Origin of the sequence: Pseudomonas faucium, assembly GCF_021602585.1 — a bacterium.
In the GTDB taxonomy this organism is placed as follows: Bacteria; Pseudomonadota; Gammaproteobacteria; order Pseudomonadales; family Pseudomonadaceae; genus Aquipseudomonas; species Aquipseudomonas faucium.
In genome coordinates, this window is sequence record NZ_BQIP01000021.1 from 57,672 (window position 1) to 106,720 (window position 49,049).

The following is a 49,049-nucleotide window of genomic DNA, read 5'->3' on the forward strand; positions in this document are numbered from 1 at the left end:
ACGCCGGTCATGACCCCCGATATCCGCTTGCTGGTTCTGCCGTTGCCGGACTTTGCCCTGCTGCCCTTTGGCGCCTTTCTCGACAAGCTGCGTTTCAGTGCAGACGATGAGGACTACAGCCGACAGCGCTATTGCGCCTGGACACTCGGCGGCTTGGCCGGTGAACCGGTGGTGTCGAGCAGCGGGGCGGTGCTGCAGGTCGAGGCCATTGCCGAGCAGCGCCTGGCCGACTACGACTACCTGGTGCTGTTTGGCGGTCGCAATGCCGAGGCAACGGCGCGGTTGGCGGGGCAGTACAAAGGCCTGCTCAAGCGCGCAGCCCGGGCCGGCGTGAAGCTGGTCGGCATCGACAATGCGGCGTTCCTGCTGGCGGCCTGCGGCTTGCTGGACGGGCACAAGGTGGTGGTGCACTGGCGGCACGAGGCCGAGTTTCGCGCCAGCTTCCCCCACCTGGAGCTGCTGCCCGAGCAGTTGTACTGCATCGACGGGGCGCGCATCACCTGCGCGGGAGGCACTGCGGCCATCGACCTGGCGGTCGAGCTGTTGTCACGCAGCTGTGGGCGCGCGCGTGCGCTCAAGGGGTTGGCCGACATGCTGGTGGACGAATCCAGGGACAGCCGCCATGCCTTGCGCTCGCTGGAGGCCGGCCCAGGCCAGGGGCGCCAGGTGCAGCGCGCCCTGGCACTGATGCGTCATCACCTGGCAGCGCGCTTCTCCATCGAGCAGCTGGCGCTGGATCTGGGCATCAGCCGACGCCAGCTGGACCGCCAGTTCCAGGCCAGCCATGGCATGAGCGCCAAGGCCTGGTGGCAGGAGATGCGCCTGCAGCAGGCGCGCTGGCGGTTGCTCAACTCCAGCCACAGCCTGGGGCAGATTGCCGACGAGGTAGGGCTGGGCGATGCCAGCTACCTGGGGCGCTGCGTGCGCCGGCGTTTTGGTTGCACGGCGCTGGCGTTGCGCAGGGGCGCTTGAGGGCACAGAGGCTAGAGCTTGTGGGGTATTCGTGGGAGCGGGCTTGCCCCGCGAAGAGGCACGCCCATACACCTGCGTTGCTTGGCACGGGCTGCGCCCGTGTTCGCGGGGCAAGCCCGCTCCCACAATCAAGGCGCTTGCGCAGCATAAAGCACAGCTTGCTCACTGCGGGGTGCCGAACAGCCCCGTCCAATAGATGCCGGCGTCGCTTTTCGGGTCCACGGCATAGGCGGCGCCGAGCTCGCGGTAGTCCGGGTTCATCAGCGTCGCGCAATGCCCGGGGCTGGCCAGCCAGCCATCCACCACCTTCTGCGCGGTGTCACGCCCGGCGGCGATGTTCTCGCCAATCTGCTGGTACAGGTAGCCTGCCAGCTCCGCACGGTCGCCCGGGGTGCGCCCGTCACGGTCGATATGGTCGAAGAAGTTCTGGTTGGCCATCGCCCGCGTATGGGTCGCCGCCACGCCGGCCAAGGTGGTGTTCCAGCTCAGTGCCGGCGCTGCGGCGAACGGCTGGCCGCCGCATTGGCGCGGCGCCTTGCGCGCAACGTTGATCGCCTGCAGCAGCTTCTGCCCCTCGGCCTGCCAGTCGCCCAGGCGCCCGCTGAGCAGCGGGCGGGCGAGGACGATGCGCCAGTCGCGGCCCTCCTGGCTGACACCGATATCGACGAACTGCGGGTCGAGCACCACCTGGCAGAAGCTCTCTTCGATGGCATGCATGGCGGCGCGGGCATCGCGGGGGCCGGACAGGCTGATGGCCTGGACATTGACCATCGGGTAGGCGGCGCGGGTCATGGCCTGTTGCAGGTCGCGGGTACCTTCCGGCGACAGGTCCAGGCGGGTGTCGCTGTTGAGCGGCGGCAGTTCCAGCGATGCCTCGCCACCACAGGGCTGGGCCTGGCTGCGGTAGGCATTGATCGAATCGATCAGCTGCGCCTCTTCGCCGGTGGCAGCCAGGCTCCCGGTCGAGATGACCAGGCCCAGCGACAAGGCGGCAACGGATGACAGGACGCGCATGTGGATCTCCCTGTGACTGGCAGCGTCTTGGTATGCGCTGCTCATCCTACACAAGCCCAGGGTTTTTGGCCCGGAATCGTGCGAAGCAAAGTTGAGCGCCGGCAAAGGCTTGCGGGCGGCAAAAGAGGGAGTAGACCATGGGTCGCCAGAAAAGTGCGAACGGTTGGTAATCATTCGCACCATCAGCCACCGCTGATGCGCTCAGCGTGCCAGGGCCTGGTTGGGTTTGTAGAACAGGAAGTGCCGGGTCTCGGCCGTCTTGCGGTAGGCCTTGGCCCAGTCGGGATGTACGTTGCGGTCATGGAAGTAGAGTGCGCCGCCGGTTGTATCCTTGAGCTGCTGATTGAGTGCCTTGCGCGCGATTTCCTTGGCCACGTCGTAGCGCTGCGCTTCTTCGACCTGGTCGGGGCGCCCGTCGCACCACCAGGAAAACTGGCACGACTTGCTTTCCACCCCTTGCTTGACCACGCCGCAGATGGTGTTGGGGAAGCCCTCGTGGCCCAGGCGGTTGAGCACCACGCTGGCGACCGCGCTCATGTCCTGCGCATCGGCGCCCTTGGCTTCCCAGTAGATGGTGCGGGCCAGGCAGGTGATGCTGTCATCCATCGGCGCCTGGCCTGCGGGGTCGACTGCCTTGACTTCGCCGGGGGTCAGGGTCTCGGTCTTTTTCGGCGGAGGGGCGTCATTGGCCACCTTTTCTTCGAGCACCTGCGCCTTGTCTTCGGCCACTGCGGCCTTGGCAGTGTCGGCGGCATGCAAGGGGCCTGCGAGCAGGGCCGTGGTCAATCCGATCACCATCCACGAGCAGCGCATGGTTGAGCTTCCCAAATGTGCGTTGCCTCACAGTCTAGCCAAGCGCCATCACTTGAGCGTAAGCATTAGCACCAAAGGCAGGGTGACGGCGGCGAGCACGGTCTGCAGGGCGATGATGGTGGCCATCAACGGGGCATTGCCGCCCATCTGCCGGGCCATGACGTAGGACGATGATGCCGTTGGCAGCGCCTGGAACAACACCGCCACCACCGCCGCCTGGCCACCCAGGCCCAGCAGCCGGCACAGGCCCCAGGTGGTCAGCGGCATGACCAGGAACTTGAACATCGACGCCGCCATCAGCGGCCGCACCTGTTGGCCAACGCTCGCACCGCCCAGCGCCGCGCCTACGCACAGAAGGCCCAGGGGCAGGGCCGCCTGGCCCAGGGCCTTGACCGTCGGCTCCAGGCCCGCCGGCAGGCCCAGCCCGGTCACCCGCAGCAGCAGCCCGCCGGCGCAGCCGACGATCAACGGGTTGGCAAAAATGGCCCGCAGCACCGTGGCCGGCGAGCTGTGGCGGGCGCTGAAGCGCGCGAACACCAGCACGCACAGCAGGTTCACCAGCGGCACGATGGCAGCGTTGGCCACGGCCGCCAGGGCGATGCCGGCGCTGCCGTAGATGCCGGCGGCGAGGGTGGCGCCGATGTAGTTGTTGAAGCGCACGCCACCCTGGAACACCGAGGTGAAATCGGCGCCATCATGGTTCACCGCGCCTTGGTAGAGCACCAGCAGCACGGCGCCGAGCAGGGTCGAGAGCATCAGCACACCGACCATGCCCAGCACCGGCACGCCATCGAGGTTGGCAGTGGCCAGGCCATGGAGAAACAGCGACGGCAGCAGCACGTAGTAGCTCAGGCGTTCGGCACCTGGCCAGAAGCTCTCGGCGAGAAAGCCGCGGATGCGCAGCAGCGTGCCCAGGGCAATCAGCAGGATGATGGGCACTAAGGTGGTGAGCAGCAGGTGGAGCATGGCGGGCGTTCCGTGATCGGGTACGGGCACAGGTTAGTCGCACCGATCAATCATTAAAAACGCGTATTTCTGCAGCCACCGTTGAGGAAAACTGCACGGTCAGTCACGCCTCAAGTGCAGTCTTGAGCACCGCGCTCAAATGCCGCCGCTGGCTTTTCTCGTGTTCCAGAAGCACCACCCGGCGTTTGAGCTGTGGCTCGCCGAAGGGCAGGCAGGTTGCCGCTGGCAGCCTTTGCAAGTCGTCGTCAGCCATCGGGATGATCGCCACCCCCAGCCCCATGACCGCCATGCTCGCCAACGCTTCCTGGCTGTCCAGCTCCATCTGTTCACTGACCTGCAGGTGCTGGCGGCGCAGCTCCTGCTCGATCTGCCGGCCCGCCCAGGCGCGCTTGTCGAAGCGCAGGAAAGGCTGGCTGGCCAGCAACTGGGGCAGGCTCTGGCCGGCGAGTTCGGGGCTGGCGATGGCCCAGAAGCGGTCTTCGAACAGCGGGGTGAAGTCCAGGCTCTGCGGGTAGGGCATGACCGGCTCGGTGGTGATCGCCGCATCCAGCTCGCCGTCCTCCACGCGCCGCGCCAGCTCTGCCGACATGCCCGAGGCCACGCTGATGTGCAGGTCCGGGTGGTGCGCCTTGATCCACACCAGCGCCTTGGGCAGGCGGCGCGCCAGCACGGTGTGGATCGCGCCGAGCCGTAGGCGGCCACGCAGGCTCGGCCCGCTGGCCAGGGCATCGGCCAGTTCGTCGTAGGCCGCCAGGATGGTTTCAGCGCGCGCCACCGCCAGCTGCCCGGCCTCGGTCAGCACCACCTGGCGCCGGCTGCGGTCGAACAGCACCACCTGCAGTTCGTCTTCGAGGGTCTTGATGTGCAGGCTCACCGCCGACGGCGTCAGGCTGAGCAGGTCGGCGGCACGGGCGAAGGTGCCGTGGCGGGCGATGGTCACCAGGGTGCGCAGGGCTTTGAGAGACACGCGGGCAGGCTCCGGGGTTGAGCGGGCGAGGCGCTATTGTGTTTCAGTCTGTGGCTGGAGGGAATGCCCGCAGGCCTTGGCAGTCCGATCTCTTGCGCGGGCGCTATGCCCGTGTCACCTGCCATGGAGAAAACCGATGAAAGCAGCGCTATTGACCGCATTACTGGCCTCTACCGGCCTCGCCCAGGCCGCGCAGACCGTGGAGCTGAAGCTCGCCGGGCCAGACGGCCCCGGCAAGTCGATCGGCACCATCAGCATCGAGCAGAACCAATACGGCACCCTGCTGACCCCCGACCTCAAAGACCTGCCGCCGGGCGTGCATGGCTTCCACTTGCACCAGAACCCGTCCTGCGCCCCCAGCGAAGAAAACGGCAAGCCCGTGCCCGCCGGCGCGGCAGGTGGCCACTGGGACCCGGGCAAGAGCAATGCGCACAAGGGCCCGTATGACGACAGCGGCCACCGCGGCGACTTGCCGGCGCTTTATGTCGGTGCAGACGGCAAGGCCAGCTACCCGGTGCTGGCGCCGCGGCTCAAGGCTGACGACTTCAAGGGCCACGCGTTGATGGTGCATGCCGGCGCTGACAACCACAGCGACCATCCGGAAAAACTCGGCGGTGGTGGTGCCCGCTTCGCCTGCGGCGTCGTGCAGTAACGCGCCTCAGGGCTGGCGCTCGGCCACCGCCCGCAAGGTGCGCAGGGTCACGACCGGCGCATCCACCACGAAGCGGTTGGCCAGCCAGCCGGGCACATCGCCGGCCGGGTCGGCCTGCAACTGGTAGGTCACTTCGGTTTCGCGCTCGCCCAGCGGCTTCATCACCCACTCGCCATTGAGGTGCTGCACGCGGATCAGCCCGGGTTCCTCGGGCAGCTTGTTGGGCTCGGCGCTCAGGTGGCGCACCAGGGTGCCGTCGTCCAGGCGCTCGGTGGTGACCTTGAGGATGATGTCGCGCGGCAGCGTCGGCCACGGCAGGTTGGTGGTCAGGTACACCCAGGTGCTGTCGCCGTCGACCCCGACCAGGCGCATCTGGTCACAGGCATACAGCCATTTGCAGGCCACGCGCAGGTTTTCCTGCAGGTCGACCAGGGTGCGCACGCTGGCCTTGATGGTGCTGACACCACGAAATTGCTGGTAGGGGGAATCGGCCGCGCCGCTGAGGTAGACGCGAATGCCTTCGCGGTCGTAGGCCAGGTTCCAGCCATCGTCGGCCAGGGCGCTGGTGGCCAGCAGCAGGGCGCCAAGCAGCAGGCAGCGGTTCATGGCGAGTACCGCGCAAAAGGGGAAACTGCAGTATGCGCGGCAAAAACGAAGCCCGCCAGGTTGGCGGGCTTCGTTCAGCAACCTGGGATCAACGCTTGGGGTTGAGGGTCAGGTGCACGTGACGGTTGACGTCCTTGTACAGCAGGTAGCTGAACTTGCCTGGGCCGCCGGCGTAGCACGCCTGCGGGCAGAAGGCGCGCAGCCACATGAAGTCGCCGGCTTCCACTTCGACCCAGTCCTGGTTCAGGCGGTACACCGCCTTGCCTTCGAGCACGTACAGGCCGTGTTCCATGACGTGGGTTTCAGCGAACGGAATCACGCCGCCCGGCTGGAAGGTGACGATGTTGACGTGCATGTCGTGGCGCATGTCGGCCATGTCGACGAAGCGGGTGGTGACCCAGCGGCCTTCGGTGCCCGGCATTTCGATGACGGTGGCGTTGTCGCGGTGGGTGACGAACGACTCGGGGATGTCCAGGCCTTCGACCTTCTGGTAGTGCTTGCGCAGCCAGTGGAAGGTGACGTTGGACTTGCTGTTGTTGCGCAGGCTCCATTCGGCGCCTGGGGCGAGGAAGGCGTAGCCGCCCTGGCCCAGGGTGTGGAGCTTGCCTTCGACGGTGATGTCGATTTCGCCTTCGACGACGAACACTACGGCTTCGGCGTTCGGGTCTTGCTCAGGGCGCTCGCTGCCGCCTTCCGGCGCCACTTCGACGATGTACTGGGCGAAGGTTTCGGCGAAACCGGTCAGCGGGCGGGCGATGACCCACATGCGCATCTTGTCCCAGAACGGCAGGTGGCTGGTGACGATGTCACGCATCACGCCCTTGGGGATGACGGCATAGGCTTCGGTGAACATGGCACGGTCAGTCAGCAGCTCGGTTTGAGCCGGGTGCCCACCGTGGGGGGCGAAGTAGGAGTGATTCGACATGAACGGTCTCGACTTGTTGTTCTCTCCCCGTGCCTTGGACCACACCGGCCGGTGCGTGCAGGGGATGTGCGGACAGCATATGGGCCAGCCCGCGGCATCCACAAATTAAATGTTGAAATACCCGGTATTTGCTTACTGAATGTGCACCTGCTGGCCTGCATGGGCCTCTGGCAGGCGGTCGCCCTTGCCGAACAGCTTGTGGCGCAAGGTGCCCTCGGCATAGCTCAGGGGATAGCGACCGCGGCGTTGCAGCTCCGGTATCAGCAGCTCGACGACGTGGGTGAGGTCGTCCGGCTGCACGGCGTAGGTCAGGTTGAAACCGTCCACGCCGGTCTGGTCCAGCCAGTGCTCCAGCTGGTCGGCGATGGCCTGCGGATCACCCACCAGCACCGGGCCGCGGCCGCCAAGGCCGACGAACTCTGCCGCTTCGCGCACGGTCCAGCGCCGGTTCGGGTCGGCGGCGGTGAAGGCCGCCAGCGCGGCGCGGCCGGCGTCGTTCTCGACGTATTCGATATGGGTGTCCGGGTCGAGGCCGGCGAAGTCGATGCCGGTCCAGCCCGACAGCAGGGCGAGGGCGGCGTTCAGGTCGACGTAGCGGCGGTACTCGGCAAAGCGCGCCTGGGCCTCTTGCGTGGTAGGGGCGACGATCAGCAGCGCCTGGGCATAGATCAGCACCTCGTCGCGGCCACGCCCGGCCTCCTCACTGGCAAGGCGGATGCCGTCGGCATAGCGGCGCAGCACCGTGGGCGTCGGCCCGCTGATGAACACGCATTCGGCATGGCGGGCGGCGAACTGCTGGCCACGCGCCGAGGCGCCAGCCTGGAACAGCACCGGGGTGCGCTGCGGTGACGGCTGGCACAGGTGCATGCCAGGCACCTGGAAATGCTCGCCGGCATGGCCGATGGCGTGCACCTTGCTCGGGTCGATGTAGCGGCCGGTGTCGCGCTCAAGGCGCACGGCGTCGTCTTCCCAGCTTTTTTCCCAGAGCTTGTACAGCACCTGCAGGTATTCCTCGGCCAGGTCGTAGCGCTGGTCGTGGCCAAGCTGGCGAGCCAAGCCCAGGTTGCGGGCGGCGCTGTCCAGGTAGCCGGTGACGATGTTCCAGCCAACCCGGCCATTGCTCAGGTGATCGAGGGTGGACATGCGCCGGGCGAAGGGATACGGGTGCTCGTAGGTCAGCGAAAAGGTCACGCCAAAGCCCAGGTGCTCGGTTACCCCGGCCATCGCCGGCACCAGCAGCAGCGGGTCGTTGACCGGCACTTGCACGCCGCCGCGCAGGGCGGCTTGCGGGCCGCCCTGGTAGACGTCGTAGATGCCCAGCACGTCGGCGATGAACAGCGCATCGAACAGCCCGCGTTCGAGCAGGCGTGCCAAATCGGTCCAGTAGTCCAGGCGGTTGAAGGCCACGCTGGTGTTGCGTGGGTGGCGCCACAGGCCAGGCGACTGGTGGCTGGCGGCATTCATGCTGAAGGCGTTGAAGCGGATCGGGCGGGGCATGGCTGGGGCTCTTCGGTCAAGGCAGCACGGAGGTCGGGTAGACGGCATCGGCCACCTGCAGCTTGTGCGGGATCAGGCCCAGGCCCTGGAAGGTGTCGGCCAGCTTCTGCTGTTCGGCGACGATCTGCGGGGTGATGGCCACGGCGTTGTAGTTGCGCCGCTCGCTGGCTACCTGCAGCACGCTGGGGTTGATGCCCAGTTGCGGCGCCAGCAAGGCGGCAACCTCGGCAGGTTTGGCGTTGGCCCACTGGCTGACCTTGCCCAGCTCTGTGAAGAAGGTCTTGAGCAGCGCGCGGTGCTGGTCGGCGAAGGCCGCGGTAGACAGGTAGAAGGTGCGGTTGTTGGTCAGCCCGCTGCCATCGCGCAGGCTTTTGAGGCCCGGCTGGCTTTGCGCGGCGGCGAGGAACGGGTCCCACAGGGTGGCGGCCTGCACGCTGCCCGACTGCAGGGCGGCCACGGCATCGGCAGCATTGTTGACGTAGGCCGGGGTGATGTCCTGGTAGCTCAGGCCGGCCTGCTCCAAGGCCACGGCCAGCAGGTACTGGGCATTCCAGCCACGGCCGGTGGCCACGCGCTTGCCTTTGAGGTCCTGCACGCTGGCCAGCTGGTCCTGCTCGCGCACCACCAGGCCGATGCCGCGCGGGTAGGGCTGTTCGGCGGCGAGGTAGACCACCGGTTTGCCGGCGGCCTGGGCGAACACCGAGGGCGCATCGGCAGCGTGGCCCAGGTCGATGGCACCGGTGCTCAGCGCTTCGAGCAGTTGCGGGCCGGCGGCGAACTCGTGCCAGGTCACTTTCACGCCTTGCGGGGCCAGGGCTTTTTCCAGCGCGCCGCTGCCTTTGAGGATGTTGATGCTGTTGAATTTCTGGTAGCCGATACGCAGGGTCTTGGCGTCATCGGCGACGGCGCTGGACCAAGGCAGCAGGGCGCTGGCGACGGTGGCCAGGAGGCCGCCGACTAGCAGGCGGCGCAGGGGCGAGAAGGCACGGGCGGGCATGGGAGAAGCTCCTTGAACGGCTGGCTGGGGATGTTTCCAGCCTAAGGAGATGGCGATTGGCTTTCAATTTTTTAATTCCATTTGGTTAGATTGATTTGTTCTTTTTATATCCTTTTGTGTGTGGATGATTTCGCCTGACGCCACGCTCGCGAGAAGGTTCCGGCGCATTGACATTTTTTTCACATTCCACTGCTAGGATCCTTTGCACTTTCCAGGAGCCCCAAGCCCATGCCCATCCTGCGCCAGCGCGGCACCCGTATCGCCCTGACCACCACTGCTGCAGTGCTCACCGCCACCCTCGGTTTCTTCGCCTGGCAAAGTTTCTACCCGGTCCAGGCCAGCAATGGCTGGGGCGTCGATGTGCTGCACCGCGACGTGACCAAGGCCGCCTCGCTGCTGGTGCAGGCCGATGGCAGCCTGCTGGTCAGCCGCGAACTGGACGATGGCCGCGGCAGCATCCTCAAGATCACCGCCCAGGGCGAGCGCGTGGTCCTGATCGACAAATTGTCCAAATCCGACGGCATGGTCGCAGCCCAGGGCGGTTGGGTGTTCAGCCAGGAGGGCGGGCAGGCGCCGGTCAGCCTGTCGCGTGATGGCCAGGTCACCCACCTGTTCGACGGCGACAGCGTGCAGGGGCTGTGGAACGATGGCGACCACCTGTACGCGATCGAGGACCGCAAGGGCAATGGCCGGCTGATGCGCTACGAGTGGGCCAGCGGCAAGCTCGAGGTGCTGCGCGCCAACCTGACCGAAACCGAAGGCCTGACCCGCTGCGCCGACGGCCGCCTGCTCTACACCGAAAAAGCCACCGGCAAGGTGCGTGCGCTGGCCGACGATGGCCAGGACCCGGTGGTGGTCGAGGGCCTGCGCAACCCCACCTTCCTGCTGTGCGACCAGCGTGGCCTGTGGATCAGCGAAGACAGCACCCACCGTGCCCGCCTGCTGCGGGTCGATGCCGACGGCACCCAACACACGGTGCTGACCTTCCTCAAGGCGCCCCAGGCCATCACCCCGGACGGCAAGGGCGGTTACCTGCTGGCCGAAGGTGGCCGCAACCGGGTCTTGCACCTGACGCCGCCAGCCGAGCAAAGCACCGCCCAGCGCTAACTACCAGCGTCACGACGAACTTAGGTGGTGGCGCTCATCACGCAGCCGCCCAAGCAGGATCGCGGCGGCGTTACTCGGCCACCAGCAACAGCGACTGCGGCACGGCGCTCTGCGGGTGTTGCGGCTCCTGCAGGCTGGCCAGCCTGAACCCGGCCATGTCCAGTGCATTCAGCCAGCTGGCCAGGGTGCGGAAGTACCACGGCATGGGCTTCCAGTGCCCGGCGAAGCCGCTGAAGGACTCCTCGCGCCAGCCATCCTGGTAGTCGCCGTTGGCCACGCTCCAGGGGTGCAAGGTCTGGATCAGCATCGCGCCCCCGGGTACCAGCAGCGTCTTCAGGGTGGCGAGCAGGGGGATGATGTCCTGCTGCAGCAGGGCGAAGTTGGCGCAGATCAGGTCGTAACCGGCACCTACGCCTTTGGCGCTTTCGACCAACTGCTCATAGCTGGCCTGGTACACCCGCGGCGAACCGGCCGCCTGCGCCGCGGCGACCAGCGCAGCGTCGCCATCCACGCCGGTGGCGTCGATGCCGCGATCGGCCAGGGCGCGCAGCAGCCAACCTTCGCCGCAGCCCAGGTCCAGTACCCGCTCAGGCTGGCGCGCCAGGATGGCCAGCAGGATCGCCTGGTCGGTCACTTGCCGGCGGCTTTCGATGGCGCCGCTGCGCACGGCGTCGATCCAGGCCTGGGCATTGTGCTGCCAGCTTCGCAGCACGGCGGTTTCGCGGCTTGGCATTGCACCCTCCAGTGCAGTGGGGTTGCTCAAGCATAGGCGTCCGCCGCAGGGTTTTGCGCTGCCGCCCGCTCGATGCCTTGCAGGGCTGGCCGGCCATAGAACAGCAGCGCGGTCGCCCAGCTGGCGAACCAGACGACGATCCCGGCCCAGAAGGTGTGCGACATGTAGTGCCAGCCCTGCAGCACCCGCGTGGTGCCATACACGAAACCAATCAAGAGGATCGCCACCAGCAGCTTGCGTGCATGCTGCCAGCGGTGGCGCAGGGCCACGAAGTACAGGGCCAGCAGGGTGAAGCCACTGGAGGCGTGGCCACCAGGCCAGCAGCGGCCATCGCCGGCCTTGCTCAGCAGGGTGAAGTTCTCATACCACTCCTTTTGCAGCTCATGGCCACCGTACAGGGTGGTTTCCACCGGGCAATACACGCTGGTGTGGCTTTTCAGGTAGTGGATCACCGTGGTGCTCAGGGCGAAGGCGACCACCACATACAGCAAGTCGCGGCGATGCTGGGCGGTAAAGCGCAGTACCGGGCTGATCCGGGTCTTGTCGAACAGGCGGGTTATCCCCGCGTTCGGGTGGTTCTGCAGGCGTGGCCAGATGAACGACAGCAGCGAGCCGATCACCGCCGCCTCGCCGGTCCAGTCCGGCAGGATGCGTGGCCACTTGTGGGTAACCTTCTCGAACCACTGGTCATGCAGCAGCGGGAAGCTGCCGGTGGCCGGGTCGATCAGCAGGTTGCTGATCCAGCGGTCCAGCTCGGTGAGGTCGAACAGCAAAAAGACCGCCACAGCCAGCGCCAGCGGCAATGCCAGGTTGTTGATGTAGAACGTGGTGCGTGAAGGGGTTGATGTGGTTTTGGACATGGTTCTGGACATGGTTACTTCCCTGTGACGCTGACGAGTTCGCGCCATTGTTTGGCATTGAGTTGGCCCAGGATATGGGGTTTGCCGTCGCTGCCCTTGGTGACGAACAGCGCGCTGGCGTAGCCACTGTCACGCTGGCCGCCGGGTACGTCCAACTGACGTTCCAGTTGGTCGATGCAGCCGCTGTGGGTCACCAGGATCAGGTTGCGGGCATCACGCTTGTGGGCAAACGCGGCGTCGGCGAACGTGCTGTCGCATCGCATCAGCCAGTCCTGGGTTTCGATGGCCTTGCCGAAAATGAACGATGCGGTCTGGCGGGTGCGCACTTCCGGGCTTGCAAGCACATCGGCCGCGCCCAGGCCCAGCTGCCTGATGCCGTCGCCCACGGCCTGCGCCGCCTGGCTGCCATCGACGGTGATGCCGCTGGGGTCATCGAGGCAGGCATGGTTGGAGCGATCGCAGCGTTCGGCATGGCGCACCAGCACAATCACCTCGCCCTTGGCCCAGGCCGCGTAGACGCCGTGCTCGCTCATCTGTTGCACGCTGCCCAGGTCGCTGACCTGGGGGCGGGAAAAATGCCAAAGGCCAAGCAACGACACCGCCAGCAGCCCGCCAAACAGCCAGTGCAAGCGCCGACGCCTGAGGCGCGCGGGGCGCAGGGGTGTATCGATCACATTCTCCAGCATGCTGGCACTCCAGGGCTCGGGTCCGAAGGGTGGGCCGCCTGGCCTGTCACCCGAAACTGGCGGCACATTAGCCTTGTGTTTGTGGCGCTGGAGTGAAGCGGATGTGAAAAATATGCAGGACGTACAGCCTGGACGCTGGCCATACCCGACAAAATCCGTCAGCTAAGCTTGTGCAGGACTTTTCCGACAGCGAGTTCGCGGGAGTAGAAATGAACATCACGCTCAAATCGAAGCTGCTGGTGGCCGGCATGACGCTGGCCTGGGGCATGCTCAGCGCCCAGGCCGCCGAGAGCAAGAAGGTCGATGTGCTGCTGGTGGGCGGCGGCATCATGAGCTCGACCCTGGCGGTGTGGCTCAACGAACTGGAGCCTGGCTGGTCGATGCAGATGGTCGAGCGCCTGGACAAGGTGGCCGAGGAAAGCTCCAACGGCTGGAACAACGCCGGCACCGGCCACTCCGCCCTGGCCGAGCTCAACTACACCCCGGAAAAGGACGGCAAGATCGACATCAGCAAGGCGGTGGAGATCAACGAGTCGTTCCAGGTCACCCGCCAGTTCCTCGCCTGGCAGGTCAGGCAAGGCGTGCTGAAGAACCCGCACTCCTTCATCAACACCACCCCGCACATGAGTTTCGTCTGGGGTGACGACAATATCCGCTTCCTCAAGAAGCGCTACGAAGCGCTGCAGGCAAGCCCCCTGTTCAAGCCCATGCAGTACTCCGAAGACCCCGCGCAGATCCGCAAGTGGGTACCGCTGATGATGGAAGGCCGCGACCCGAACCAGAAGCTTGCGGTGACCTGGACGCCCATCGGTACCGACGTCAACTTCGGTGAGATCACCCGGCAGTACGTGGCCTACCTGCAGTCGCAGCCCAATTTCGACCTCAAGCTCTCCACCGAAGTCGAGGCCATCACCCGCAACGACGATGGCTCCTGGCATGTGGAGTACAAGAACCTCAAGGATGGCAACAAGGCCGCCAGCGATGCCAAGTTCCTGTTCATCGGTGCCGGTGGTGCGGCGTTGCCGCTGTTGCAGAAATCCGGCATCGATGAGGCCAAGGACTATGCCGGCTTCCCGGTGGGCGGCTCGTTCCTGGTGACCGACAACCCGACCATTGCCGAGCAGCACATGGCCAAGGCCTATGGCATTGCCGCCACCGGTGCGCCGCCGATGTCGGTGCCGCACCTGGACACCCGTGTGCTCGATGGCAAGCGCATGATCCTGTTCGGGCCGTTCGCCACGTTCTCGACCAAGTTCCTCAAGCAGGGCTCGCTGCTCGACCTGTTCGCCAGCGTGAGCGTGCACAACACCTGGCCGATGGTGCGTGTGGGCGTGCGCGAGTTCGACCTGGTGCAATACCTGGTAGGCCAGGTGCTGCAGTCCGACGATGACCGCTTCGACGCCCTGCGCACCTACTTCCCCAAAGCGAACAAGGCTGACTGGCGCCTGTGGCAGGGGGGCCAGCGCGTGCAGATCATCAAGAAAGACCCACAGCTGGGCGGCGTGCTCAAGCTCGGCACCGAAGTCGTGACCTCCAAGGACGGCAGCATCGCCGGCCTGCTCGGCGCCTCGCCAGGCGCTTCCACGGCGCCGCCAATCATGCTCGATTTGCTGAACAAGGTGTTCAAGGACAAGGTGGCCTCGGCGGCCTGGCAGGCGAAGATCAAGCAGATCATCCCTTCGTATGGCATGCACCTGAACGATCATCCTGACGAGGTGCTCAAGGAGTGGGCGTATACCAACGAGGTGCTGCAGCTGAACCCGCCGACGGCTGCGGCCGCACCAGCGACCGCACCCTAGGCGAGGGCTAGACTTACGACGAGACATCATCATCTTTCAAAAATGACCACCGCCCCCTCGGACCGGACTTCCCCCGTCGACGGTGGCCTTCTTGCAGAGGAGGGCTGGTCATGGACGAGGCAAGGCTTCACGATTTCATGGGCAAGCTGGTGGGCGACATGGGCGCGGCGGCGACCCTGGCCAATGTCATCCTCGGTGACGAGCTGGGGCTCTATCGGGCCATGGCCGACAGCCAGCCGACCACGCCCGAGGCGCTGGCCGCCCGGACCGGTTGCCACCCGCGGTTGGTGCGCGAATGGCTCAATGCCCAGGCGGCGTCGGGCTACATGACCCACGACAAAGGCCAGTTCGTACTGCCCGAGGAACAGGCCATGGCCCTGGCGCTGGAGGATTCCCCCGCCTACATGGCTGGCGGTGCGGCGGTGGTGGCGGCGCTGTTCCACGACAAGGACAAGCTGGTGGCCGCCATGCGCGGCGATGGCGGCCTGGCCTGGGGCGACCATCACCCCTGCATGTTCAGCGGCACCGAGCGGTTCTTCCGGCCGGGCTATCGCACCTTCCTTGTAGCCCAGTGGCTGCCGGCGCTCGACGGCGTCGTCGCCAAGCTGCAGGCCGGGGCGAAAGTGGCGGATGTGGGCTGCGGGCATGGCGCTTCCACGCTGGTGATGGCCCAGGCGTTCCCTGCATCGACGTTCGTTGGCTATGACTACCATGCGCCGTCCATCGCCACGGCCACCACGCGCGCGCGCGAGGCAGGGCTGGAGGGGCGCGTGAGCTTCCAGCAGGCCTCGGCCAAGGATTACCCGGGCCATGACCATGACCTGGTGTGCTTTTTCGACTGCCTGCATGACATGGGCGATCCGGTCGGTGCGGCGCGGCACGCCTACCGGGCGCTGAAGGCCGACGGTACGGTGATGCTGGTGGAACCGTATGCCGAGGATTCCCTGGACGGCAACCTGACGCCGGTGGGGCGCTTGTTCTATGCCGCGTCGACCTTCATCTGCACGCCGAACTCGCTGTCCCAGGAAGTGGGGCTGGGGTTGGGTGCGCAGGCGGGTGAGGCACGCTTGCGAGCGGTGTTGGAGGAGGCGGGGTTCAAGCAGTTTCGGCGAGCGACGCAGACGCCGTTCAACCTGATTCTGGAGGCCAGGAAGTAGCGACTGCCCCACAGATACCTGTGGGAGCCGGCTTGCCGGCGATAGGGCCGCAACAGGCAAAAAAGAAGGGGCGCCCTATGGGCGCCCCTTCTGTCTACTGCTTAGGCTTCAGCGTCCCAGGGACGATCGCCTTTTTCATCTTTCACGCGGGTCGGCAGGCCCATCACGTCCAGCGCCTTGAGGAACGGCTCGGCTGGCAGCTCCTCGACGTTGACCATGCGCTTGGCATCCCACTCGCCACGGGCGACCAGCAAGGCGGCGGCCACAGGCGGCACGCCAGCGGTGTAGGAAATGCCCTGGCTGTCGGTCTCGGCGTAGGCCTCTTCGTGGTCGGCCACGTTGTAGATGAACACTTCGCGCGGCTGGCCGTCCTTGGTGCCCTTGACCAGGTCACCGATGCAGGTCTTGCCGGTATAGCCGGGGGCCAGCGAGGCCGGGTCAGGCAGCACGGCCTTGACCACCTTGAGCGGTACCACTTCCAGGCCTTCGGCGGTCTTGACCGGCTGCTCGCAGAGCAGGCCCAGGTTCTTCAGCACGGTGAACACGTTGATGTAGTGCTCGCCGAAGCTCATCCAGAAACGCACGTTCGGCACGTTGAGGTTCTTGGAGATCGAGTGAACTTCGTCGTGGCCGGTGAGGTACAGGTTCTGCGAACCCACCACCGGCAGGTCGTCGGTACGCTTGACTTCGAACATGGTGTTGCTGGTCCACTGGCTGTTCTGCCAGCTCCAGACTTGCCCGGTGAACTCGCGGAAGTTGATTTCCGGGTCGAAGTTGGTGGCGAAGTACTTGCCATGGGAACCGGCATTGACGTCGAGAATGTCGATCGAATCAATGCTGTCGAAATACTGCTGCTGCGCAAGTTTTGCGTAGCTGTTCACCACACCCGGGTCGAAACCGACGCCGAGAATGGCGGTAATGTTCTTTTGTTGGCACTCTTCGAGGTGTTTCCACTCGTAGTTGCCGTACCACGGCGGGGTCTCGCAGATCTTGCCCGGCTCTTCGTGGATGGCGGTGTCCAGGTAGGCGACACCGGTATCGATGCAGGCACGTAGCACCGACATGTTGAGGAACGCGGAACCGACGTTGATCACGATCTGCGATTCGGTCTCGCGGATCAGCGCCTTGGTCGCCTCGACATCGAGGGCGTTGAGCGAGAAGGCCTGGATGTCGGCGGGTACCTTGAGGCTACCCTTGGCCTTGACGCTGTCGATGATGGCCTGGCATTTGGAGATGTTCCGTGACGCGATAGCGATACGACCCAGTTCGTCGTTATGCTGCGCGCACTTGTGGGCCACCACCTTGGCGACACCTCCTGCACCAATGATAAGAACGTTCTTCTTCAATTTACCTGTTGCTCCTTACTTTTGAGTGCCGGTCTTACGACAGGCTGGAAACGTAGTCTTCGAAACCGAACTCGCGCACCAGTTCGACGCTGCCGTCGAGCTGCTTGACCGCAATGGACGGCATCTTCAAACCGTTGAACCAGTTTTTCTTGACCATGGTGTAGCCCGCCGTGTCGATGAACGACAGGCGATCGCCGATGGCCAGCGGGCGATCGAACTGGTACTCGCCGAAGATGTCACCGGCCAGGCACGATTTGCCGCAGACCATGTAGGTGTGCTCGCCATCGTTGGGGGCCATCTTGGCGTTGAGGCGGTAGATCAGCAGGTCGAGCAGGTGCGCTTCGATCGAGCTGTCGACCACGGCCAGGTGCTTGCCGTTGTACAGGGTGTCGAGCACGGTCACTTCCAGCGAGGCGCTGTTGGTGATGGCGGCCTCGCCCGGCTCCAGGTAGACCTGTACGCCGTACTTTTCCGAGAAGGCCTTCAGGCGCGCGCAGAACGCATCGACCGCGTAGTCTTCGCCGGTGAAGTGGATGCCGCCACCCAGGCTCACCCATTGGACCTTGTGCAGCAGGTGGCCGAAGCGCTCTTCGATGTGCGTGAGCATCTTGTCGAACAGGCCGAAGTCACCGTTCTCGCAGTTGTTGTGGAACATGAAGCCGGAGATCTGTTCGATGACCTTCTCGATCTTCTCCGGGTCCCACTCGCCCAGGCGGCTGAACGGGCGCGCCGGGTCGGCCAGCAGGTAGTCGGAGCTGCTCACCTGCGGGTTGACGCGCAGGCCGCGGACCTTGCCTTCGGACTGTTCGGCAAAGCGCTGCAGCTGGCCGATCGAGTTGAAGATGATCTTGTCGCAGTTCTCGAGCATTTCCTCGACCTCGTCGTCGGCCCAGGCCACGCTGTAGGCGTGGGTCTCGCCGGCGAACTTCTGGCGGCCGAGCTTGAGCTCGTAGAGCGACGAAGAGGTGGTGCCGTCCATGTACTGTTGCATCAGGTCGAAGACCGACCAGGTGGCAAAGCACTTGAGGGCGAGCAGGGCCTTGGCGCCGGAGTTTTCGCGCACGTAGGCGATCTTCTCCATGTTGGCCAGCAGCTTGGTTTTATCGATGAGGTAGTACGGCGTCTTGATCATTTAAAGGCCCCCGGCAAGGCCGGCCAAAAAAAGGACACGCATTGTGCCTTCACTTGCTGCATATCGAAAGGGTGGGAGCAGTATTTCGTCGTGCTCGTTGCCCTTGGAGCGGGATTTCTTGCGTTGTGCAGGGGGCATTGGAACAGGGTTGTGTGAACATCCTGATCACGGGGTGTGCAGCTCAATGAAAATCCGATGAACAGCCGCTGCGTGGAGCGCAGCTGGCCAATCTGTAGGGGCGGGTGCGGTGGATCGTTCGATTACTTGAGTGATCGGCCGGCCTCATCGCCGGCAAGCCGGCTCCCACAAGGTTCGGTGCAGGGTCTCCCACAGGGTTCGGTGCAAGGTCTGTGGGAGCCGGCTTGCTGGCGATGAGGCCGGCAAGATCAACGTCAATCGACCTGCTTCAACCAATCCTGAATCTGCCCCAGTGTCGCCGTGGCCCCGCCACACACCACCACCAGCACGTTCTGGTAGCCGCTCAATGCCTTCGCTTCATAGGCCACCGCCAACGCCGCCCCGCAGGCAGGCTCCACCAGCACGCGATGATCGTTCAGGAACCGCTCGCACGCTTGCAGCGCCGCACGATCGCTCACCAGCACACTGTGCACCGGGTGCTCGCGCACGCACACCAACGCCTGGTCTGCCACCCGCTTGGCACCCAGCGAGGTGGCCACCGAAGCGATGCGCTCCAGCTCCACCGAATGGCCCGCCTGCACCGCCGCGTGCAGCGAAGCGGCGCCTTCGGTCTCTACCGCCAGCACCGGCACATCATGCCAGCCATTGCGCTTGAGGCCTTCGACCACGCCGCTGAGCAGCCCGCCGCCACCCACCGACAGCAGCACTGCGTCAGGCTTGTAGCCCGCCGCCGCCAGCTCGTCGACCAGGCTGGCATGGCCGGCCCACAGCAGCGGGTCATCGAAGGGGTGAATGAAGGCATCGTTCGGCCCGACCAGGGTTTGCGCCAGCGCGTTGGCCTCCTGCCAGGAGCTGCCATGCACCACCACCTTGGCGTCTTCCTGATGCAGCAGCTCCTTGGCCCGCTCGGTGGTGGTTTCAGGCACCACTACCGTTACCGGCACGCCCAGTTTGCGACCGGCATAGGCCACCGCCAGGCCGGCATTGCCGCCGGAGGAGGAAACGAAATGGCGCGCGCCACGGGCATGGTGGACTTCGCAGGCATGGCCCACGCCACGCAGCTTGAACGAGCCGCAGGGCTGCAGGGCATCGAGCTTGAGCCAGACCGCACGGCCAGCGGCCAGCGAAAGAGGGCGGGATTCGATCAGGGGGGTGTGGATGTGCAGGGTCATCAAGGAGCTCCACGACGCTTCATTCGGTATGAGCAGAGAGGGCCAATGCTCGAGGGAGGGCTGAATGGTAGCGCGTGTCGCCTGGTGCATGTCGTTGAATTTGTGGTGATGTTGAAATCGAGCGCCGCCCGCGCGGCGCATCGCGGATAAATCCGCTCCTACATTCATTGCAACGTGCCACGGTCTGTCAGGCCATGGTCGTCCGCTTCTAGCGCCCGCCGAGAAATCGCGTCGTGCCACCAAGGCTGACAACCATGGCCTATCAGGCATAGGTACGTTGCAACAAATGTGGGAGCGGATTTATCCGCGATGCGCCGCGCGGGCGGCGCTCGATTTACGCAACGATGCAAACCTCTAGCGAACAATCATCCCAGCGCAGGCGTGCGCGGCGGGATCATGCGGCGCGAGCCGGTCGACTCGAATGCGGCCGCGAAGCTCAGCAGGTTGTTGTCGCTGTAGGCGCGGCCGGCGAAGGTCAGGCCCACCGGCATGCCGATGTCGGCCATCACGCCCATCGGCACGGTCACGGTCGGCACGCCCAGGTGGCGGATGGCGAGGTTGCCGTTGGCCACCCAGATCCCGTTGCTCCAGGCGATGTCCGCAGAGGCCGGGTTGACGTCGGCATCGGCCGGGCCCACGTCGGCCACGGTCGGGAACAGCACGGCGTCCAGGCCCAGGTTGTCCATCCAGTCTTCCAGGTCGAGCTTGCGGGTCTTCTCCAGGCCGCGCAGGCCGTCGGGCAGGGTTTCGATCTGGTCCCAGGTCTTCAGGCCGCGCTTGGCCATGTTGACGTACTCGTCCATGCCGGCAGCCAGGTCGTCCTCACGGTTGGGCAGGGTGCCCGGGTCGTGGGGGAAGATCTGCGGGCCATCGACGTCGGCCAGGCGGTTGAGCTTGGGGTCGTCGTTGGCGCGCAGGAAGTCGTCGAACGCCCAGCCCGACAGCTCCCACAGCTCGTCGTGGAGGAATTCCTTGCTGACGATGCCGCGGTTGTACACGGTGGGTGCGCCCGGGCGGTCGCCTTCGCAGTTGGACACCAGCGGGAAGTCCACTTCGATGACTTCGGCACCGGCCGCTTCCAGGGCCTGGCGGGCCTGCTGCCACAGGTCGATGACGGTGACGCGGGTGTTGATGCGCTGGCCGGTCGGGCCGCCGATGCCCGGTTTTTCCGAAGTGCCGGCCTCAGGGTCGGCATTGATGTACATGCGCGGCACGCCGAAACGCTTGCCCTTGAGCGAGCTGGCATCGACCGCCAGGTCCAGGTAGGACGCCGGGCGCACCTTCGAGGCGGCCGGGATCGGCACCCACGGCTGCAGGCGCCACAGGTCGCCACGCGGGTCGGCGTCGTCGGCCACCACCACGTCGAGGATTTCCAGCAGGTCGGCCATGGTCCGGGCATACGGCACCACCACGTCCATGGTCGGCGTCAGCGGCCAGTTGCCGCGCACCGAGATCACCCCACGCGAGGGGGTGTAGGCGCACAGGCCGTTGTTCGAGGCAGGGCCACGGCCGCTGGACCAGGTTTCCTCGGCCAGGCCGAAGGCGCTGAAGCTGGCGGCGGTCGCGGTACCGGCGCCGTTGGAGGAGCCAGAGGCGAACGGCGCGGTCAGGTAGTTGGCGTTGTACGGGCTTTCGGCGCGGCCATACACGCCGCGCTGCATGCCGCCATTGGCCATCGGCGGCATGTTGGTCTTGCCCAGGCACACGGCACCGGCGGCGCGCAGGCGCTCGATGGTGAAGGCGTCGCGCTGGGCCACCAGGTCCTTGAAGGCCGGGCTGCCGGAGGCGGCTGTCAGGCCCTTGACCAGGTAGCTGTCCTTGGCGGTGTAGGGGATGCCATCCAGTGGGCTCAGCAGCTGGCCCTTGGCGCGGCGGGCGTCGGAAGCCTCGGCTTCTTTCAACGCTTCTGGGTTGCGCACTACCACGGCGTTCAGGGCGGTGGCGGTATCGGCTCCATCGTAGGCGTCGATACGCGCCTGGTAGGCCTTGACCAGCTCGACCGCCGTCGTGCGGCCTGCTTCGAGCGCATCGCGCAGCTCGGCAATGGAAACCTCGGTTACCTCGATCATGCTTTCACCAAAAATTGTGCAGGTGGGGGCTTTTGCGAGGAGTGTACAAGAAGGTGCCAGGGGAGGGAGGTTTGCGCGGCAGAAATGGTTTTTTGCAAGGGGGCATTGTCGCCCCGGTGGCGGCGGGCTTGCCCCGCGAAAGGGCCGCAAGGCGGCCCCGTTACGCTCAGTCCAGGTCCGCCGCGGCATGCCGCTCGGGCACCTGGGTGTCTTCATCGCCCCAGGTGCGGTTGACCCGCGTGCCGCGTTGCACGGCCGGCCGCTGGGCAATCTCTTCGGCCCAGCGCTGCACCTGTGGGTACTCGTGCACCGCCAGGAACTCCGCCGCGCCATACAGGTTGCCGCGCACCAGCTGGCCATACCAGGGCCACACGGCAATGTCGGCAATGCTGTATTCGTCGCCACCGAGGTAGCGGCTTTCGGCCAGGCGGCGTTCGAGCACATCCAGCTGGCGCTTGGCTTCCATGGTGAAGCGGTTGATGGCGTACTCGAACTTCTCCGGCGCATACACATAGAAGTGGCCGAAGCCACCGCCCAGGTACGGCGCCGCGCCCATCTGCCAGAACAACCAGTTCAGGCTTTCGGTGCGTGCGGCAGGGCTCTTGGGCAGGAATGCACCGAACTTTTCGGCCAGGTACAGCAGGATCGAGCCGGACTCGAACACCCGCACCGGCGGTTCGACGCTGCGGTCGAGCAGGGCGGGGATCTTCGAGTTGGGGTTGACCTGGACGAAGCCGCTGGAGAACTGGTCGCCCTCACCGATGCGGATCAGCCAGGCATCGTACTCGGCGCCGGCGTGGCCAAGGGCGAGCAGCTCTTCGAGCAGGATGGTGACCTTCACGCCGTTGGGCGTGGCCAGTGAATACAGCTGCAAGGGGTGCTTGCCCACCGGCAAGTCCTTGTCGTGGGTGGGGCCTGCGATCGGGCGGTTGATGCTGGCGAACTGGCCGCCGGACGCCGCGTCGTTGCGCCAGACCTTGGGCGGGACATAGGGGGGCTTGCTCATGCACGAACTCCTTGAATGGCGTGATGCAGACACATACAGACGTTGACCTGCATCTATGCCATGGGTTCGTCGCCCAGCGCAAATGCATTGCGCGCATGGCGCGGATGCGCCGCCAACGCCATCAGAACGTCGGCGGGGTGATCACCCAGACCACCACGGCGTCCACCTCGCCGGGGTTGCCATAGCGGTGCGGCTCCTGGCTTGAGAAGCTGAAGCTGTCGCCTTCGCTGAGCTGGAAGTAGCGCTCGCCCACCCACAGCTCGAAACTGCCCGAGAGCAGGTAGCCGGCTTCTTCGCCTTCGTGGCTGTAGCTCTGCTGGCTGTAGGTGCCGGGCGGAAAGCGTGAATGCAGCATCTCCAGCTGGCGGTTGGGCTGGGGGGTGAGCAACTGGTCGACGATGCCGTCTTCGTAATGCACGCTCAGCCGGCTGTTGCGCCGCACCACGTAACCCTGGTCTTCGGGGGCGGTGGTGGCTTCGCTGGCGAAGAACCACTGAATGGTCACGCCCAGGCTGCGGGCGATGTTGAACAGCGCCGGGATCGACGGGTACGACAGGTTGCGCTCGAGCTGGCTGATGTAGCCTGCGGTCAGTTCGCTCTGCGCCGCCAGCTCCGCCAGGGTCATGCCCCGGCGTTTGCGCAGGCCGCGAATGCGGGTGCCAAGAAACTGCGGCGCGGCGCCGCCGTCTTCGGCGGCGGGCGGGGTCTGGGGCTGCTGGCTCATGCGCGTCGGTCCATCGGGAAAGCGGCAGTATGGCCAGCCTCAGAGCGCCCAGGCAACTGTCAGGCCATCATGGATCGCCTCCTCGGCGGTGCGCGGCGCCAGGCAGTCGCCGATGCGCCGCACCTCGACCAGCCCGGCCAGTTCCTCGGCCAGGGTGTCTTGCGGCTGGTGGCCCAGGCACAGCACCAGGGTGTCGATGCCCTCGAAGATCATCGGTTCGCCGCTGGCGGTGTGCTGCAGGTACACGGTGTTGTCGTCGCAGCCGTACAAGCGTGCATACGGGGTGATCGGGATGCCCAGGCGATGCAGCTCGCCGGCCAGCTGGTCGCGCACGTACAGCGGCAAGTTTTCCCCGCAATGGGTGCCATTGACCGCCAGCTGCACCTGGTGGCCATCGCGCACCAGGCGTTCGGCGATGCCGGGGCCGACCCAGTCGCAGCGCCAGTCCAGTACCATGACCGAACGGCCTGGGGTCACTTCATTGCGCAGCACTTGCCAGGCATCCACCACCTGCAGTTCGCCGCTGCGTTCGAAGGCCGGCCAGTAGGGCGTCGCGCCGGTGGCGGCGATCACCAGGTCCGGGCGCTCGCGTTCGACCAGGGCGCGATCGACCCGCGTATTACGTACCACGCGTACACCCGCCAATTGCATTTCGCGCTGCAGGTTGGTGCTGGCGCCGCCGAACTCGGCGCGCCGGGGCAGCAGTTGCGCCAGCAGCACCTGGCCGCCGAGCTGCGCGTTGGCTTCATACAACGTGACGTCGTGCCCGCGCGCGGCCGCCACGGCAGCCGCCTTCATGCCGGCAGGGCCGCCGCCTGCCACCATGATGCGCTTGGGCGCGGTGGTGGGCTTGAGCGTGCCGTACTGCAGCTCGCGCCCTGTTTCCGGATGCTGGATACAGGAGATCGGCAGGCCCCGGTGGAAGTGGCCGATGCAGGCCTGGTTGCAGGCGATGCAGGCGCGCACGTCCTCCACCTTGCCTTGCTCGGTCTTGCCCGGCATGTCCGGGTCGCAGATCAGTGCGCGGGTCATGCCGCAGACATCGGCCTGGCCACGGGCCAGGATCAGCTCCGCTTCCTGCGGCTGGTTGATGCGTCCGGTGACGAACAGCGGGATGTCCAGGCGCTGCTTGAAGGTACCGGCCTCGCGGGCCAGATACGCCGGCGCGATGGCCATCGGCGGCACGATGTGCACGGCGCCGCCGAGCGAGGCCGAGGTGCCGGCGACGATGTGCAGGTAGTCGAGCTGGCCTTGCAGGGCTTCGGCGGCGGCCAGCGATTCATCTTCGCTCAGGCCCTCGCTGTCGCGCTCGTCGGCACTGATGCGCAGGCCGACGATAAAGTTTTCGTCGGTGGCCGCGCGCACGGCCTGCAGCACTTCGCGCAAAAAGCGCAGGCGCTGTTCCAGGCCGCCGTTGTAGCCGTCGCTGCGCAGGTTGACCCGTGGGTTGAGGAACTGCGCCGGCAGGTAGCCATGGCTGGCCACCACTTCGACGCCATCCAGCCCGGCCTGGTAGAGGCGGCGGGCGGCATCGGCATAGCCCTGGACGATCTCGTCGATCATCGCCTGGTCCAGCGCCCGTGGCATCACCCGGAACCGTTCGTTGGGCACGGCCGAAGCCGAGTAGGCGACTGCCAGCAGGCCGTCGGCCGACTCCATGATTTCGCGCCCGGGGTGAAACAGCTGCGACAGCACCACCGTGCCATGGGCATGGCACGCCTCGGCCAGGCGCCGGTAGCCGTCGATGCAGGCATCGTCGGTGGCCATCAGCACATGGGAGGTGTAGCGGGCGCTGTCGTGCACCCCGGCCACCTGCAGCACGATCAGCCCCACGCCGCCTGCGGCGCGGGCGCTCTGGTAGGCGATGAGCTTGTCGTTGACCAGGTTGTCGCTGGGCAGGCAGGTGTCGTGGCCGGTGGACATGATGCGGTTCTTCAGGCGCTTGCCACGGATCTGCAAGGGCTCGAACAGGTGAGCGAAGGCGGTCGACATGCGGTGCTGCTCCCGTGTTGTTCTTGTTTTGATCATGAAAGTGTAGCGCCAGTAAAAAATCAACTTGTTTTTTTACTGGCGCCCGACTAGGTTTTTCTCACCCACGCCAGTGGGCATGTCCTCACAACAACAAGAAAACGGGCCCTTCGGGCACCGGCAGGAGGCAATTCGATGCAGGCATTCCCTCGCAGTACCGGTTTATGTGCAGCGCTGTTGGCCGTCGGCCTTGGCAGCGCGCAAGCAGCGCCGCAGATGGTCGTGGTCGGCTATGGCGGCGCCGGTCAGAAAGCCCAGGATGTGGCGATCTTCCAGCCTTTCAGCGCCCAGGACGGCAGCCAGTTGATCCAGAGCGAATACAACGGCGAGATGGCGCGTATCCAGGTGATGGCCGATACCGGCAATGTCGACTGGGATGTGGTGCAGATCGAAGGGCCGGACCTGGCCCGGGGCTGCGACGAGGGCATCTACGAGCGCCTCGACTGGCAGCGGCTGGGGCACGCCGCCGAACTGATACCCGATGCCGCCCAGGCCTGCGGCTCGGCGGCACTGGTGTGGAGCGTGGCGATCGCCTACGACCGCAACAAGCTGGCTGCGGCGCCCGGCTCCTGGGCCGACTTCTGGGATGTGAAGAAGTACCCGGGCAAGCGCGGCCTGCGCAAGCGCGCGGTGTACAACCTGGAATTCGCCCTGATGGCCGACGGCGTCAAGGTCGATGACGTGTACAAGGTGCTGTCGACCCCGGCGGGGGTGGATCGAGCCTTCGCCAAGCTCAGCGAACTCAAGCCCTACATCCAGTGGTGGGATGCCGGCGCGCAACCGGCCCAATGGCTGGCCGCCGGCGACGTGGTGATGACCTCGACCTACAGTGGCCGCATCGCCGTCGCTGCGCAGCAGGGCAGCCCGCTGGCCCTGGTGTGGCCGGGCAGTTTGTATGGCATGGATTACTGGGCCATCATCAAGGGCTCGAAACATGTCGACCAGGCCAAGCGGCTGATCAGCTATGCCAACCAGCCCGATACCCAGGTGCGCTATGTCGAGCAGATTCCCTATGGCCCGACCAACACCCAGGCGGCCGCCAAGCTTGACCCGGCACTGGCCAGCTGGGTGCCGACCTCGCCGCAGAACCTGCAGGGCGCCCTGGCCATGAACGTCGACTTCTGGGTCGACCATGGCGAGGAGCTGGAGCAGCGGTTCAATGCCTGGGCCAGTAAATGAGTGAAGGATGACCAACCATGAGCACTGCTGAACAATCGTTGCGCGAGCAATTGGCCGCCTGTTACCGGCTGATCGCTCACTTTCGCATGTCGGACCTGATCTTCACCCACATCTCGGTGCGCCTGCCGGGGCCGGAGCATCATTTCCTGATCAACCCCTACGGCCTTCTGTTCGACGAGATCACGGCCTCCAGCCTGGTCAAGATCGACCTGCAGGGCAGGCCGGTGGAGCCGACCCCGCACCCGGTCAACCCGGCCGGCTTCGTCATCCACAGCGCCATCCACGGCGCCCGCGAGGACGCCCAGTGCGTGCTGCACACCCATACCCGCGCGGGCTGTGCGGTGGCGGCGCTGGAGTGCGGGTTGCTGGCGGTGAACCAGATTTCCATGGAGTTCTACGGCAAGGTGGCCTACCACGCCTACGAGGGCATCGCCCTGGACATGGACGAGCAGCAGCGGCTGGTGGCGGACCTGGGCGACAAGCCGGTGATGATCCTGCGCAACCACGGCCTGCTGACCACCGGGCGCAACGTGGCCGAGGCGTTCCTGCGCATGTACTACCTGGAGAAGGCCTGCGAGATCCAGCTGGCGGCGCAGAGTGCCGGGCAACTGGTGCTGCCGGCGGCAGAGGTGTGCGCGCACACCGAGCGGCAGTTCAACGAGCCGGCGCGGGGGCTCAAGCAAGGCGAGCTGACCGACCCGGATGCCCTGCAGCTGGCCTGGGCGGCGTTGCTGCGGATGCTCGACAGAACGGCGCCGGATTATCGCAACTGATTCCAACCTCTGGACCAAGCAGCAAGGCCTGCTGCAGAACTTGTGGGAGCCGGCTTGCCGGCGATAGGGCCTGACTGTGCTGGCCTCATCGCCGGCAAGCCGGCTCCCACAGCGACTCTGGAAGCCCAGGGCTCAACGCAACTCAGGGACGATCATGCGGGCCGGGGCTTGGGCGGCGCGGTGCCGAGCCACCCAGTAATAGAGCAGGCTGGGCACCACCAGGCCGATCAGCCAGGACACATCCACGCCGCCCAGGTGCGCGACCATGGGGCCGGTGTACAGCTTGATGTCGATGAATGGCATCTGCACCAGCACGCCTGCGGTGTACACGCTGATGCCGGGCCAGTTCCAGCGGCCGTAGCGGCCATCGGGGTCGGCCAGCGCGGGCACGTCGTAGCGCTCCTTGGTGATGAAGTAGTAGTCCACCAGGTTGACCGCACTCCAGGGCACGAAGAACGTCAGCAGGAACAGGATGAACGACTTGAAGGCGCTGAGGAACGAGTGCTGGCCGAGCAGCGCCAGCAGGGTTGCGGCGCCGACGATCAGCAGCACGAACAGCAGGCGCTGGGTGCGGCTGATCGCAAGATTGCCCCGGAAACCGCTGATGATGGTGGCGATACACATGAAGCTGCCGTAGGAATTCAGCGTGGAAATGGTCACCTTGCCGAAAGCGATGCTGAAATACAGCAGGGCCGCCGTAGTCCCCACGCCGCCCAGGCCGACGATGTAGGCCACTTCGCGGCCGGAAAATTCACCGCCAGCGATGGCGGCGGCGAATACCCCGAGGATCATCGAGGCCTGCGCGCCGATCACCGAACCCAGCCCGGCGGCGAGGAAGGTCTTGAGCGGCGAAGTGCTGCTGGGCAGGTAACGCGAATAGTCGGCGACGTAGGGGCCGAAGGCGATCTGCCAGGATGCGGCCAGTGACACCGCGAGCAGGAACGAGGCCCAGCTGAAGTGGCGGTTGTCGAGCAACTGGCCGATGTCGGCGATCAGCAGGATGCGGCTGAACAGGTAGACGAAGGCGATGAGGCCGAGCACGCTGGCGATCCGCCCGATCCAGTGGATCACCCGGTAGCCGGCCAGGGTCGCAAGCACGATCACCGCGGCGAAGATCAGAATGCCGGTGCTGTCGCTGACGCTCAGCAACTGGCCGATGGCCTGGCCCGACAGCACCGTGCCAGTGGCGGTGAAGCCCAGGTACATCAGGCACACCAGCACCATCGGGATGGCCGCGCCATAGACCCCGAACTGCACCCGGCTGGAAATCATCTGCGGCAAGCCCAGGCGCGGGCCTTGGGCGGCGTGCAGGGCCATGACCGCGCCACCGATCAACTGCCCCAGCAGCAGGCCGATCAGCGACCAGAACACGTCGCCGCCCAGCACAACGGCCAGGGCGCCGGTGACGATGGCGGTTATCTGCAGGTTGGCGCCTAGCCACAGGGTGAATTGGCTGTACACCTTGCCATGGCGTTCGGCCTCGGGGATGTAGTCGATCGAACGCCGTTCGAGCACGGGTTTGCTGGACATTTGGGGCTCCGCTTCATTGTTTTTGTGTCGGGGAGGGGCCACGGGCGGCACGTCGCATGCGCGGCCTGGCTCTGATATGAGCATGTCTATACAAGTAGGGTCAAGTGAAGCTTGCCGGCCACGACAGCTGACTGTTACGCCAGGCTGGGCGGCAACTGTGCCGGTCCTTGGGCGAGCGATGGCCGTATGCTGTAACGAAATATGTCTAGAACGCCTGAATAAGGAAGTAGTCGCAATGCCACTGAAGGATTTGCTGATCGCCCTGGTGGTCATCGTCGCCTGGGGTATCAATTTCGTGGTCATCAAGGTCGGCCTCGATGGCCTGCCACCGATGCTGCTCGGGGCGTTGCGCTTTTTGCTGGTCGCCTTCCCGGCGGTGCTGCTGGTCAAACGCCCGAAATTGCCGTGGCGCTGGCTGATCGCCTATGGCGCGACGATTTCGCTGGGCCAGTTCGCCTTCCTCTTCCAGGCCATGTACAGCGGCATGCCGCCGGGCCTGGCGTCGCTGGTGCTGCAGTCGCAGGCCTTCTTCACCCTGGGCTTCGCCGCGCTGTTTCTCGGCGAGCGGCTGCGCCTGGCCAGCGTGCTGGGCCTGCTGGTGGCCGCCAGCGGCCTGGCGCTGATCGGCAGCGAAGACGGCGGCCACGTACCGATGGTGGCGCTGCTGCTGACCCTGTGCGCGGGGGCCATGTGGGGCATGGGCAACATCATCACCCGCCGCTTCGGGTCGGTGGACTTGGTGGCGCTGGTGATCTGGGGCGGGCTGATTCCGCCGCTGCCGTTCCTGGCGTTGTCCTGGTGGCTGGAGGGGCCGGCGCGGATCAGCCATGCCTTGCTCAACATCGGCTGGAGCTCGGTGCTGGCCCTGGCTTACCTCGCGTTCGTCGCCACCATGCTCGGCTACAGCCTGTGGAGCACCTTGCTGTCGCGCCACCCGGCAGGCAAGGTCGCGCCGTTCTCGCTGCTGGTGCCGGTGATCGGCCTGAGTTCTTCGGCGTGGTTGCTGGGGGAGCGGCTAACCGCGGTGCAGGGGTGGGGCGCGCTGCTGGTGATGCTGGGGTTGCTGGTCAATGTGTTCGGGCCCAAGCTCGGGCAGCGCTTGAGGGCTGCCAGCGCCCAGTGAGCAGGGCTTTGTTAGACTGGCGTCTTTGCCAGGCCAATGGAGCTCCCCATGATCATTTCCACCACCAGCCAGCTCGAAGGCCGCCCGATAGCCGAGTACCTCGGCGTGGTCAGTTCCGAATCGGTGCAGGGCATCAACTTCGTGCGCGATTTCTTCACACGCTTTCGCGACGTCTTCGGGGGCCGCTCGCAGACCCTGGAAAGCGCACTGCGTGAGGCGCGCGAGCAGGCGACCGAAGAACTCAAGGCGCGGGCACGGCAGTTGCAGGCCGATGCCGTGGTGGGTGTCGACTTCGAAATCAGCATGCCGTCGGTGCAGGGCGGCATGGTCGTGGTATTTGCCACCGGCACCGCCGTGCGCCTGAAGTAGGCAAAGTGCCACTGGTCGGCTGGCGATTTGCTCGGCCGGGCAGTCTGCAAATGACCGGCTAGTCTCACTTTCACAGGCTGCGTTTTCCTAGGCAAACCCTGTTGTTGCCGGCGCAGTCGCCACTGTGGGAGACGGGGCATGAGCGAGTCCTTTTTCGAAGACATGAACGATGCGTTTCCGATCAACAGCCAGGTGCGCTGCGGCCAGTCGGCCTTCCGCCTGGGCTTCGCGCACATGACCCTGGACGATTCGGAACAACTGCAGCCGGCCCATCTGCAGCGCGCCAAGAAGGGCCGCTTCACGCCGAGGCTTCCGCCGAAAAAGTGACACTGTTCACACAACCCCGCCCAGTGGCGGGGTTTTTCTTGTCGTTGCTTGACCCGGCTCATGGTAACGGCGGGTTGCGCTCGCCCGAGCCCGGCAGTTGTGGTTTTCTGGCGCGACATCTCAGGCAAGGAAGGAGTGAGGTTCCATGCGAGTCAGGGAAGAAACCTACTGGCAGTGGGCGGATGCGCAATTGCACAGCCGCTGCCACGATGAAGCGTTGAGCGATGGCACCACCCTCGATGTGCAAGTGCGCCTGTCGCGGGTGGGCGCCACGCAATTGTTCCTGGGGCTGTACGGCCAGGATGGCAGGGCGTTGCTGGAGGAGTACTACCCGTCACGCCCCGGCGAAACCATGACCCGGGCATTGGTGTGGGGTGTCGACCGCGCGCGGGCACTGGCCATCGGCGCCCTCGAAATGCCGCAGCGGCAGCGGCGCCGGGCATGAAAAAGCCCGGCCAGAAGGGCCGGGCTCAGGAAGTGGTGCAATCGCTCAGTTGAGCGGATCGATCACCTTGACTGCCTGCCGCTCACGGGCGGCGGGCCATTCTTGTTGCAGGGTCTGCAGAACGCGGCCGACGAACTCGGTGTCGGCGGCGGCCTTCTTGCCGACGTAGCCCTGGCCACGGCGGTAGACCTTGAAGCGGGCGCGCATGCTGGGCAGGTGCGCTTCGAATTCATCTTCGATGGTGTTCGGCGGCAGGCGGTCGAGGCGCACTTCGCCGGTTTGGCTGACCCACAGCAAGTGGTCGTCGAGGCTGTCTTTGCGCAAGGCGAACAGCTGGGCCAGTTGGTCGATCGTAGGATTGTTGTTCAAGTTCATCATAAAGCCCCCATTACCCATTGTTTGGTGATTTTCACAGTTGGCGCCACACCATGTAGCGCACTACCAAGGCTGCTACAGCAGCATCGCAACAGGGGCTTTCTCACGCTGCCTTTTGGACAGTTCCCTCTCCACGGACAACCTGCGTTACCGCGCAGGCCGTCTGGAACACCCTTGCCACCGCTCCCGATCGGGGAACGGCTTCATCATGCACAAGGGCGATGAACGGCGTCAACCGTTTTGTAGTGAATATTTTTAGTCACTACATATTGTTCGACAATCCACGTGCGCAGGCCGGTCACTGGCCAAGGTTGGCGAGAATTCGGTAGGCGGCGCGCACCCGCGCGTCGTTGGGGTAATTGCGGTTGGCGAGCAATATGATGGCCTTGCCTTCGCTTGGAATGAACGCGGCATAGGCGCCAAAACCATTGGTCGAACCGGTCTTGTTGTACCAGGCCTGGGTTGCGGCAGGCAGGGCCGGGTCGAGGCGCTGGGTGGCCTGGGGCTCGCGGATCAGCCGCGGGCTGTTGCCATCGACCAGGGTGTCCAGCGACACCGGGTAGGGGTAGCGCTCCCAGCCCAGCCCCTGGGTCATGGCGCCCACCTGGAAGTAGCCCGCCTGGGTGATGGCCAGTGCCTTGCGCAGCGCCTGGGGTAGCTCGGCCGGTTGCACCTGCAGGCGCACGTAGCGCAGCAGGTCGCGGGCGCTGGTCTTGATGCCGTAGGCCTCATCGGCAAAGGGGCCTGGGCTGACCCGCACGGGGCGGTTCTGGGCATCGTAACCTTGGGCATACAGGCTTTGGGCCTTGGCCGGTACTTGCAGGTAGGTGTGCTGCAAGCCCATCTGCGGCAACAGGCCCTGGCTCATCAGCTCGGCGAACGGGCGCTTTTGCGCGCGCGCGGCGAGGTCGCCGAACAGGCCCAGGCTTGGGTTGGAATAGCAGCGCTGGGTGCCGCGCGCGCTGCGCGGCTGCCAGTTGCGCAGGAAGGCCAGCGCCTGCTGGTCGGTCTGTACCTCGTCGGGGAACTGCAAGGGCAGGCAGTCGGCACTGTAGGCGCCCAGTTCCAGCACGCTGGCTTCACCCAGCGCGGTGCCGGCCAGGGCCGGCTGGTAGCGCCGGGCCGGGGCCTGCAGGTCGAGCCTGCCTTCGGCGCTGGCCAGGGCGGCGAGGGTGGCGGTGTAGGTCTTGCTCAGCGAGCCGATCTCGAACAGCGTATCGGCGCTCACCGGTTCACCGCCGGCCTTGCTCGCCACGCCATAGCTGAAGTACTGCGCCTGGCCGTTGGCGAACACCGCCACCGCCATGCCGGCAATGTCGTGCTCCTTCATCAGCGGGGCGATCACAGCGTCCACCTGGGCCTTGAGTGAAACGCCGGCATGCGCGGTGGCGCTGCCCAGGGCGATGGCAGTGGCGGCAACGAGCGGGGCGAGGCGGGTGAGGGGCATGCAAGGGTCCTTTTCGGGATTGTGTCCGTTGAGCGACACCGGCGGGGGTTCCGGCGTTAGCAGGAAAAAACCGCAGACCTTATCGTGTGCCCTGCACAACGACAAGACGGAAACGGTTATGAAGTATTTGCGCATGTTGTTCGACAATTTCACCCTGGCATTGCTCGGGGTGGTATTCCTCGCCACGGTGCTGCCCTGCTCGGGCGACGGTGCGGTCTACTTCGGCTGGCTGACCAACCTGGCCATCGGCCTGCTGTTCTTCCTGCATGGCGCCAAGCTGTCGCGCGAGGCGATCATCGCCGGTGCCGGGCACTGGCGTCTGCACCTGTTGGTGTTCTCTTGCACCTTCGTCATGTTCCCGTTGCTGGGCATGGCCTTCAAGCCGCTGTTCGTGCCGCTGGTAGGCAACGAGCTGTACCTGGGCGTGTTGTACCTGTGCGCCTTGCCGGCCACCGTGCAGTCGGCCATCGCCTTCACTTCGCTGGCACGCGGCAACGTGCCGGCCGCCATCTGCAGCGCGGCCGCCTCCAGCCTGCTGGGCATCTTCCTCACGCCGCTGCTGGTGATGATGTTGCTGGGCGCCAGTGGCGACACCGGCTCGGGCCTGGATGCGGTGCTGAAGATCACCCTGCAGCTGCTGGTGCCGTTCGTGGCCGGGCAGATTGCTCGCCGCTGGATCGGGGCCTGGGTCAAGCGCAATGCCCGCTGGCTGAAACGGGTGGACCAGAGCTCGATTTTGCTGGTGGTGTACACCGCGTTCAGCGAGGCGGTGGTCACCGGGCTGTGGCACACCGTGTCGCCGCAGCACCTGGCAGGGCTGTTCGCCGTGTGCGGGATCCTGCTGGCGGTGGTGCTGTTCGGCACGCGCCTGCTGGGCAAGGTGCTGGGCTTCAACCTCGAAGACCGCATCACCATTCTTTTTGCCGGTTCCAAGAAGAGCCTGGCCACCGGGGTGCCCATGGCGCAGGTGCTGTTCGTGGGCAGCGGCATCGGGGCGATGATCCTGCCGTTGATGCTGTTCCACCAGATCCAGCTGATGGTGTGCGCGGTATTGGCCCAGCGCTATGCCAGCCGCGAAGAAGCGCCTGAACAAGCGGCGGCGTCTTCCTGAACCCAAGGCGCCTTCACGCCGGCCTCTGCACAGGGGCCGGCTAGCGCGCCTGGCCTGAGCTGCGTTCGCGCAATGCCTTGGCCACCTCGGCCTCGATCTTGTAGGCCGGCCCCTCCAGTGCCTGGTAGTCGCGCGTGTAGCGCCGGGCAAAATCCTCTACGCCCAGTTCCTGATACTGCTGCACATGCTTGAGCTCGTGGGCCCACAGCGCCACGTTGTCCTCGGCATCGCTGGCATGGCGGAAGATGATCGTGTCGATCAGCGTCACCGCGTTCACATCGGGGTTCTGCAGCATCGCGTTGGCGGCGCTGACCTGCTGTTCGTCGCCCACCCGGTAGCGCGCCGCGTCGAGCACGGCAAAGTCGTACCAGGGCTCGAGCTGGGCGCGGATGTGCAGAGGGATGGGTTGGCTGCCGCTGGCAGTGGCCTCATCGCGGGCCTGGCGCAGGGCGAAGGCCAGGCTGCTGGAGGCCATGACCTCGACGTCCTTGAGCACCTGGCCAGCCTGGCCCGGGTCGATCGGCGCGCAGAAGCACCCCATCAGGCATACCTGGTATTGCCCGGGCGGGCAGGTTTGTTCGGCCATCACCGGCACACTGGCCAGTATCAGCAGCAGCAGGCTAGCGGCTCTCATTCAAGGCCTTGTCGACGAAGCTTCGGCTGGCGGCCAGCACCTGGGCCTGCACGCTTTCGCTGGCGAGCATGCGCCCGACCACCAGCGCACCGACACATTGGCTGATCAAGGCCCAGGCCAGGGTGTCGTCGCCCAGGGTTTCGCTCCAGGCCGCGTGCAGGCTCACTAGCCAATGCTCGGCCTGCTCGCGCACCGGCCGCTCGGCCCGGGCAATTTCCACGCCCAGAGGCGGCAAAGGGCAGCCGCCTTCGGCATTGTGCAGGTGCGCCATGCTCAGGTACTGCTGCAGGCAGCGTTCCAGGCGCTCGCGGCTGGCGCCTTTCTGGGCCAGGCGCGCCAGCGGGCTGTTGCCCAGCTCCTGGCGCACCACTTCGGTGAACAGGTCATCCTTGGACGGGAAGTGGTTGTAGAAGGCGCCGCCGGTCAGGCCGATGGCTTTCATCAGCCCGGCGACCCCGGTGCTGGCGAAACCGCCGCGCTTGGCCAGCGCACCGCTGCTGGCCAGCAGCTTGTCGCGGGTCTGTTGCTTGTGATCGCTGGAGTAGCGCATGGAAACCTCTGAGCGCTGGCTTGACGTTGGGGGCGATCATAACATAGCGTTCGTTTACTAAACGATCATTCACCCATGGAGGCGCACGTGGCAGAACAACAAAAAGTGGTGCTGGTGATAGGTGCGGGAGACGCCACGGGCGGCGAAATTGCCAAGCGTTTCGCCCGCGAGGGCTACATTGCCTGCGTGACCCGGCGCCAGGCGCAAAAGCTGCAACCGCTGCTGGACGAGATCCGCGCGGCGGGCGGCCAGGCCCATGGGTTTGGCTCCGATGCACGCAAGGAAGAGGAGGTGGCGGAGCTGGTCGACACGATCGAGCGTGATATCGGGCCGATCGAAGCCTTTGTCTTCAACATCGGCGCCAACGTGCCCTGCAGCATCCTCGACGAAACCCCGCGCAAGTACTTCAAGATCTGGGAAATGGCGTGTTTCGCCGGCTTCCTCACTGCCCAGGCAGTGGCCCGGCGCATGGTCACCCGCGAGCGCGGCACGCTGCTGTTCACCGGAGCCACTGCCGGTACCCGCGGCGCAGCCGGGTTCGCGGCCTTCGCCGGGGCCAAGCACGGCTTGCGCGCCCTGGCCCAGAGCATGGCGCGGGAGTTGGGGCCGCGGAACATCCATGTCGCCCACGTGGTGGTGGACGGCGCCATCGATACGGCGTTCATCCGCGACACCTTCCCTGAGCGCTACGCCCTCAAGGATCAGGATGGCATCCTCGACCCCGCGCACATCGCCGACAGCTATTGGTTCCTGCACGCCCAGCCGCGCGATGCCTGGACCTTCGAACTCGACCTGCGCCCGTGGATGGAGCGCTGGTAAGCCCCGACTTTTCAAGGAGAGTGCCGCATGAGCAAGACCGTCGAGTTCTTCTTCGACCTGGGCAGCCCCGCCAGCTACCTGGCCTGGACCCAACTGCCCGACCTGTGCGCCCGGCAGGGCGCAACACTGAGCTACCGGCCGATGCTGCTGGGCGGGGTGTTCCACGCCACCGGCAATGCATCGCCGGCAATGATCCCCGCCAAGGGCCGCTACATGTTCACTGACCTCGGCCGTTATGCCGCGCGCTATGGCGTGCCGTTCGGGCTGCCGCCGGGGTTTCCGCTCAACACCTTGGCGCTGATGCGCGGCGTGATGGGCACGCAGATGCACGCACCCGCGCGCTTCGAGGCGCTGCTGGCGGTGCTGTTCAATGGGCTATGGGCGCAGCGGCGCAACCTGGGGGAAGCTGGCGTGCTGGACGAGATACTGCGCCAGGCCGGTTTCGACCCCGCGCAGTTCCACGCCCTGGCGGCAGACCCTGAGGTAAAGGCCGCGCTCAAGCAGGCGACCGAAGAGGCTGTGGCGCGCGGGGTGTTCGGCGCGCCAACGTGCTTTGTCGAGGGGCAGATGTATTTTGGCCAGGACCGCCTGGACTTCGTCGAGCAGGCGCTGGGTCAGCCGGCGCGCAGCTAGCGCTACCGGCAGCCGGGTATCAGAAATTGGCCGGGGTGTTGGCGCTGATGATTTCGGCCTCATCCTGGCCGATGTTCTTGAAGCTGTGGGGCAGGGTGGTGGGGATGTAGTAGCCATCGCCGGAGTTGAGGATGCTCACCTGGCCATCGACCCACAGTTCCACGGTACCGCGGGTGACCAGGCCACATTCTTCGCCTTCGGCATGCACGATCGGCTCGCCCGAGTCGGCGCCCGGGGCATACAGCTCGCGCAGCATGCGCATCTGGCGCGCCTCGACACTGGCACCGACCAGCAGCATGCGCAGGCCATTGCGGCCCAGGTCCGGTTGTTCACCGGCGCGGAATACGAAACGTTCTTCGCGTACCGGTTCGTCGAAGCTGAAGAATTCCGCCAGGGTCATGGGGATACCTTCGAGCAGCTTCTTCAGGGAACTGACCGACGGGCTGACGCGGTTCTGCTCGATCTGCGAGATCGTCGAGTTGGTCAGCCCGCTGCGGCGGGCCAGCTCCCGCTGGGAGAGGTTGTTGCGTTCACGCACCAGTTTGAGTCGTGTCCCCGTGTCCATAGCCGCCTTGTAATTAGAGGTGTTAAAAATAATGGGCGACGCATTAAAACACACTCTGCACGCTTGCGCGCTGTGCTTCTCAAGCCCGCTGATCGCGCGGCATCGGCCATAGCCCGACCAACAGCAACAGCAGCGCCACGGCCAGGAACGGCAGGCGCGGGTCGACGGCATACACCAGTGTCCCGGCCAGCGGCCCGATCACCGCGCCCATGCCTTGCGCAGCGCCAATGGAGCCTGCGGTCGAGCCCTGTTCCGAGGCCTTCATGGCATTGGCCGCCAGTGCCGAGAACGACGGGAAGACGAAACCCATGCCCGCCGCCGCCACGAAGTAGCAGCCCCACAGCCATGGCGCGCTGGTGGCCAGCGCACCCGCCGCAAAACCCAGCGCCGAGACACTGGCGCCGACCCGGATCATCTTCAGCGGTGGCCACTGCAACTGGCGCAGGATGACCTGGGACAGGATCAGCGCCACGCCGACGGTGGTCAGTGCAATGCCCGCGGTTTGCGCAGCCTCTGCCGCCCCGAGGTGCAAACGGTCGAGGGCGAAGAAGCCGACGATGATCTGCGAAACGGTGACGCTGAGCATCGCGCTGAAGGCCACCAGCAGCGGCCGGCGCAGGCGTGGGTCGTTCAACCGCACCGGGCTCGGCGCATGGCTGTGGGCCAGGGGCTGTGGCTTGAGCTTGAACAGCAGCACCAGAAACGCCGTGGCCGGCAGCAGCGACATCACATGGAACGGCAGGGCCAAGCTGTGCTCGGCCAGCAACGCGGCCAGCGCTGGCCCCAGCACCAGGCCGACGGCGCTGGCGGCACCCAGCGAGGCCATGGCGCGGGCCCGGCGCTGGGGTTCGACATGGTCGGCGATCAGTGCGTTGCAGGCCACCGGGATGGCGGCGTAGAAGGCGCCGATGGCGCCACGGGCGAGCATCAGGCCAACAAAGGCCAGGGTCGCGCCTGGCAGCCAGTGCAAGGCGCCTTCGATGAACAGGCACAGCACCCAGTAGGCCAGGGTGAAGCCGGCACTGCCCAGCAGCAGGATGCGCCGCCGGCCCAGGCGGTCGGCGGCACGGCCCCAGGGGCGAGCCAGCAGCACCCAGACCACCCCGGCCACGGTCACTGCCGCGCCGGCTTGCCAGGTGGCCATGCCGAGCAGGCGGGCGATCGGCCCGATCAGCGCGACGAAGGCCATCATCGACATGGTGCAGGCCATGGTCACCAGCAACAGCGGGCGCAAGTCCAGGGTGCTGGCGGGAACGAAGGTGGCAGTATCCTTTGCGGCATTCATTGAGGCATTCCAGGGCAGGTCGACAGGCAAGAGTAATGAGAATGCTTGCCGGGTGTCGAGCCTGCCTGGGCAGCCTGCCATCATTCGCTGCGGCGCAACGGGCCTGGCCACATGCTGCGCAATACGCCATCTCGACGCACCAGGGCATGCATCAGCGCAGCGCCCAGGTGCACCACGACGGTGGCGAACAGCAGGTAGCCGGCCCAGCCGTGAGCCTGGCGCAGTACCGCATACAGCTGCAGGTCGTGCGGGGCGATGGCCGGCAGCTGCAAGGGGCGCGGATAGCCGCCGGCCGAGAGCATGGCCCAGCCCAGCAGGGGCATGGCCAGCATCAGGGCATAGAGCAGCACGTGCGAGGCGCCCGCTGCCCAGCGTTGCAGGGGCGGCAGGTCGCGGGGCAGGGCAGGATGGGGCAGGGCCAGGCGCAGGCCGATGCGCAGCAGCACCAGCACCAGCAGCGCCAGGCCGGTGGCCTTGTGCAGCTCGACCAGCAGCGGGTGGCGCGGCGACAGGTCGGCGACCATGCTCACGCCGATGAACAGCATCGCAATGATCAGGATCGCCATCAGCCAATGCAGCAACCGGTGCAGCGGGTGGAAGGCTTGCGGGTTCATGGCTTGGCTCCTGTGCCGAGCGATTCGCGGCTGCGGCGGTTGAACGATTCCGAATAGGCGGCCGAGCGGGCGGCGAGGATCGGGTCGGCGGACGCTTCGATGCCACGGGGCAGGATCAGCGGGTCGAAATTCAGGTCGCGGCAGGCGCCTTGCTCCGGGCCATCAACCTGTTCGACCACCAAGGTGCCGGCGTCGACGCTGCGTCGCTCGGCGGGCCAGGGTTTGGCCGGGTCGTCCACGGCATCACCGGGCTCGGCCAGTACCAGGCGCAAGGTCCAGCGCAGCGGGCCCTGGGCCAGGCGTTGCTGCAGGTCGTGTTGCAGGAACTGCTTGTCGTCGACCTGGCCAGGCAGCGGCGAGAACGGTGTTTGCGGCTCCAGTTGCCAGCGCACCGGGTGGGCCGTGCCACTGCCATCGATCAGGCGAAAGGCGTTGATGCTGTGGTACTGGGTGCTGGCGAAGCTGTCGCTGGGCTTGTAGCTGGCGGCCCACTGGCGGAAGGCGGCGCTTTCCGGGTGGGCGGCGAAAAATGCCTGCATCTTCGCCGGGTCCGGTTTGCCGGTGCCGGGCACCGGGGCCCCAGCCAGTACCTGCTCGTAGAAGCCTTGCGGGTTGCTGACGGCAAGCACCGGTGGGTTGTTCATGCCGGTGCGCCAGATTTGCCCGTCGTCGGTGCTCAGCTGGATCGCCAGGCTGCGCACCGGTATGCCGGTGTCCGGGGCGAACGGGTTGGCGCCGCCGATGGCGAAGCGGCCGATCACCGGCACCCGGGCCTGGCTGAAGGCGCGCGCGGTCGACAGGCTGGCAGCCTGCCCACTGGGCTGGAAGTAGCCGCTGATGCACAAGCCCTTGGCGTGGTTCTTGCGATAGCCCGCGTAGTGCCCGGCCTGGGCCTCGAAGGTGTCGATGATGCGTTGCGGCGTGAGCCGTGGCCCGCCGACCCAGCCGGCGGCGTAGGCAAAGCCTGCCCCCAGGGCCAGCATCACGGCGCCGATGCCCGCCAGGCGCAAGGCCTTGGCGGGCCCGTGCAAAGGTGCGTTCATGGTGATCGTCCGGTTCAGTGAAGGTGGCAGTACGACGGGGCAGGGAAAAACTTATTCCATCGCCTGGAATAAATTTTGTCGCCAGGCGTCTGCCCCCTACACTGACAACCCCAAGGGCCGGTAACCTGCCATGCACGACCTGGACGAACAGCAATGGCGCGAGCTGCTGCAGCGGCTGCGCCGCTTTGCCCTGTGGCTGACCCGCGAGCCCGGCAGCGCCGACGACCTGGTCCAGGCCACTGTCGAGCGCGCCTTGAGCCGGGGTGGCCAGCAGCGCGAGGCAGAGGCGTTGCGCGCCTGGTTGTTCACCATCCTTTATCGGTTGTTTCTCGACAGCAAACGGCGTGAGCGCCTGCATGCCCGCTGGTTGTCCTGGTTCGGCCGCGCCGAGCAGGAAGAGCAGGCACTGGGCGGCAATATCGAGAACATCGTCCTGGCCCAGGCCGACCTGCAGGCCTTCGCCCGCTTGTCGACCGAACAGCGGGCCCTGCTGTTGCTGGTCAGTGTCGAGGGGCTGAGCTACAAGGAGGCCGCCGCGGCCCTGAACATACCCATCGGTACGGTGATGTCGCGCCTGTCCCGCGCCCGTGCCGCCCTGCGCGACTTGACCGAAGGCAGCCCCCAGCCGCCGGCCTTGCGGAGATTGAAATGACACGCCTTATTCCCAGCGAAGATGAACTGCACGCCTATGTCGACGAGCGCCTGGCGCCGGCGCGGCGTGCCGAGGTGCAGGCCTGGCTGGCAGCCAACCCGCAGCAGGCTGCAAGAATCGAGGCCTGGCGCAGCGATGCCCGGCGGCTGCGTGCGGCCTTGGCGGGGTTTGGCGAGCAGCCGGGGGGCACGCAGCTTGACCTTGCGCAGGTGCAGCGGCGCTTGCGCCAGCGCCGCCAGCGGCGCCTGGCCTCGGCAGCGGTTCTGCTGTTGGCGCTTGGCGTAGGTGGCATGGGCGGCTGGCAGGCGCGGCAGGTGACGTTGGCAGGCAGCGAATTGCCCATGGCCGATGCCGTGCAGGCCCATCGCTTGTTCGCCGGCAGCGAGGCGCTGGATATCCAGGCCAGCGACCCGACCCAGTTGCGTGAATGGCTTGGCAGGCATTTCAACCGCGTGGGGCAGTTGCCGGACCTTGCCGGCTACGGCTTCCAGCCTGTCGGCGCGCGCTTGTTGAGCAATGAACAGGGGGCGGCGGCGTTGCTGGTGTTCCAGGACCGCAATGGCCAGCGCATCAGCCTGTTCCTGCGCTCGCCAGGCGATCGTTACCAGCGCATGCCGGACGGGCAGCGGGTCGATGGGCAACTGGAGGCGCGGTACTGGTCCCATGGGGCGTACAACTTTGCCCTGGTCAGTGCGGCCGACGATGTGCGGGGGGCGGGGGTAGGGGAGGTATTGCGGTTGGGGTTGTAAGGCGTTTAAGCGAAGTGGCCTGGCGGAGTTTTTTCAGTGTTGCGAAAATCGAGCGCCGCCCGCGCGGCGCATCGCGGATAAATCCGCTCCCACATTTGTTGCAACGTACCTATGCCTGATAGGCCATGGTTGTCAGCCTTGGTGACACGACGCGATATCTCGGCGAGCGCTAAAAGCGGACGACCATGGCCTGACAGACCGTGGCACGTTGCAACAAATGTAGGAGCGGATTTATCCGCGATGCGCCGCGCGGGCGGCGCTCGATCTCAAAGGCGACATCTACCCAAAGGCAAGCACCCAGCAGCCTCACGCAACCTCAGCTCAACTCCAGCCAGATCGGCGCATGGTCCGAAGGCTTCTCCATCCCCCGCAGTTCATAGTCCACGCCCGCCGCCTTGATCCGCGGCACCAGGTGCTGCGAGGCCATGATCAGGTCGATGCGCAGCCCACGCTTGGGCTCATCCTCAAAACCGCGGCTACGGTAGTCGAACCAGCTGAAGCGGTCGTTCACCTCGGGATACAGGTGGCGGAAGCTGTCCACCAGCCCCCAGCCCTTCAGGCGCTCCATCCACTCGCGCTCCTCGGGCAGGAAGCTGCACTTGCCGGTCTTCAGCCAGCGCTTGGCGTTGTCCGGGCCGATGCCGATGTCGCAGTCCTGGGGCGAGATGTTCATGTCGCCCATCACCAGCACTGGCTGGTCCTGCTTGAACTGGCCTTCCAGCAACGCCTGCAGGTCGCTGTAGAAGCGCTGCTTGGCCGGGAACTTGGTGGGGTGGTCGCGGCTTTCGCCCTGGGGGAAGTAGCCGTTCATGATGGTGATCGGGTTGCCGTCGGCGTCGGCGAACGTGCCCCAGATGAAGCGGCGCTGGGCATCTTCCTCATCCGTGGCAAAGCCCTTGTGCAGGCTCAGGGGGGCCTGGCGCGAGAGCAGGGCGACGCCGTAGTGGCCCTTTTGCCCGTGGTAATGCACGTGGTAGCCCAGGGCCTGCACGTCGGCCAGGGGGAACTGATCGTCGCTGACCTTGGTTTCCTGCAGGCCGATCACGTCCGGCTGGTGCTTTTCGATCAGCGCCGCCAGCTGGTGCGGGCGGGCCCGCAGGCCGTTGATGTTGAAACAGAGGATCTTCATGGAAAGACAATCCCGGTAAAAGGCCGGATGCTAGCCGACATCGGCCACGATCACCAGCATGGCGGCTTTGCCGAGGCGCTGCTAACGTGCTGTCAGGGGTGAACGAAGCGCCGTGGGGCACCTCCAAGGCACTGTATGCCCATTCCAGGAGGACATCCCGCAATGCCCGAAGCCACAGTTGCCCAGGCCCGCATCTGCACGCTCGACGATGGCTACAGCCGCGAGGCCCGCTCGCTGCTGTACCACGCCTACCGTCACGAACCCACCTTTGCCTACATCTTCGAAGCCCAGCGCCCAGGCTACGAGCGGCGCTTGCGGGTGATGGTGCGCGAGTGGGTGCGCCAGCATTTCTACCTGCAGTTGCCCGCCATCGGCCTGCTGCTGGATGACCGCCTGATCGCCCTGGCGCTGATCGTGCCGCCGCAACGGCGCCTGGGCGTGGCCGACAGCTGGGCCTGGCGCCTGCGCATGCTGCTGGGCACCGGCCAGCGCTGTACCCGCCGCTACATGGACTACCAGGCGGCATTGGCCAGCTGCCTGCCCACAGGCCAGGTGCACATGTTGCCGCTGCTGGGCGTGCACCCGCAGTTTCGCGGCGGCCACTACGGCGAGCAATTGTTACAGGCTGTGCACGACTGGTGTGCCGAAGACCCCAACACCCAAGGCGTGGTGCTGGATTCCGGCAACGAGCATTACCTGGCCTTCTACGAGCGGCAGGGCTACGAAGAAATTGGCGAGGTGGCGGTAGGGCCGATCCGCGAGCGGGTGTTCTTCCATCCCAACCCATTGCCTTCCATGCCCACTTCTGCCTGATGCGCGCCAGACGGCTCCCTTGAGCGGCTGGCTCTGGTAGCATGCGCGGCATGACGTATTCAGGAAGACTGACCTGGGGCCTGGTTATCTGGGCCGCCAGTTTCGCAGCATGGGGCCAGAGCGAGTTGCTGGTGCAGGTAAAACCGGCCAACAAGGCGCTCAAGGCCAATGTCGAGGGCTATATCGGCAGCCTTGGAGACCGCGATGAGGAAGCGCTGCTGCGCTTCAGTCGCGGGGCACAGGAGCAGGCGCGCAAGGCCGCGCAGGCACTTGGCTACTATCAGGCGCAGATCGACACCGAGGTCAAGCCGCCGACCAAGGCCGACCAGCCCGCAAAGCTCATCATCCACATCGACCCGGGCGAGCCGGTGCGCCTGCGCAACGCGACCGTGCGCATCGAAGGCCCGGCCAGCGAGATGAAGGCCTTTCGCGTTCCCGACAGCAAGGCCCTGCGCCCAGGCGAGCCGCTCAACCATGGCCTGTACGAGGACGCCAAGCGGCTGATCCAGAACCAGGCATCACGTTACGGCTTCTTCAGCGGGCGTTTCAGCCGCCAGCGCCTTGCGGTCGACCCGCAAGCGGGCGTGGCCGACATCGAACTGGTCTACCAGAGCGGCCCGCGCTATCGCCTGGGCGCGGTCCAGTTCAGCGGCGATTCACCGCTGGACCAGGACCTGCTGCAACGCATGGTTTCCTTCAAGCCCGGCACGCCCTATGACTCGGAGCTGATCGCCGAACTCAACAACGACCTGCAGTCCAGCGGCTATTTCGAAGGCGTGCGGGTAGATGCCGCGCCCACCGCCGCGGTGGACGAACAAATCCCCGTGGATGTGCGCCTGGACATCCGCAAGCCACGGACCATGGGCCTGGGCCTGGGCTTTTCGACCGACGTCGGCCCGCGCGCCAAGGCCAACTGGACGCGCCACTGGGTCAATGCCCAAGGCCACAGCTACGGCTGGGAAACAGAGCTGTCGGCGCCCCGGCAGAACGTCGGGCTGTGGTACGACGTGCCGCTGGATCCGCCGTTGACCGACAAGTTGCGCTTCGCCGGCGGCTACCAGAACGAAGAAATTGCCGGCACCGACACCCTCAGCAAGCTGCTCACCGTCGGCCCGGAATGGCACAGCAAGTTGCCCAGCGGCTGGCAGCGGGTCATTTCCCTGAAGTACCAGCGCGAAGAGTACCGGCTGGGCGACGACTCGGGGCTGAGCAACCTGCTGATGCCCGGCGTGAGCTTTTCCTACCTGCGCAGCGACAACCGCATCGACCCGCACAATGGCTATCGCCTGCAGTTCGACACGCAGGTGGCCAAGGAAGGGCTGGTTTCCGACACCAACCTGCTGCACGGCAATGTCCTGCTCAAGGGCCTCACCACCCTGGGCCACAACCACCGGTTCCTGGGCCGTGTGCAGTTCGGTGGTAGCGCCACCAACGGCTACAAGAACAACATCCCGCCGTCGCTGCGCTTCTTCGCCGGTGGCGACCAGAGCGTGCGCGGCTACGACTACCAGACGCTGTCGCCGAAGAACAGCGACGGCGACCGCATCGGTGGCCGCTACCTGGTGGCCGGCAGTGTCGAGTACCAGTATTCGCTGAGCGAAAAGTGGCGCGTGGCGACCTTCGTCGACCAGGGCAATTCGTTCAACACCCTGGAGCTGCCCAGCCTCAAGACCGGGGTCGGTTTCGGCGTGCGCTGGGTCTCGCCGGTCGGGCCACTGCGCCTGGACCTGGCCAAGGCGCTCGATGACGACGGCGGTATTCGCCTGCACTTCTCCATGGGGCCTGAGCTGTGATGCGTGTGTTGAAATTCATTCTGCTGGGCGTGCTGGGCAGTGTGCTGCTGGTGCTGCTGGGCGTGGGCCTGTTGCTCGGCACCGAAGGCGGCAGCCGCTGGGTACTGGGCAAGGTGCCGGGCCTTGCGGTCAGCGACTTCAAGGGCCGCCTGGCCGGTACCTGGCAGGCCAGCCAGTTGAGCTGGGTCGATGCAGGCAACCGCGTCGAGCTGCAGGCGCCCTTGTTGAACTGGTCACCAGGCTGCCTGCTGCGGGCCAAATTGTGCATCGAACAGCTGCACGCCGAACGCATCGACATGGCCTTTGCGCCGAGCGATCAGCCTGCCGCAAGCGGCCCGTTGCAGCTGCCGACGTTGCGCCTGCCACTGGCCATCGAGGTGGGTGAAGTCAAGGTCGGCCAGGTGCGCCTGGATGGCAGCGACCTGCTGGGTGACCTGCACCTGGCAGCGCACTGGACGGCCAGCGGCCTGCGCATCGATAGCCTGCAACTGCAGCGCGACGATTTGCAGGTGAGCCTGCAGGGCGACCTGCAGCCTGAAGGTGACTGGCCCGTGCAACTGCAGGGCCAGGTGCAGTTGCCCAAGGTAGAAGGGCAGGCCTGGCAACTGGCGTTGACCGCCAAGGGCGAGCTGCAGAAGACCCTGGACCTCGATGCCGTCAGCACGGGCTACCTCGATGCGCACCTCACCGGCAACCTGCAGGCACTGGCCGAACACCTGCCGGCCAAGCTGCAGATCCGCTCCGAGGCGTTCAAGCCAAGCGCATCGCTGCCCGACACGCTGCAACTCAACCAGCTCAAGCTCGACGCCGAAGGCGACCTGCTCAAGGGCTATCAGCTGTCCGGCAGTGCCAGCCTGCCCGCCGAGCAGGCGCCGATCGCCCTGGCGTTGACCGGCAAGGTCGATGCCAAGGGCGCGCAACTGCAGGCCCTGGATTTGACGGCCAGCGACAGCCAGCGCGTCAAGTTGCAGGCCAGCGCCGATTGGCAGAATGGGCTGTTGGCCGACGCCCAGCTGGACTGGCAGGACTTCCCCTGGCTGCGCCTGTATCCGCTGGAAACACCGCCCCAGGTCACCCTCAAGCGCTTCAACGCCCAGGTGCAGTACCGCGATGGCAACTACCAGGGCACCTTCAACGGCGACCTCGATGGCCCTGCCGGAGCCTTCAGCGTGGCCAGCCCGTTCGACGGCGACCTGAGCCAGGTGCGCCTGCCGCAACTGGCCCTGGTTGCCGGGCAGGGCAAGGCGGCCGGCAGTGTGGCCGTGCGTTTTGCCGACACCCTGGCCTGGGATGTCGACCTGCAACTGTCGGCACTCGACCCGGCCTACTGGCTCGCCGAGCTGCCCGGTACCCTGGCGGGCCCGCTGCGCAGCAAAGGCGAGATGAAGGGCGAGCAGCTGACCCTGGACGCCCAGCTCGACCTCAAGGGCCGCCTGCGCGGCCAACCGGCGCTGCTTAAAGTCGAGGCCCAGGGTGCCGGGCAAGCCTGGACCCTGGGCGCGTTGTCGGTGCAGTTGGGTGACAACCGCATCAATGGCAGCGGCAGCCTGCAGCAGCGCCTGGCGGGCCGGGTCGACCTCGACCTGCCGCGCCTGGGGCAGCTGTGGCCCCGGCTGCAGGGGCAGGTCAAAGGCCGGCTGGATGTGAGCGGCACGCTGCAGGCGCCGCAAGGCAAGCTGAGCTTGCTTGGCCAGCAACTGGCGCAGGCGGAAAACCGCATCCAGCGCCTGGACCTGGATGCCAACCTGGACAGCGCCCAGCGTGGCCTGATCGAACTCAAGGCCAACGGCATCCGCCTGGGCGATACCGTGCTGGGCACCTTGAGCGCCAATGGCAAGGGCGACATCCGCCAGCAGGCGCTGACCCTCGCCCTCGATGGCCCGCAGCTGAAACTCGACCTGGGCCTGGACGGCCAGCTGAGCAAGGGCGACTGGCGCGGCCGCCTGGCCAATGGCCGGGTCCAGGCCGGCGGCCAGGACTGGCAATTGCAGGCGCCGGCGCGCCTGCAGCGCCTGGCCAGCGGCCAACTGGACTTCGGCGCCCATTGCTGGCGCTCCGGCCAGGCCAGCCTGTGCGGCGAAGATCAACGCCTGGCGCCTGAACCGCGGCTGCGTTACCACCTCAAGCAATTCCCGCTGCAGAGCCTGGCCCAGTGGCTGCCCAAGGACTTTGCCTGGCAGGGCCTGCTCAATGCCGACGTCAACTTGGACATCCCCGCCAGTGGCCCGAAAGGCACGCTGAGCATCGATGCCAGTGGCGGCACCCTGCAGGTGCGCGACAAAGGCCGCTGGATCGACTTCCCCTACCAGATGCTGCGTATCGACAGCAGCCTGGCGCCACGGCGCATCGATACCCGCCTGGCGTTTCGCGGCGAGCGCCTGGGCGAGCTCAGCCTCAACACCCGGCTCGACCCGCTGGGCAAGAACAAACCGCTGTCGGGCGACTTCCGCCTGGCCGGCCTCGATGTGTCGATTGCCCGGCCATTCGTGCCGATGGTCGAGCGCCTGGCGGGGCAGTTGAATGGCAGTGGCCAGCTGTCCGGCACCTTGCTCAACCCACAGGTCAACGGCAACCTGGTGCTCAGTGGCGGCGAAGTCAGCGGCGCCGAATTGCCGGTGAGCCTGCGAGAGCTGTCACTAAAGGCCGCGATTGCCGGCGAGCAGGTGCAGCTCAATGGCGGTTGGCGCAGTGGCGATGCCGGGCGTGGCCAGTTGACTGGCCAGCTGACCTGGGGCCAGGCCCTGGGCATGGACCTGCACCTGCAGGGCGAGCAGTTGCCGGTGACGGTCGAGCCTTACGCAACCCTGGAGGTGGCCCCGGACCTCAAGCTGCAGATGATCGACGACAAGCTGGCGGTGACCGGCAAGGTCCAAGTGCCCAAGGGCAAGATCACCATCCGCGAGTTGCCACCCTCGACGGTCAAGGTTTCCGACGACACCGTGATCGTCGGCCACCAGACCGAAGAGGGCAAGGCGCCCATGGCCATGGCCATGGACATCGATGTGGAAGTGGGGCGTGACAAGCTGTCCTTCAGCGGCTTTGGTCTTACCGCCAACCTGCTCGGCCACGTGCACATCGGCGACAACATGGACACCCGCGGCGAGCTGAGCCTTGCCGATGGCCGCTACCGGGCCTATGGCCAGCGCCTGACCATCCGCCGCGCACGCCTGTTGTTCGCAGGGCCCATCGACCAGCCTTACCTGGATATCGAGGCGATCCGCCAGGTCGACGATGTGATCGCCGGCATTCGCCTGAGCGGCAGCGCCGAGCAACCGACCACCAAGGTGTTTTCCGAGCCGGCCATGAGCCAGGAGCAGGCCCTGTCCTACCTGGTGCTGGGCCGCCCGTTGGGCACGTCGGGGGAGGATAACAACATGCTTGCCGAGGCTGCGCTTGGCCTGGGCCTGGCCGGCAGCGCGGGGCTCACCGGCAGCCTGGCGTCGAGCCTGGGGATCGATGATTTCCAGCTCGACACCGAAGGCTCCGGCAACACCACCAGCGTGGTGGCCAGCGGCAACCTGACCGAGAAGTTGAGCCTGCGCTATGGCGTCGGGGTGTTCGAGCCGGCCAACACCATCGCGCTGCGCTACAAGTTGAGCAAGAAGGTCTACCTGGAGGCGGCCAGCGGCTTGGCGAGCTCGCTGGATATCTTCTACAAACGCGATTTCTGAGGGCCGTCAGCGACAGGTGGCGGCCTCGATGAACTCGTTGGTTTCCGGTGGCGG

At 65.9% G+C, this 49,049-nt stretch carries 47 protein-coding genes; 19 read left to right on the plus strand and 28 right to left on the minus strand.

What is annotated here, in order from left to right; genetic code table 11:
* Positions 1-9 precede the first annotated feature (9 nt).
* Positions 10-972 (plus strand): GlxA family transcriptional regulator, encoded by a 963-nt coding sequence (locus tag L6D75_RS21265; protein WP_176515197.1) that lies wholly within the window; start codon positions 10-12, stop codon positions 970-972.
* Between the two features lie 162 nt (positions 973-1,134).
* Here L6D75_RS21265 and L6D75_RS21270 read toward each other — a convergent pair whose 3' ends face one another.
* The 4 genes from L6D75_RS21270 to L6D75_RS21285 form a co-directional block, all read right to left on the minus strand.
* A complete protein-coding gene (locus tag L6D75_RS21270) occupies positions 1,135-1,986 on the minus strand; it encodes a CAP domain-containing protein (protein ID WP_176515195.1) in 852 nt (283 codons plus the stop codon).
* A 201-nt stretch (positions 1,987-2,187) separates the two neighbouring features.
* Positions 2,188-2,799 (minus strand): cell wall hydrolase, encoded by a 612-nt coding sequence (locus tag L6D75_RS21275; protein ID WP_176515193.1) that lies wholly within the window; start codon positions 2,797-2,799, stop codon positions 2,188-2,190.
* Positions 2,800-2,847: 48 nt separating this feature from the next.
* Complete coding sequence (locus L6D75_RS21280; RefSeq protein ID WP_176515192.1) at positions 2,848-3,765, minus strand: AEC family transporter; 918 nt, start codon at positions 3,763-3,765, stop codon at positions 2,848-2,850.
* Positions 3,766-3,868: 103 nt separating this feature from the next.
* A complete protein-coding gene (locus L6D75_RS21285; protein WP_176515190.1) occupies positions 3,869-4,732 on the minus strand; it encodes a LysR family transcriptional regulator in 864 nt (287 codons plus the stop codon).
* Positions 4,733-4,868: 136 nt separating this feature from the next.
* Here L6D75_RS21285 and sodC point away from each other — a divergent pair, with 136 nt between their 5' ends.
* Positions 4,869-5,384: a superoxide dismutase family protein gene (gene sodC, locus L6D75_RS21290; RefSeq protein WP_176515188.1), complete on the plus strand. Its 516-nt coding sequence runs from the start codon at positions 4,869-4,871 to the stop codon at positions 5,382-5,384.
* Between the two features lie 6 nt (positions 5,385-5,390).
* Here sodC and L6D75_RS21295 read toward each other — a convergent pair whose 3' ends face one another.
* The 4 genes from L6D75_RS21295 to L6D75_RS21310 form a co-directional block, all read right to left on the minus strand.
* Positions 5,391-5,990, minus strand: coding sequence for an START domain-containing protein (locus tag L6D75_RS21295; RefSeq protein WP_176515186.1), 600 nt, complete (start codon positions 5,988-5,990; stop codon positions 5,391-5,393).
* 88 nt (positions 5,991-6,078) lie between these two features.
* Positions 6,079-6,915, minus strand: coding sequence for a bifunctional allantoicase/(S)-ureidoglycine aminohydrolase (locus tag L6D75_RS21300; RefSeq protein WP_176515184.1), 837 nt, complete (start codon positions 6,913-6,915; stop codon positions 6,079-6,081).
* Between the two features lie 132 nt (positions 6,916-7,047).
* A complete protein-coding gene (locus L6D75_RS21305) occupies positions 7,048-8,412 on the minus strand; it encodes an LLM class flavin-dependent oxidoreductase (RefSeq protein WP_176515182.1) in 1,365 nt (454 codons plus the stop codon).
* 16 nt (positions 8,413-8,428) lie between these two features.
* Entirely contained in the window at positions 8,429-9,409 is a 981-nt protein-coding gene (locus L6D75_RS21310) for an aliphatic sulfonate ABC transporter substrate-binding protein (protein WP_176515179.1), read from the minus strand.
* A gap of 228 nt (positions 9,410-9,637) precedes the next feature.
* On the opposite strand from L6D75_RS21310, the gene L6D75_RS21315 reads away from it, so the two are divergent.
* Positions 9,638-10,516: an SMP-30/gluconolactonase/LRE family protein gene (locus tag L6D75_RS21315; RefSeq protein ID WP_176515177.1), complete on the plus strand. Its 879-nt coding sequence runs from the start codon at positions 9,638-9,640 to the stop codon at positions 10,514-10,516.
* 70 nt (positions 10,517-10,586) lie between these two features.
* Here the strand turns inward: L6D75_RS21315 and L6D75_RS21320 are convergent, their stop codons facing one another.
* Genes L6D75_RS21320 through pmrG form a run of 3 tightly spaced genes read right to left on the minus strand, consistent with a single transcriptional unit; the run spans position 10,587 to position 12,795 of the window.
* Positions 10,587-11,249 carry a class I SAM-dependent methyltransferase gene (locus L6D75_RS21320; RefSeq protein ID WP_176515176.1) on the minus strand — a complete coding sequence of 221 codons (663 nt, stop codon included), beginning with the start codon at positions 11,247-11,249 and terminating at the stop codon, positions 10,587-10,589.
* A 26-nt stretch (positions 11,250-11,275) separates the two neighbouring features.
* Positions 11,276-12,121 carry a phosphatase PAP2 family protein gene (locus tag L6D75_RS21325; protein ID WP_236193799.1) on the minus strand — a complete coding sequence of 282 codons (846 nt, stop codon included), beginning with the start codon at positions 12,119-12,121 and terminating at the stop codon, positions 11,276-11,278.
* A 2-nt stretch (positions 12,122-12,123) separates the two neighbouring features.
* Positions 12,124-12,795 (minus strand): lipopolysaccharide core heptose(II)-phosphate phosphatase PmrG, encoded by a 672-nt coding sequence (pmrG, locus tag L6D75_RS21330; RefSeq protein ID WP_176515174.1) that lies wholly within the window; start codon positions 12,793-12,795, stop codon positions 12,124-12,126.
* 209 nt (positions 12,796-13,004) lie between these two features.
* On the opposite strand from pmrG, the gene mqo reads away from it, so the two are divergent.
* Both mqo and L6D75_RS21340 read left to right on the plus strand, forming a co-directional pair.
* Positions 13,005-14,594, plus strand: a complete 1,590-nt coding sequence (gene mqo, locus L6D75_RS21335; protein WP_236193800.1) for a malate dehydrogenase (quinone) — start codon at positions 13,005-13,007, stop codon at positions 14,592-14,594.
* Positions 14,595-14,704: 110 nt separating this feature from the next.
* Complete coding sequence (locus L6D75_RS21340) at positions 14,705-15,751, plus strand: class I SAM-dependent methyltransferase (protein WP_176515172.1); 1,047 nt, start codon at positions 14,705-14,707, stop codon at positions 15,749-15,751.
* A gap of 101 nt (positions 15,752-15,852) precedes the next feature.
* On the opposite strand, the gene L6D75_RS21345 is transcribed toward L6D75_RS21340, so the two are convergent.
* From L6D75_RS21345 to L6D75_RS21375, 7 genes are all read right to left on the minus strand, one after another.
* The gene (locus L6D75_RS21345; protein ID WP_176515170.1) at positions 15,853-17,097 is read right to left on the minus strand and encodes a saccharopine dehydrogenase family protein; all 1,245 of its coding nucleotides are present in this window, start codon (positions 17,095-17,097) and stop codon (positions 15,853-15,855) included.
* A gap of 34 nt (positions 17,098-17,131) precedes the next feature.
* Positions 17,132-18,229, minus strand: a complete 1,098-nt coding sequence (gene nspC, locus L6D75_RS21350) for a carboxynorspermidine decarboxylase (RefSeq protein WP_176515168.1) — start codon at positions 18,227-18,229, stop codon at positions 17,132-17,134.
* 392 nt (positions 18,230-18,621) lie between these two features.
* Positions 18,622-19,539 (minus strand): pyridoxal-phosphate dependent enzyme, encoded by a 918-nt coding sequence (locus tag L6D75_RS21355; RefSeq protein ID WP_176518323.1) that lies wholly within the window; start codon positions 19,537-19,539, stop codon positions 18,622-18,624.
* A 365-nt stretch (positions 19,540-19,904) separates the two neighbouring features.
* Entirely contained in the window at positions 19,905-21,608 is a 1,704-nt protein-coding gene (locus L6D75_RS21360; RefSeq protein ID WP_176515818.1) for an amidase, read from the minus strand.
* 166 nt (positions 21,609-21,774) lie between these two features.
* A complete protein-coding gene (gene yghU / locus L6D75_RS21365) occupies positions 21,775-22,614 on the minus strand; it encodes a glutathione-dependent disulfide-bond oxidoreductase (RefSeq protein ID WP_176515820.1) in 840 nt (279 codons plus the stop codon).
* 121 nt (positions 22,615-22,735) lie between these two features.
* Positions 22,736-23,338 (minus strand): cupin domain-containing protein, encoded by a 603-nt coding sequence (locus L6D75_RS21370; protein ID WP_176515821.1) that lies wholly within the window; start codon positions 23,336-23,338, stop codon positions 22,736-22,738.
* A gap of 39 nt (positions 23,339-23,377) precedes the next feature.
* Positions 23,378-25,330, minus strand: a complete 1,953-nt coding sequence (locus L6D75_RS21375; protein WP_176515824.1) for an oxidoreductase — start codon at positions 25,328-25,330, stop codon at positions 23,378-23,380.
* 171 nt (positions 25,331-25,501) lie between these two features.
* Here L6D75_RS21375 and L6D75_RS21380 point away from each other — a divergent pair, with 171 nt between their 5' ends.
* Both L6D75_RS21380 and L6D75_RS21385 read left to right on the plus strand, forming a co-directional pair.
* Entirely contained in the window at positions 25,502-26,545 is a 1,044-nt protein-coding gene (locus L6D75_RS21380; RefSeq protein ID WP_176515826.1) for an ABC transporter substrate-binding protein, read from the plus strand.
* Between the two features lie 17 nt (positions 26,546-26,562).
* Positions 26,563-27,318, plus strand: a complete 756-nt coding sequence (locus L6D75_RS21385) for a class II aldolase/adducin family protein (protein ID WP_176515828.1) — start codon at positions 26,563-26,565, stop codon at positions 27,316-27,318.
* Positions 27,319-27,450: 132 nt separating this feature from the next.
* On the opposite strand, the gene L6D75_RS21390 is transcribed toward L6D75_RS21385, so the two are convergent.
* Positions 27,451-28,848, minus strand: coding sequence for a purine-cytosine permease family protein (locus tag L6D75_RS21390; RefSeq protein ID WP_176515830.1), 1,398 nt, complete (start codon positions 28,846-28,848; stop codon positions 27,451-27,453).
* A 235-nt stretch (positions 28,849-29,083) separates the two neighbouring features.
* On the opposite strand from L6D75_RS21390, the gene L6D75_RS21395 reads away from it, so the two are divergent.
* The 4 genes from L6D75_RS21395 (at position 29,084) to L6D75_RS21410 (ending at position 31,112) form a co-directional block, all read left to right on the plus strand.
* Positions 29,084-29,971, plus strand: coding sequence for an EamA family transporter (locus L6D75_RS21395; protein ID WP_176515832.1), 888 nt, complete (start codon positions 29,084-29,086; stop codon positions 29,969-29,971).
* A gap of 48 nt (positions 29,972-30,019) precedes the next feature.
* Complete coding sequence (locus L6D75_RS21400) at positions 30,020-30,340, plus strand: YbjQ family protein (RefSeq protein WP_027916804.1); 321 nt, start codon at positions 30,020-30,022, stop codon at positions 30,338-30,340.
* 138 nt (positions 30,341-30,478) lie between these two features.
* Entirely contained in the window at positions 30,479-30,667 is a 189-nt protein-coding gene (locus tag L6D75_RS21405; RefSeq protein ID WP_176515834.1) for a hypothetical protein, read from the plus strand.
* A 145-nt stretch (positions 30,668-30,812) separates the two neighbouring features.
* Positions 30,813-31,112 (plus strand): hypothetical protein, encoded by a 300-nt coding sequence (locus L6D75_RS21410; protein WP_176515836.1) that lies wholly within the window; start codon positions 30,813-30,815, stop codon positions 31,110-31,112.
* A gap of 45 nt (positions 31,113-31,157) precedes the next feature.
* Here L6D75_RS21410 and L6D75_RS21415 read toward each other — a convergent pair whose 3' ends face one another.
* Positions 31,158-31,490 carry a hypothetical protein gene (locus L6D75_RS21415; RefSeq protein ID WP_176515838.1) on the minus strand — a complete coding sequence of 111 codons (333 nt, stop codon included), beginning with the start codon at positions 31,488-31,490 and terminating at the stop codon, positions 31,158-31,160.
* A gap of 295 nt (positions 31,491-31,785) precedes the next feature.
* Positions 31,786-32,934, minus strand: coding sequence for a class C beta-lactamase (ampC, locus tag L6D75_RS21420; RefSeq protein WP_176515840.1), 1,149 nt, complete (start codon positions 32,932-32,934; stop codon positions 31,786-31,788).
* 118 nt (positions 32,935-33,052) lie between these two features.
* Between ampC and L6D75_RS21425 the strand changes: the two genes are divergently transcribed.
* Positions 33,053-34,045 (plus strand): bile acid:sodium symporter family protein, encoded by a 993-nt coding sequence (locus L6D75_RS21425; protein ID WP_176515842.1) that lies wholly within the window; start codon positions 33,053-33,055, stop codon positions 34,043-34,045.
* 40 nt (positions 34,046-34,085) lie between these two features.
* On the opposite strand, the gene L6D75_RS21430 is transcribed toward L6D75_RS21425, so the two are convergent.
* A complete protein-coding gene (locus tag L6D75_RS21430; protein WP_176515844.1) occupies positions 34,086-34,679 on the minus strand; it encodes an eCIS core domain-containing protein in 594 nt (197 codons plus the stop codon).
* The gene (locus L6D75_RS21435) at positions 34,666-35,229 is read right to left on the minus strand and encodes a TetR/AcrR family transcriptional regulator (RefSeq protein ID WP_176515846.1); all 564 of its coding nucleotides are present in this window, start codon (positions 35,227-35,229) and stop codon (positions 34,666-34,668) included. Before L6D75_RS21435 ends, L6D75_RS21430 begins: the two co-directional genes overlap by 14 nt.
* Positions 35,230-35,316: 87 nt before the next feature.
* Here L6D75_RS21435 and L6D75_RS21440 point away from each other — a divergent pair, with 87 nt between their 5' ends.
* Both L6D75_RS21440 and L6D75_RS21445 read left to right on the plus strand, forming a co-directional pair.
* Positions 35,317-36,048 (plus strand): SDR family oxidoreductase, encoded by a 732-nt coding sequence (locus L6D75_RS21440; RefSeq protein WP_176515847.1) that lies wholly within the window; start codon positions 35,317-35,319, stop codon positions 36,046-36,048.
* Positions 36,049-36,075: 27 nt separating this feature from the next.
* The gene (locus L6D75_RS21445) at positions 36,076-36,681 is read left to right on the plus strand and encodes a 2-hydroxychromene-2-carboxylate isomerase (protein ID WP_176515849.1); all 606 of its coding nucleotides are present in this window, start codon (positions 36,076-36,078) and stop codon (positions 36,679-36,681) included.
* A gap of 19 nt (positions 36,682-36,700) precedes the next feature.
* Here the strand turns inward: L6D75_RS21445 and L6D75_RS21450 are convergent, their stop codons facing one another.
* The 4 genes from L6D75_RS21450 to L6D75_RS21465 form a co-directional block, all read right to left on the minus strand.
* Positions 36,701-37,246, minus strand: coding sequence for a cupin domain-containing protein (locus tag L6D75_RS21450; protein ID WP_176515851.1), 546 nt, complete (start codon positions 37,244-37,246; stop codon positions 36,701-36,703).
* A 79-nt stretch (positions 37,247-37,325) separates the two neighbouring features.
* On the minus strand, positions 37,326-38,531 hold the full coding sequence (locus L6D75_RS21455; RefSeq protein WP_176515853.1) for an MFS transporter: 1,206 nt from the start codon (positions 38,529-38,531) through the stop codon (positions 37,326-37,328).
* Between the two features lie 80 nt (positions 38,532-38,611).
* Positions 38,612-39,145, minus strand: a complete 534-nt coding sequence (locus tag L6D75_RS21460) for a cytochrome b (RefSeq protein WP_176515855.1) — start codon at positions 39,143-39,145, stop codon at positions 38,612-38,614.
* Complete coding sequence (locus L6D75_RS21465; RefSeq protein WP_176515861.1) at positions 39,142-40,194, minus strand: catalase family peroxidase; 1,053 nt, start codon at positions 40,192-40,194, stop codon at positions 39,142-39,144. The genes L6D75_RS21460 and L6D75_RS21465 overlap by 4 nt, the downstream gene beginning before the upstream one ends.
* Positions 40,195-40,318: 124 nt before the next feature.
* Here L6D75_RS21465 and L6D75_RS21470 point away from each other — a divergent pair, with 124 nt between their 5' ends.
* Positions 40,319-40,840 (plus strand): sigma-70 family RNA polymerase sigma factor, encoded by a 522-nt coding sequence (locus L6D75_RS21470; protein ID WP_176515857.1) that lies wholly within the window; start codon positions 40,319-40,321, stop codon positions 40,838-40,840.
* A complete protein-coding gene (locus tag L6D75_RS21475; RefSeq protein WP_236193802.1) occupies positions 40,837-41,589 on the plus strand; it encodes an anti-sigma factor family protein in 753 nt (250 codons plus the stop codon). Before L6D75_RS21470 ends, L6D75_RS21475 begins: the two co-directional genes overlap by 4 nt.
* Positions 41,590-41,905: 316 nt before the next feature.
* Here the strand turns inward: L6D75_RS21475 and xthA are convergent, their stop codons facing one another.
* Complete coding sequence (gene xthA / locus L6D75_RS21480; RefSeq protein WP_176517977.1) at positions 41,906-42,718, minus strand: exodeoxyribonuclease III; 813 nt, start codon at positions 42,716-42,718, stop codon at positions 41,906-41,908.
* A 162-nt stretch (positions 42,719-42,880) separates the two neighbouring features.
* Here xthA and L6D75_RS21485 point away from each other — a divergent pair, with 162 nt between their 5' ends.
* From L6D75_RS21485 to L6D75_RS21495, 3 genes are read left to right on the plus strand one after another with little or no spacing between them, the layout of a single operon-like run.
* Complete coding sequence (locus L6D75_RS21485) at positions 42,881-43,531, plus strand: GNAT family N-acetyltransferase (RefSeq protein WP_176517978.1); 651 nt, start codon at positions 42,881-42,883, stop codon at positions 43,529-43,531.
* A gap of 50 nt (positions 43,532-43,581) precedes the next feature.
* Positions 43,582-45,324, plus strand: a complete 1,743-nt coding sequence (locus tag L6D75_RS21490) for an autotransporter assembly complex protein TamA (RefSeq protein ID WP_176517980.1) — start codon at positions 43,582-43,584, stop codon at positions 45,322-45,324.
* On the plus strand, positions 45,321-48,995 hold the full coding sequence (locus L6D75_RS21495; RefSeq protein ID WP_236193811.1) for a translocation/assembly module TamB domain-containing protein: 3,675 nt from the start codon (positions 45,321-45,323) through the stop codon (positions 48,993-48,995). Before L6D75_RS21490 ends, L6D75_RS21495 begins: the two co-directional genes overlap by 4 nt.
* Positions 48,996-49,049: the final 54 nt, after the last annotated feature.

What these genes read in the sequence shown, in the direction of transcription:
- L6D75_RS21265 (WP_176515197.1), top strand. Translation starts at nt 10, where the DNA reads ATGACCCCCGATATCCGCTTGCTGGTTCTGCCGTTGCCGGACTTTGCC.
- L6D75_RS21270 (WP_176515195.1), bottom strand. Translation starts at nt 1,986, where the DNA reads ATGCGCGTCCTGTCATCCGTTGCCGCCTTGTCGCTGGGCCTGGTCATC.
- L6D75_RS21275 (WP_176515193.1), bottom strand. Translation starts at nt 2,799, where the DNA reads ATGCGCTGCTCGTGGATGGTGATCGGATTGACCACGGCCCTGCTCGCA.
- L6D75_RS21280 (WP_176515192.1), bottom strand. Translation starts at nt 3,765, where the DNA reads ATGCTCCACCTGCTGCTCACCACCTTAGTGCCCATCATCCTGCTGATT.
- sodC (WP_176515188.1), top strand. Translation starts at nt 4,869, where the DNA reads ATGAAAGCAGCGCTATTGACCGCATTACTGGCCTCTACCGGCCTCGCC.
- L6D75_RS21295 (WP_176515186.1), bottom strand. Translation starts at nt 5,990, where the DNA reads ATGAACCGCTGCCTGCTGCTTGGCGCCCTGCTGCTGGCCACCAGCGCC.
- L6D75_RS21300 (WP_176515184.1), bottom strand. Translation starts at nt 6,915, where the DNA reads ATGTCGAATCACTCCTACTTCGCCCCCCACGGTGGGCACCCGGCTCAA.
- L6D75_RS21305 (WP_176515182.1), bottom strand. Translation starts at nt 8,412, where the DNA reads ATGCCCCGCCCGATCCGCTTCAACGCCTTCAGCATGAATGCCGCCAGC.
- L6D75_RS21310 (WP_176515179.1), bottom strand. Translation starts at nt 9,409, where the DNA reads ATGCCCGCCCGTGCCTTCTCGCCCCTGCGCCGCCTGCTAGTCGGCGGC.
- L6D75_RS21315 (WP_176515177.1), top strand. Translation starts at nt 9,638, where the DNA reads ATGCCCATCCTGCGCCAGCGCGGCACCCGTATCGCCCTGACCACCACT.
- L6D75_RS21320 (WP_176515176.1), bottom strand. Translation starts at nt 11,249, where the DNA reads ATGCCAAGCCGCGAAACCGCCGTGCTGCGAAGCTGGCAGCACAATGCC.
- L6D75_RS21325 (WP_236193799.1), bottom strand. Translation starts at nt 12,121, where the DNA reads ATGTCCAGAACCATGTCCAAAACCACATCAACCCCTTCACGCACCACG.
- pmrG (WP_176515174.1), bottom strand. Translation starts at nt 12,795, where the DNA reads ATGCTGGAGAATGTGATCGATACACCCCTGCGCCCCGCGCGCCTCAGG.
- mqo (WP_236193800.1), top strand. Translation starts at nt 13,005, where the DNA reads ATGAACATCACGCTCAAATCGAAGCTGCTGGTGGCCGGCATGACGCTG.
- L6D75_RS21340 (WP_176515172.1), top strand. Translation starts at nt 14,705, where the DNA reads ATGGACGAGGCAAGGCTTCACGATTTCATGGGCAAGCTGGTGGGCGAC.
- nspC (WP_176515168.1), bottom strand. Translation starts at nt 18,229, where the DNA reads ATGATCAAGACGCCGTACTACCTCATCGATAAAACCAAGCTGCTGGCC.
- L6D75_RS21355 (WP_176518323.1), bottom strand. Translation starts at nt 19,539, where the DNA reads ATGACCCTGCACATCCACACCCCCCTGATCGAATCCCGCCCTCTTTCG.
- L6D75_RS21360 (WP_176515818.1), bottom strand. Translation starts at nt 21,608, where the DNA reads ATGATCGAGGTAACCGAGGTTTCCATTGCCGAGCTGCGCGATGCGCTC.
- yghU (WP_176515820.1), bottom strand. Translation starts at nt 22,614, where the DNA reads ATGAGCAAGCCCCCCTATGTCCCGCCCAAGGTCTGGCGCAACGACGCG.
- L6D75_RS21370 (WP_176515821.1), bottom strand. Translation starts at nt 23,338, where the DNA reads ATGAGCCAGCAGCCCCAGACCCCGCCCGCCGCCGAAGACGGCGGCGCC.
- L6D75_RS21375 (WP_176515824.1), bottom strand. Translation starts at nt 25,330, where the DNA reads ATGTCGACCGCCTTCGCTCACCTGTTCGAGCCCTTGCAGATCCGTGGC.
- L6D75_RS21380 (WP_176515826.1), top strand. Translation starts at nt 25,502, where the DNA reads ATGCAGGCATTCCCTCGCAGTACCGGTTTATGTGCAGCGCTGTTGGCC.
- L6D75_RS21385 (WP_176515828.1), top strand. Translation starts at nt 26,563, where the DNA reads ATGAGCACTGCTGAACAATCGTTGCGCGAGCAATTGGCCGCCTGTTAC.
- L6D75_RS21390 (WP_176515830.1), bottom strand. Translation starts at nt 28,848, where the DNA reads ATGTCCAGCAAACCCGTGCTCGAACGGCGTTCGATCGACTACATCCCC.
- L6D75_RS21395 (WP_176515832.1), top strand. Translation starts at nt 29,084, where the DNA reads ATGCCACTGAAGGATTTGCTGATCGCCCTGGTGGTCATCGTCGCCTGG.
- L6D75_RS21400 (WP_027916804.1), top strand. Translation starts at nt 30,020, where the DNA reads ATGATCATTTCCACCACCAGCCAGCTCGAAGGCCGCCCGATAGCCGAG.
- L6D75_RS21405 (WP_176515834.1), top strand. Translation starts at nt 30,479, where the DNA reads ATGAGCGAGTCCTTTTTCGAAGACATGAACGATGCGTTTCCGATCAAC.
- L6D75_RS21410 (WP_176515836.1), top strand. Translation starts at nt 30,813, where the DNA reads ATGCGAGTCAGGGAAGAAACCTACTGGCAGTGGGCGGATGCGCAATTG.
- L6D75_RS21415 (WP_176515838.1), bottom strand. Translation starts at nt 31,490, where the DNA reads ATGATGAACTTGAACAACAATCCTACGATCGACCAACTGGCCCAGCTG.
- ampC (WP_176515840.1), bottom strand. Translation starts at nt 32,934, where the DNA reads ATGCCCCTCACCCGCCTCGCCCCGCTCGTTGCCGCCACTGCCATCGCC.
- L6D75_RS21425 (WP_176515842.1), top strand. Translation starts at nt 33,053, where the DNA reads ATGAAGTATTTGCGCATGTTGTTCGACAATTTCACCCTGGCATTGCTC.
- L6D75_RS21430 (WP_176515844.1), bottom strand. Translation starts at nt 34,679, where the DNA reads ATGAGAGCCGCTAGCCTGCTGCTGCTGATACTGGCCAGTGTGCCGGTG.
- L6D75_RS21435 (WP_176515846.1), bottom strand. Translation starts at nt 35,229, where the DNA reads ATGCGCTACTCCAGCGATCACAAGCAACAGACCCGCGACAAGCTGCTG.
- L6D75_RS21445 (WP_176515849.1), top strand. Translation starts at nt 36,076, where the DNA reads ATGAGCAAGACCGTCGAGTTCTTCTTCGACCTGGGCAGCCCCGCCAGC.
- L6D75_RS21450 (WP_176515851.1), bottom strand. Translation starts at nt 37,246, where the DNA reads ATGGACACGGGGACACGACTCAAACTGGTGCGTGAACGCAACAACCTC.
- L6D75_RS21455 (WP_176515853.1), bottom strand. Translation starts at nt 38,531, where the DNA reads ATGAATGCCGCAAAGGATACTGCCACCTTCGTTCCCGCCAGCACCCTG.
- L6D75_RS21460 (WP_176515855.1), bottom strand. Translation starts at nt 39,145, where the DNA reads ATGAACCCGCAAGCCTTCCACCCGCTGCACCGGTTGCTGCATTGGCTG.
- L6D75_RS21470 (WP_176515857.1), top strand. Translation starts at nt 40,319, where the DNA reads ATGCACGACCTGGACGAACAGCAATGGCGCGAGCTGCTGCAGCGGCTG.
- L6D75_RS21475 (WP_236193802.1), top strand. Translation starts at nt 40,837, where the DNA reads ATGACACGCCTTATTCCCAGCGAAGATGAACTGCACGCCTATGTCGAC.
- xthA (WP_176517977.1), bottom strand. Translation starts at nt 42,718, where the DNA reads ATGAAGATCCTCTGTTTCAACATCAACGGCCTGCGGGCCCGCCCGCAC.
- L6D75_RS21485 (WP_176517978.1), top strand. Translation starts at nt 42,881, where the DNA reads ATGCCCGAAGCCACAGTTGCCCAGGCCCGCATCTGCACGCTCGACGAT.
- L6D75_RS21490 (WP_176517980.1), top strand. Translation starts at nt 43,582, where the DNA reads ATGACGTATTCAGGAAGACTGACCTGGGGCCTGGTTATCTGGGCCGCC.